We start from the raw sequence: 56314 nt of genomic DNA on the forward strand, positions 1-56314 counted from the left end.
CACGGAACGCTCACAGCACCCTGCGGACACCGGGGATCGTTCGGATCAGCGCGGCGCTCGCCCAGCACAGCGGCACCGCCAGGGCGGACAGGGCGGCGAACTTGGTCACCGCGGCGGCCTCCCAGCCGCTCAGGGCCAGACCGAGCCCCACCAGCACCACCGCGTGCAGCACGTACACGGCGAAGGCGTTGTCGGACAGGAAACGCCACAGGCGGCCGCTCCGGTTCACGAACCGGCGGAAGGACACCAGCAGCGCCAGGATCACGCCCAGGGTGAAGAAGGACTCCACCAGGATCTGGACCAGCGCCTGCCAGGAGCCGGGCGTCAGGGCCGCCTCGTCGAGCGGCCCCGCCATCCCCACGGCCATCGCGGCCAGGGCGACCAGGGCCATCACCAGCCCGACGGGGCCGGCCCGGCCGGGCAGACGCCGCGCCCAATCACCGCGATAGGCGAGGATCCCCACCACGAACAGGGAGACGTACTGGGGCAGGTAGCCGGGGCTGGGCAGCCCCACCACCGGCCAATAGGGCGCGGGGAAGGCCCACCGCCACAGGAAGGTGACCAGCCCCAGACCCACGGCGAACACCAGCACGGGCACGAACCAGCGCAGCGGACCCCGCTCGGAAGGGGCTCCGGTCGCCGACACGGCTTCGGGGACGGTCACGGCCGAACGGCGATCGCGCAGCCGGCGCACCAGTGAGTAGACCAGGCTCATCACCAGCAGCACCTCGACGAACCAGAGCGGCCCCGGGTCGACGCTGAGCAGGTAGAGCAGCCACAACGGCAGGTCGGGTTCGGCCTGAAGGATCTCGGAGTAGGCCGGCACCATCGCGATCGGACGCAACAGGATCAGGAACAGCAGGAGGGGGACGCCCAGACGGACCAGGCGTTCGCGGACGAACCCGCGCCGCCCCTTGCGGTCGAAGGCGCCCGGCACGAAGTAGCCGGCGATGAGGAAGAACATGCCCATGAAGAACGTCTGGTTGACGATCACGAACACGTCCAGCAGCACCCCGGAGGGGTCCTGCGCGGGTTCGGTGTAGAACCACACCGGGATGTTGCCGTAGGTGACGGCCGCGTGGTGCAGCACGACCAGGATCGTGAGCACCACGCGCAGATGGTCGACGTAGTGCAGGCGGGTTCGGGGGGTCGGGGGCGAGACGTCGCCCGTGGAGGGTTCGGTGGTCGATGTCATGGTGACCTCGTGGTGGGTGGGGCTGGGGACGACGGTTCGACCCGGATCGCGTGGAGGAGGAGGTCGGCTAGTTGCTCCGCGTGAGCCGGCAGGTCGTGGTCGGGGTGCACCCGCCAGTACTCGAACATGCCGTCCACGGCCGACTGCTGGCTGACCGCCATCACGCGCACGTCGAAGTCGCGGAACTCTCCGCTCTCCTGGCCCGCCCGGTAGAGGTTCTCCAACCCCTCGTACAGGGGCTCGGCCTGGAGGCCGCCGTAGCGGGGGTTCCCCCGGGCGTCGCGGGCGTGGATGAAGATCTGGGCCAGGGCCGCCATGCGCTCGCGGTGCTCCAGCGCGTACTCGGCCACACCGCGGATGTGGACGCGCAGGGCCTCCGAACTACTGTCCTGGGCCATCATCCGGGGCACGACCGTCTCACCGATCTCGGTGTAGACGTCCATCACCACCTGGTCCATCAGCTCGTCCTTGCCCTCGAAGTGGTAGGAGATCACGCCCTTGCTGATCCCCGCCGTCCGCGCGATCCGGGCCAGAGAGGCGTTGGGATATCCGAGCTCGGCGATGGTGCGCACCGCGGCGTCGATGATCTGTTCCCTGCGGGCCCTCTCGATGAAGGACCTCTTCTGACCGTCCGGCTTATTTTTTGACCGCATGGCCAGAATTTAGCACGGGCGGCCTGAAAACCATGGGGGATCCCCCTGAACCGCCCCTGGCCCGCCCCCGAGCGATCACGCACGCCGACCCCGAGGAAAAGGGCCGGCACACCACCCCCGCGCCCGAGGACGACCAGGTCGCAGGCGGGTGGAAGATGGATTCCATGACCCGACCCGCATCAGGCCTCCCATGGCCGGTCCTCGCCTGGGTCGCGCTCGGCGGTGCCCTGGGCGCCTCGGCCCGACACGGACTGGACCTCCTCTGGCCGCACGCCGCCTCCGGGGTCTCCTGGACCACCCTGGCCATCAACGTCACCGGCAGCCTGCTCATCGGCGTGCTCATGGAACTGATCGTCCACCGGTGGCCGCACAACCCCTACACGCGCCCGTTCCTCGGCGTGGGACTCCTCGGCGGGTACACGACCTTCTCCGCCTACAGCGTGGACGTGGTCACCGCCCTGGAACGGGGCTTTCCGCTCACCGCGTTCGCCTACCTGGCCCTGACCCTGATCGGCGCGCTGACGGCGGCCTGGGCCGCCTCGTCTCTGGCGCACCGGGCGCTCGCCCACAGCGGCGGGAGGAACCCGTGACCACGCTGATGGTGGCCCTGGGCGCGGCCGTGGGCGCCCCGCTGCGGTTCCTGGTGGACCTGTTCCTCAAGCGTCGGCTGGGTGAGGACTTCCCCTGGGGCACCCTGGCCGTGAACGTGGCCGGCAGCCTCGTGCTGGGCGTGGTCATGGCGCTGCCGCTGCCGGCCGAGGCGACCGCCCTGCTGGGCGTCGGCTTCTGCGGGGCCCTGACCACCTACTCCACCTTCGCCTACGAGACCGTGCAGCTCACCCGGACCGGTGCCCGCCTGCAGGCCCTGATCTCGGTGCTTGCACACCTGGTGGCGGGCCTGGGGGCGGCCTGGTGCGGGCTGCACCTCACCACCCTGCTGTTGTCGTGAACATGACCCGGCCCTCAAGGCCCGGGATCGGAGGTAGCGCCCGGCCGGCCGCCGGGTCGGCTGCTCTCCTGAACGGACGCCTTCACGAGTCGCCCCGCTCATCCGGAGAGCCGTTCCCGGAGCCGACCGATGATCTCCCGCCGCCGTGCCGAGAAGCCCGAGTCCTCCTGCGAAGCCCTCGGTGCGGGAACGGGGTTCCCTCCCCGGGCCAGGGACTCCCGCATCCTGGCGGCCAACACCGGGTCCGGATCGAAGCCCTCGACCTCGTGGGGCTCCTCCACGGCCACCGCCTCAGGGGCCTCGCGCGCGACACCCTCGGTCCCGGCGTCGGCGACCGGCGGGGGCGGGAGCTCCTCCCCCGGCGTGCTGCGACAAGGCCCCCCACAGCCCGCACACCTCCCTCCGGGCACGTTGCGGACGCTCGGATGGCTCGGACAGGTCAGGTTCGCCCTGCCCTGGGAATCGAGGACGAACTCCGGCGTGTCCCGCGACGGATCGGCCCCCTCCATCGCGGCCCGGGGGTCGAGCGCCCCGGACACTCCGAAGGTGCTCAGCCTCCCGTCCAGGAAGGCCCGCGCCGACTCCGGGCTCCTCAAGCGCCTCATCAACGCCGGGAAGGGCCGCCGTAGGCTCTCCACCCCCCTGAACAGGGACAACAGTTCCCGTGGCTCCAGGCCGCGCCGGGTGAGCCTCTCCACCGCCCCCTCCAGCCGCTCCCGGTCCGTGGGCGGATCCAGTAGAAGACCGTCGGGAATGAGCGCGATCCGTCCGTAGACGCCCCGCCCACGTGGACGCCGCTCGCGGGGCTTCTCCTCGCCCGGGGGCTCCTCGCGCGGGTGCGCGCGCCCTGTACCCTCCCGCCCACGGACGGATTCAGCGACCTCCTCTTCCTGGAAACCCTCACCAGGGAACAGGTCTGTAGGTCGATCTGACCGGGGGCCCATGTCAGATCGACCAGGGGTCGATTCCGCGGTCCGCTCCCCTTCGAGCGCGAGCGGATCCTCCTCATCGGGCGGCTCCGGATCGCCCATGCCCCGGCCCTCCTCGTACGAGGAGCCCTCATCGTGGAAGGGGTTCTCCTCGCCGAGAGCGTTCTCCCGGCTCGCGTCCAGATCCTCTTCGCAGGGCGGCTCCGGCTCCTCCGTGTCCCAGAGGTCCTCGTCCCACTCCTTCTCTCGCCGGTCCTTTTTCTCGTCCGCCTTCCGGGTGGCGGGACGAGGAGGCGGCGGCCGGAGCCGGGGCCGGTTGAACCGGGTCAACGGCTCCTCCCCCAAGGCGGCGCGGGCCTCGTTGATCTCGGCCAGGACCGGTTCGGGAAAGTCCTCCATCGGGATCAACAGCTCCAGTACACAGGGCAGGCGGTGCGGAGAGCGTCCCCGGGCGATCTCCCGGGCGAAGAAGATCCGGGCCTGTGCCGGGTCGAGTTTGCGGACCATGCCGGCCTCGATCAGATCGACGATCCCGCGCTGGGCGCTGGAGAGACTGAGCATCCCACCGGAGCGTTCGACCATCGTGTCCAGGTGGAAAAAGCAGAAGCCGCCGTCGGGGTCGACGGCGTCGGCGATGATCGTGGCGGCGCAGAAGGCGCGCATCCTGGCGAACCGGCGTTCGCGGCGCGCCTTCTGCAACCACAGGCCCGGAATGAAACCGATGCCCCGCATCGTGCCGAGGCGACGCCTGCGCGGAAGGATTCGAGTGAAGGTTTTCGCGTGATCGGCGGTGGAAGCGGCGGGGGGAGAGGTAGACTCCATGATGAGTCGCCTTCCTGGGTCTAAGGCAGGAAAGTGGCACGGTCGCCCGCCCGTCACGGCGAGGCTCGACCACAACCCGGCCCGGTGTTCCTAGCACCGGCCGGGTTTTCTTGTCGTGCCTCAAGTTAGCGAATCGAACACGAGTACGCCGGCCTTTCGCTCGAATTCGTCCGAAAAAAAGAACGACCGAACGACTGGTGCACACAAAGGCAAGAAAAGCAGTTCATTCGACAATTCTCCCCCCATTGCTTCAATGTAGGGAAATGCCCCTTTTCTGCTTCGGGGGAACGAGCATGGCCCGCCCACACCGCCCGACGGCGGCGCGAACGGGCCACGACTCAGTTGATCGGACCGAAGACCTCGGCGCGGTCGAAGTCGGCGTCCATGCCGTCCAACACCGCCCCGATCTGCTTCTCCTCGTACTTGAAGTGCGTCTCCATGACCGCCTCGATCCCGTCCAGATGGCGGTGCGCCACCTCCGGATCGGCCGAGTCGGCCACGGCCTCGCGCAGTTCACCGATGAGGTACTCGATCATGTTGTGGTCCTGGGACAGCTTCGCGACCACCGGCGCCAGATCGGGCCGTGCCCGGAGCAGCTCCGGGAACAGCGAACCGTCCTCGGCGCGATGGTGGCCGGACAGGGCGGCGCAGAATCCGTGGCAGAACAGCAACAGGTCGGTGGCCACATCGGCGGGGTCGCCGCCGTCCAGCCCCGCCCTGGCCAACACCAGCGCATGGCGCAGTTTGCCGTGGACCCGACGCAGTTCCTCGCCCCAGGCGGTGGCGCGCTCAGTCGACAAGGACGCCCTCCCGTCGCAGCCAGGCCGCGCAGGCGCTCGTCCAGGACGCGGTATGCGGCACGTTCGCGATGAACTTGTGCGACGCGCCGCCGTACTCCACACCGTCGGCCAGCCCGATACCGTGACCGCCGTCCGGGTAGATGTGCGACTCGACCCGGACCCCGGCCGCCGCCAGAGCGCGGGTCCACTCCAGGGTGTTGGGCAGACCCGGAGGGTCCTGGGCGGTGGCCCACACGAAGGTCGGACACACCGAGGAGTCCACGTGCCTGGCCGGGGACAGTTCGTCCTTGAGGGGCAGCAGGTCGCCGAGCAGGTTCTCGACCACCGGCGGCGGCAACAGGTCCAGGTCGGCCAACGCGTAGGGCAGGATCGCGAAGTCCGGTCGGGGCGGAGCGGTGACGCCCTCCTCGATGGACAGGACCCGGCCGGTCATGAGCAGACCGGCGAGTTGGCCGCCCGCGCTCGATCCGAGTACGCCGACCCGGCCGATGTCGAGGCCGTGGTCACCGTCGCGAACGTGGTCCAACGCGGCCCGGGCGTCTTCGAGCGGGGCCGGGAACCGGTGCGGCAACAGCCGGTAGGACAGGACGAAGGCGTGGATTCCGAGGCCGGACAGCCAGCGGGCGTAGCCTTCGCCCTCATGGGGCGGGAGTTCCCGGAAACCTCCGCCGGGCAGAACGAGGACGGCGGGGCGGGGGCCGAGGAACCGGTCCTCGGCGGGGTAGAGCTCGATCTTCTGTGAAATCGGGGTGGAAATGGCCGAAGCCACCTTTCGATACGACGCCTCCATGCCTGACGATCCGTTCGTCACCGGCACGCGACGCTGCCCGAAACTATAGCCGGAGCCCGAGAAGCGGTCGCCTCGTGCCACCGAGGCGGGTGGGCGGCCTCCGCTACCGTGGCCGGCATGTCCCTCCTCGACCGACTGGACCGGTTCAACCGGCGCCACCCCTGGAGCCACAACGACCTCTACGGCCCTTGGGCGGCCCACAAGGCGGGCGCCATCGGGGCCCGCCGTGTCCTGGACGTGGGGTGCGGGACCGGTCACCTCATCGACCGGCTGAGGCGCGGGGCGCCGGAGGTGACCGGTCTGGAACCCGACCCCGACACCGCCCGCCGGGCACGGGAGCGCTTCGCGCGCACCCCCGGCGTCACCATCCTCCAGAGAGGGTTCGACGAAGAGGTCGGCTCCGGCTGGGACGCGATCACCCTGGTCGCCGTCCTGCACCACCTGCCGTTGGAGCCGACCCTGCGCGCCCTGAGGGAGGCGTTGGCACCGAAGGGACGTCTGGTGATCGTGGGCTGCCACCGGGAGGAGGGCCCGGTCGACCTGCTCCTCGCGCTGGTCTCGGCGCTCCTGAACCCCCTGGTGGGGATGGTGGTACAGCCCCGGGCCGTGACCGAACCGCCCCCGCACATGAGGGCCCCCACGGCGGCGCCGCGCGAGAGCCTCACCGAGATCCGTACAGCGGTCCGTCGAGAGCTGCCCGGGGCCCGGATCCGACGAGGCCTGTTCTGGCGGTACACGCTGGTCTACGACCGCCCCGCCTGAACCCCCGTCACCCTCACTACGGGCCGACCAGCGCCTCGGGCTCCTCGGGCAGCACCTGGCCGCCGTCCACGACCAGCGCCTGACCGGTGATGAAGGAGGCCCCCGGACCGGCCAGGAACAGACAGGCCTGAGCGATGTCCTCCACCTCGCCCAACCGCCCCAGCGGCACCACCGAACGCATGCGCTCCAGGTACTCCTCCCCCAGTTCGGCCAGCCCCTCGGTCCGCACGTTGCCCGGCATCACCGCGTTGACGGTGACACCGCGCGGCGCCAACTCCAGGGCCGCGCTGCGCATGAACCCCAACTGGGCGGCCTTGGTGGCCCCGTAGTGGGACCAGCCCGCGTAGCCGGTCAGGGGTCCGGTGATGGAGGAGGTGATCACCACCCTTCCCCGGTCGGAGGCGGCCAGGGGCTCCATCGCCGCGCGCACCATCAGCATCGTCCCCTTCAGGTTGGTGCCGATCACCTCGTCGAGTTCGGCCTCGGTCATCGTCGCCAGCGGGGACGAGGGGAAGACACCCGCGTTGGTGCAGAGCACGTCCAGGCCGCCCGTGCGTTCGACGACCTCCTCGACGATGCGGGCACAGTCGGCGGCCCGGGAGACGTCGCCCACCGCCCACTCCACCCCGGGAAGGTTCCCGGCGGCCTCCCGCGTCCGCTCCTCGTCCCGTCCGGTGATGACCACCCGGTCTCCGGTCCGTGCGAACGCCCGGGCGATCCCGGCGCCGATCCCCCTGGTCCCTCCGGTCACCAACACCGACCGTCGTTCCTCCGACATGGCACCGCCTCACGCGTTCGATCCCGACCCATCGTGACCACCCAAGCACGCTCGGGCATCCGGGAGAAGAGGAGGGCACACCGAATCCTCCGACACCGGTACGGAGCTCATGGAGGGGCGGGTTCCGGCGGTGGGGTCCGCGCGATGGGAACGGCGCGCGAACCCCACCGGTGCCGATCACACCCAGGTGTAGTCCTCGTCGGTGACCGAGCCCAGAGAGGCATCGGCCACCACCGCTCGAGGATCGGGCAGGCCCGCCAGGGCCGGACCGATCGGCGGGAAGAGCGGCAGCCCCGCGGTGTCCCGGTGGTGCACCCACTCGACGACACCGACCTCGTAGGACCCGTCCGCCTGAAGGTCGTACTCCTCCTTCGCCAGCCCCTCCTGGACGGCGGGGGTGATGTGCAGCCGGTAGAGCAGGTGCAGCTTGCGGGGCGAGGGAGTCAGGCCGGGGCGGGTGACCCGCTGGTCCACGACCCACAAAAGCTCCGGGGACTCGACCTCGGCCGGGTCCAGCGCCAACTCCTCCTCCAGCTCGCGCCGGAGCGCGACCTCCAGGTCCTCGCCGGGCTCCACGTTCCCGCCGGGCGGCGTGTAGTGGACCGAGTCGGGGCGGTCGCGGCGGATGAGGGCCACCCGCTCTTCGCAGAACACGAGCGCGCCGACCCGGATCTTGATCCGTGAGAACGGTGCGAGGGAGGGGTCCGTCGGGTTCGTCATGCGGGCAGTATGACGGGGCGGGGGCACCTCGCCGAGCCCCCGCCCCGTCCGGATCAACGCTCCAGGTAGGAGCGCAGGTGTCGGGCGGTCAGGGTGTCCGCCCCGCTCACCAATTCGGTCGGGCTCCCCTCGAACACGATCCGACCGCCGTCGTGCCCGGCCCCGGGCCCCAGGTCGATGATGTGGTCGGCGTGGGCCATGACCGCCTGGTGGTGTTCGATCACCACCACGGTGTTGCCGTCCTCCACCAGGCGGTCCAGGAGGGCCAGCAGCCGGTCCACGTCGGCCAGGTGCAGACCGGTGGTGGGCTCGTCCAGCACGTACACCGCGCCCCGCTCGGCCATGGAGATCGCCAGCTTCAGCCGTTGGCGCTCACCGCCGGAGAGCGTGGTCAGGGGCTGGCCCAGACCGAGGTAGCCCAGACCCACGTCGTGCAACCGGTCCAGGATGGTGCGGGCGTTGCCGCCGGTGAAGAACTCCCGCGCCGTCTCGACCGACATCGACAGCACCTCGCTGATGTCCTTACCGCGCAGCCTGTGCCGGAGCACCTCGGCCTTGAACCGGCGCCCCTCGCACTTCTCGCAGGTGGAGGCCACGCCGGCCATCATCGCCAGGTCGGTGTAGACGACGCCGGCGCCCTTGCACTCGGGGCAGGCGCCCTCGGAGTTGGCGCTGAACAGGGACGGCTTGACCTTGTTGGCGCGGGCGAAGGCGATCCGGATGGGGTCGAGCAGCCCGGTGTAGGTGGCCGGGTTGGAGCGTCGGGAGCCGCGGATCGCCGACTGGTCGACGACCACCACCCCCTCGCGGCCGGGCAGGGAGCCGTGGACGAGCGAGCTCTTGCCCGATCCGGCCACACCGGTGACCACGGTGAGCACCCCCAGCGGGATGTCCACGGAGACGTCCTTGAGGTTGTGGCCGTTCGCCCCTCGAACGGCCATGTGCCCGGCCGGGGTGCGCACGGTCTCCTTCAGGTGGGCGCGGTGATCCAGATGGCGGCCGGTGAGGGTGCCCGAGGCGCGCAGCCCGGCCACGTCACCGGTGTAGGTGACGGTGCCGCCCGAGGGGCCCGCCCCCGGACCCAGGTCCACGACGTGGTCGGCGATGGCGATCGTCTCGGGCTTGTGCTCGACCACCAGCACGGTGTTGCCCTTGTCGCGCAGGCCGAGCAGGAGCCGGTTCATCCGCTCGATGTCGTGCGGGTGCAGACCCACGGTGGGCTCGTCGAAGACGTAGGTGATGTCACTGAGGCTGGATCCCAGGTGACGGACCATCTTGACGCGCTGGGCCTCGCCGCCCGACAGGGTGCCCGATTCCCGGTCCAGACTCAGGTAGCCCAGACCCACCTCCACCAGGGAGTCCAGGGTGTCGCCGAGGTTGTCCACCAGCGGTTTGACGCCCGGGTCGTCGATGGTGCGCACGAACGCCGCCAGGTCGTCGATCTGCATGGAGGCGCATTCGGTGATGGTGCGTCCGGCGACCTTCACCCCTCGGGCGGCCTCGTTGAGGCGGGTGCCCTCGCATTCGGGGCAGACCGAGAAGCGCACCGCGCGGTCCACGAAGGCGCGGATCGCGGGCTGCATCTTCTCGCGTTCCTTGGTCAGGTAGGTCCGCTTGAGCTTGGGGATCAGACCTTCGTAGGAGAAGGAGTTCTTGCCGACCTTGACCTTGGTGACGGGCAGATGGAGGAAGGTGTGCCACTCCTCGTCGGTGTAGTCGGCCAGCCGCTTGTCGGGGTCCAACAGCCCGGAGTTGACGAAGACCTGCCAGTACCAGCTGTCCACGGTGTATCCGGGGACGGTGATGGCGCCCTCGTTCAGGGAGAGGGAGCGGTCGAAGAGCTCCTCCTGGTCGATCCGGTTGGTGCGCCCCAGCCCCTCGCATTCGGGGCACATACCCTCGGAGCTGTTGAAGCTGAACGCGCTGGAGGGCTCCAGGCGCGGGCTGCCGACCCGGCTGAAGACGATGCGCAGCATGGCGTGGGCGTCGGTGGCGGTCCCCACGGTCGAGCGCGAGTTGGCGCCCATGCGCTCCTGGTCGACGATGATGGCCGCGCTGAGGTTGCGCAGGGCGTCCACGTCGGGGCGGCCCAGGCTCGGCATGAACCCCTGGACGAAGGCGCTGTAGGTCTCGTTGATGAGCCGCTGGGATTCGGCGGCGATGGTGCCGAAGACGAGCGAGGACTTCCCCGAGCCGGAGAGGCCGGTGAAGACGGTCAGCCGTCTCTTGGGGATGTCCACGGACACGTCGTCGAGGTTGTTCTCCCGGGCCCCGCGCACCTGGATGGTGTCGTGGATATCGGCTTGGAGGACGGGTTCGGAGGTCAAGCTTCTCCCCTGATGCTCGAGGTCCATCGATGCCTTATGCGATAAACTAACAGCTGGCGAAGGTTAGTTTATTCCGTAAGGAGACGCAAGTGGTGATCTACGCGGGCCAGGGAGACCCCCGCCGGTCCATGACCCTGCTCTGGCGAGAGCAGGAGGAGGGCGAACGCACCGCCCCCGGCCCCAGGCCGGAACTGAGCGTGGATCTGGTGGTGCGCACCGCCATCGAGATCGCCGACGCCCAAGGGCTCCAGGCCCTGTCGATGCGGGCGGTGGGCGAACGCCTGGGACGCACGGCGATGTCCCTGTACACCTACGTGGCCAGCAAGAACGAACTCATCGACCTGATGTACGACGCGGCCTTCGCGCCTCTGGCCGACCGTCTCGAACAGGACGCGGCCGAGAACACGGTGAAGGGCCTGGGCTGGCGCGAACAGGTCCACACCTGGACCGCGCGCCTGTGGTACTTCTACCTCGAACACCCCTGGACCCTGGAGATCTCCCAGGCCCGACCGGTGCTGGGCCCCAACGAGTACCGGCTCTTCGAGTCGCTGGCCACGCTCTTCCACGGCGCGGGGCTCGAACCCCGGGCCGTCAGCAACGCCTACGGCAGCCTCCTCAACCTGGTCCGGGGCATGGTCCGCACCGCCGCCGAGGCCCGTCAGGCCCCGGTCGTGACCGGCGTGCCCGAGGACGAGTGGTGGTACGCCCGCTCCGGGCAGCTGGAGGAGATCGTCGAGGACTTCCAGGAGCGTTTCCCCGTCCTGACCCTGCTCACCGAGGCCGGGGCCTTCGACAACGACGACCCAGACGAGCCCTACCTGGAGCAGGAGGCCTGGGAGGTGCTCCGTTTCGGACTCGACTCGCTGCTGGACGGCGTACAGCGACGGATCGACGCCACGGGGAAAATCGATCGCCCGGCCGAAGACGATCATGGAAACATCGCCCCATGACCGATGACATGACCCCCGAACAGATCTCCCGACGCACCACGGCCGCCTTCGACGCCGCCGTGGGCGCGGGACGCGATCTCGGGCTCGACGTGGCCGACGCGAAAGTGCTCTACGAACTGTTCTCCGTCGTCGTCCACCTCGCCCCGTCACCGGTCGTGGCCCGGATCCCCGTCGTCCTGCCCGGCTCCACCGACCTCGACTCCCTGGCACGACGCCAACAGGAGGAGCTGGCCGTGACGCGGTGGCTCGCCGATCAGGGTGTGCCCGTGACCGTCCCCAGCCCCCTGGTACCGCGCGAGCCCGTGCGACGGGACGGGTTCTCGATGACGTTCTGGGCGTTCGTGGAGGAGGACCGGACGGCGGAGACCGACTACGTGGCCAACGCCGCCACCGTGCCCGACCTGCACGCCGCGCTGCGCTCCTACCCGGGATCGATCCCCTTCCTGTCCTCGGCCGAACCGTGGTTCGTCACCGAGGGCCTCGAACGCCTCGGCGAGCGCCCCGACCTGATCGGCCGGGAGGACCTGGACCGGGCCCGTCGCGAATGGCGGATCCTGGAACCCCTGGTGAGCTCGCGTGAGGCGTTCGAGAAGCGCTTCCCCGGGATCGACGTCCAGACGGTCCACGGCGACTGCCCCGCGGCGAACATCATGCCGACGGTGGACGGCGCCCTCTATGCCGACTTCGAGATGGTCACCTCGGGGCCGGTGGAGTGGGACATGGCGAGCCTGGGCCCGGAGTTCCGGGAGGCCTACGACCGCGGCGCCCGGAGCAACGGCATGAGGCCGCTGGACGAGGACGTGATGCGGTTCGTCGACGCCGTGGGCGCGCTGCGGACCATCGCCTTCCTCTCGCTCACGCCGCACCTTCCCGACCTGGCCGGCTACCTGCTGCCGATGGTCGAGCAGTGGCGGCGGACCCCCTTCGCCGCGGGCCTGGAAGGCTGATGTCGGAGGGCGAAGGGGCGGCGTCCGCGAGGACGATCGGGGACCCGTGGGATCCGCTGTCCCCTCGGGAGGTGGCGGACCTGTTCGAGGGCGTCGCCTCTCCGTGGTGGATCTCCGGCGGTCACGCCATCGAGTTCGCCGTCGGACGCCGATTCCGTCCGCACGAGGACATCGACGTCCTGCTGCTCCGGCGCGATCGGCACGTGGTCCAGGAGGTGCTCGCCGACTGGGAGTGGTGGGCCGCCGATCCGCCCGGGACCCTGCGTCCCTGGCTGGTCGGCGAGACCCTGCCGCCGCGGGTCCACGACATCTGGTGCCGTCCCGGCCCGTCCGCCCCCTGGCGTCTTCAGTTCATGCTCGACGCCGCCGAAGGGGACGATTGGGTCTATCGAAGGGATGGACGGATCCGGCTTCCCGTGGCCCGGCTGGGAGGGCGCTCCCCGGACGGGATCCCCTACCAGGTGCCCGAGATACCGCTGCTGTACAAGGCCCGAGGGACGCGGGCCAAGGACGAACGGGACTTCTCCGAGGTCCTGCCCGTGCTGGGCTCCGAACAACGTCGATGGCTCGCCGAGGCCCTGTCCCTGATCCACGACGAGCACCCTTGGATCGACCGGCTCCGCATGGAGGGGTGTTGAGGAGGATCGCTCAGATCCAGCCGAGCAGGTACATCAGGAGCAGGCTCAGGGCGACCGAGATCAGCAGCGACGTCAGACAGCCCCAACGGCTGTTGTAGAAGAAGAACACGGGTGTCCCCTCTCGTCGGGAGGAGGCCACCCTATGCCCTGAGAGACGGAAGGGTCCCGCACCCGCCTGCCCGAAGGCGCGGTGGAGGTGTGGTCGAACACCTCGCGTACGGTCCACGGGGCGTCCACGCGAGATCACGGACCGGTTCCTGGGCGACATCCCCGGCTCTGGGGCCCGACCTCGCCCGCGCCACGCCCCTGCGGTCGGCCGGAGGGCTTCACGGTGGCGAGCACCACCTCCACCTATGGGAATCAGCGATCCACCTAAAGGCTTTAGGTGAATATATGATCCCCTTAGGCGAACGAGGGAGGGGCATGGAACGACCGACACTGAACGCCCGACGTCTGACCGAGGCCGGAGCGGAACTGGCGGACGAGGTGGGCTTCGAACAGGTCACCGTCTCCGAACTGGCCCGACGCTTCGACGTCAAGGCCGCCAGCCTGTACTCGCACGTGAGGAACTCCGAGGACCTCAAGGTCCGCATCGCGCTCCTGGCCCTGGAGGAACTCGCCGACCGGGCCTCCGACGCGGTGGCGGGCCGCTCGGGCAAGGACGCCCTGACCGCGCTGGCGAACGTCTACCGCGACTACGCGCGCGAACACCCCGGCCGCTACACCGCCGCCCGGTACCGCCTGGACCCCGAGACCGCCGCGAACAGCGCCGGCCCCCGGCACGCCCGCATGACCCGGGCCGTTCTGCGCGGCTACGACCTGGACGAACCGGACCGCACCCACGCGGTACGCCTGCTCGGCAGCGTCTTCCACGGCTACGTGAGCCTGGAGAGCGGCGGCGGCTTCGACCACAGCGCCCCGGACACCGAACAGACCTGGACCCGCACCCTGGACGCGCTGGACGCCCTCCTGCGCCACTGGCCCGCGCCCTCCGCCCCTCCAACCGACCAAGGCCCCACACCATGAACACACCCCTGACCACCACGCCCCTGGTCCCGGAACTGATCCGAGGCGCCCACGAGCTGGAACGCACCGACCGGGGCCTGCTCCCCCACCGACTGCCCGCCCGCGCCCGGGCCCAGAACACCGACCCGCAGATGGCCATGGTCGAGTCCCAACCCTCCGGGGTGCGACTGGCCCTGCGCACCCGCGCCACCGTCATCGAACTGGACACCATCCCCACCAAACGCCTCTACGTGGGGGTCCCGCCCCGCCCGGACGGCGTCTACGACCTTCGCGTCGACGGCGAGCTCGCGGGCCGGGGCACCGTGTCCGGCGGTGACGTCCTGGAGATCGACGTCGCCGCCGGCACCTTCACGCCCGGACGCGGCGAGGCCGGAACCCTGCGCTTCGAAGGGCTCGCCGACCGCGACAAGGACGTCGAGATCTGGCTGCCCCACAACGAGACCACCGAACTCGTCGAACTGCGCGCCGACGCCCCCATCGCCCCGGCACCGCCCTCGGGCCGCCCGGTATGGCTGCACCACGGCAGCTCCATCAGCCACGGATCCGACGCCGTGAGCCCCACCACCATCTGGCCGGTCATCGCCGCGGACCGGGGCGGGGTCGACCTGATCAACCTGGGCCTGGGCGGCGGCGCCCTCCTGGACCCGTTCACGGCCCGCGCCATGCGCGAGACCTCCGCCGACCTGCTCAGCGTCAAGCTCGGGATCAACCTGGCCAACGCCGACCTGATGCGCCTGCGCGCCTTGGGCCCGGCGGTGCACGGCTTCCTCGACACCCTGCGCGAAGGGCACCCCGAGACCCCGCTGGTGGTGATCTCGGCGCTGTACTGCCCCATCCACGAGCACACCCCGGGCCCGGGCGCCATGGACCCCGAGGCGCTCGCCCAAGGGCGGGTCGGTTTCAAGGCCACGGGAGATCCCTCCGACCCCACCCGGCTCACGCTCACCACCATCCGGCGGGAACTGGAACGCATCGTGGGCGAACGGGCGGAGTCGGACCCCCACCTGTCCTACCTGGACGGACGCGCGCTGTACGGGGAGGAGGACTCCGTCGAACTCCCCCTGCCCGACGGACTGCACCCCGACACCGCGGCCCACCGACGGATCGGCGAGCGCTTCGCCGAGCGGGCCTTCGGCCCCGAAGGACCCTTCGCCCTCCGGGGCCGGTAGCCGGGCCCCGCCTCAGGCGAGCCGTCGAAGGAACGCCCGCTGCCCCGCGTTCAGATCCCGTTCGGCCAGTTCGAGGAGGAGATGAGAGTGCCGCTCGACCACGGTCGGCACGTCGCTCACGAGCTCGGCGGCCAGGCCCCGCATCTCCTCTTCGAGCCGGTCGAGCTCTTCTTCGGGGGTGCTCTCGTCGACGGCGTCGAAACGGGCCTGGGCCGCGATGAGCGCCGACCGCACCTCGGGCCGCCGCAACGCCTCGGCCAGGCGATCGGCCTGCCCCTGATCGGTGTGCAGATGGGCGTAGAGCGTGGAGATCGGGATATCGGCCGGTTTCGTGGACAGGGCGGCGGCCAATCTCGAAAGCCCGAGATGGCGCCCTGACCTGGCTTCGGCCAGACGCCGGCGCTGATCGGCGAGCGCGACGATCCGCAGACGCAGGGCCTCGTCGACCTCGTCGAGGACGGCGTCCGTCGAGGCCTCGACGGAGTCGGCCACGATCGCGCCGGCCTGTGCCAAGGACAGACCCGACCGTGTGAGCCACCGGATCCGCACGAGGGCCACGAGGTCGTCCACCGTGTACTCCCGATAGCCGTTGGCGCGACGCGCGGGCTCGGGAAGGACGTCCTTCTGGTGGTAGTAGCGGACGGTCCGGACGGTCACACCGGCCAGATCCGCGAGTTCTCCGATGCGCATCGCGATCCATTCTCCCCTCGAAGACGAGGCGCCGGAACCGAGGCGTTCGGAACCGATACGTCCCGAACTTGACCCTGACGCGACGTCATGGTCTGAGCTTGTCGCGTGCAAAGGAACATCCTCTTCCACCCGACCTCGTCCGGCGCCTCACCTCCGGGACCTCCACCCCTGCCGGAGCCACCGACCTCTTCGAACCCGCCGGACACCTCTCTCACGCCGCCCGCGACACCAGGAGACACGCCAATGAGAACCTACGACGGCCTCCGAAGCGTGCTGCGCGAGAACCGGAGGGCCTACCTCCTGCTCAACGTCGTCGTCTACGGCGTCCTCATCGCGATGATGATCGTGACCCCTCACGTTCCCGGGATGCGCGAAGTGGGACAGGAACGGCGAGAGGCCTTCCTGAACGCGCCGGTCCTGTCCATCGTCACCGACGCCTACGCCTCCGGCGACATCATGACGACGACGTTGCTGACGTTCCTGGCCAACCTGCTGTTCGCCGCCCTGCTGACGACGACCCTGCCCTCACTGGTCATCCCCTTCTTCGGTGTGGCCGCGACGGTATGGCGCGTCGTGGAGATCGGCATGTGGACCGCCCCCGCCACGATCGACGAGGGCATCGCGGTCCTCGCCGTCGCGCCCGTGTTCGTGATCGAGATCCAGGCCTACGTCCTGGCGGCGCTGGGGTCCGTGATCCTGTGGCGGTCCACCTTCGAACACCGGCGGCGGGGGCTCCCCTCGGCCCTGGCCGGATACCGGGCCGGGATCGGGGACAACCTGCGTCTCTACCCGGCCATCGTCGTCCTGCTCCTCGGTATCGCGCTGATCGAGGCCGTCACCTACAACCTCCTGTACTGAACGGTTCACCGTCCTCGGAAACGCTCCGAGGACGGTGACCTCAGGCGGGGCGGGCGAAGACGATGATCTCCTCGCTCGTATCGGTCAGCGGACTCCGATCCCAGTACCCGTACAGCGCGGCCGTTCTCAAACCCGCCTCGCCCAGAAGGCTCCGGACCGTTCCGGTATCGGGAAAGCGCAGCGTGTTGCGGCTCGACCCGATCTCCCCCCCGCCCCTTCAGCGTGTAAGTGGAGGTGAAGGTGACCAGGTCCCCCTCCACTCGCTCCAACCGGTGGACCGAGGTGGCGGAACGCCCTTCGGGGCCCCGCACCGTCCGGACCCGCTCCGGGTTCCACGCCTCCCATCCACGCGCCGCCGGGTTACGGGTCTCGAAGATCAACCGGCCCTCGGGGGCGAGCAGCCGCCGCACCCGGGACAGGTTCTCCCGTGTCTCCTCGTCGGTGAGGAACACCTGGAAGGCATGACCGGTCATCACCACCAGGTCGAACCCGCCCTCCTCCAGAGGGGGAGCCTCGCCGTCGTAAGGCCCCTCGACCAGATCCCCGAGGGTCCATTCGACGTCATCACGGTCCCGGCGGCCCACCGCCAGCATGGCGTCGGCCGGGTCCAGCCCGACCAGCCGTCCGGTGTGGCCGTGCTCGCGGGCCTTACGCAGCAGCAGACCGGTACCGCACCCCACATCCAGTACCGATCGGGCCTCCATCACCGCCTCGAGGTAGAAGTCGTCGTCAGGGGAGCATCCCCAGAAGTGGAAGTGGTCGTAGAGCTCGGCCATGGAGGGCAGGGAGAAGTGTCGATCGACCATGGGGGCATTGTCGACGATGGTGCTCCTTGCGTCACCGGGTTTTCGGCTTCGCCGCGGGCCCGACCGGCCCGTCGTCCACAGGCGGAGAAAGGCCCTTTCCCGGCCGTGGTCCCGAACCTAGGGTGAGGGCATGGAACCCGGAACCCTCCCCCACCCCTTCGACGTCGACGCCTTCCTGGCCCGCCCCCTGGTGGCCCGCGTCGCCACCAACGACTCCTCCGGAGCCCCCGCGGTCAGACCGGTCTGGTTCCTGCGGGAGGAGGGCGCGATGTGGTGGATCACCGGCGACCACTCGATCCTCTCCCGACACCTGGCGCGCGACCCGCGCACCGCCGTCGTCGTGGACACCTGCGACCTGGAACGCCAGGAGTTCCTCCAGGTGATCATGAAGGGCGAGGCCCGCACGGTGCCCTTCGACCCGGCCTTGGCCCGCCGTAAGCTACGCCGCTATCTGGGCGACGACGAGACCTCCTGGCACCCGGACTTCCGCTATTTCGCCGACGACGCGCTACTGGTGCGCTTCGACCCGGAACGCGTCATCGTCAAGGACCTGTCCAGAAGCACGGCCTGACCCTTCGGCCACGCTCGTGGAGAGTGCTCCCCCGCCGAGAGGCCGACTCACTCGCCGGTGACCCCGTCGATGCGTTCGCGCAGGAGGTCGGCGTGTCCGTTGTGGCGGGCGTACTCCTCGATCATGTGGATCAGGATCCAACGATGGGAGTACTCCTCGCCGTGTCGACGACCCGCGCCGATCGCGTCCAAGGGCAGGGAGGCGGAGAGCTCACGGGCGTGGTCGATCTCGGCGTGCCACAGGGCGAAGGCCTCCTCGATCGAGGCGGTGTCCACGTCCTGGAAGTCGGCCTCACGGTTCTCCAGGCTCTTGATCCGGCTCGGCACGTCGTCGCCCTCCAGGACCCACCGGAACCAGACGTGCTCCACCCAGGCCATGTGCCGGACCAGCCCCAACAGGGACATCGGCGAGGGCGGGACGGAACGTTCGCGCAGTCGCGCTTCGCTCAGCCCTCGACACTTGAGCTCCAGGGTCCGGCGGTGCCAGTCCAGCCAGGTGGTGAGCATGGTGCGTTCGTCGGCGATGAGGGGCGGGTCCACGCGAGGATCGTCGTTCATGAGCGTCGACCCTAGACCCGGCCTCCTTCGAGCACAACGGAAATAGCGAGGCCGGAGCAGCGGAACCCCCAGGTCGCCATGTGGACTGATCACGGAGTTCGGCAACGCCCACCCGTCACCCTCCACCACCCTCAACGGACGCGCTGACGCGCGCGGACCGGATCCCACGTCACCCTCCACCACCCTCAACGGACGCCTACGGCGCGGCCCCGATCCCACGTCACCCTCCACCACCCTCAACGGTCGCGCTGACGCGCGCGGTGCCCTCACACGGGCCCCGGCCTCCTTTCGCGGCTCCGCCCCCTCGGAGCAGGCGCGGACGAGCACGACCGAACCCGGGCGGGGCCGAGGAGGTGTTCCTCCCCTCGAGGCCCATCGGCGGATGCGACACCGATGATGGGCTCCACCCATGGGCGACGAAGGGCACACCGGCCCGGGCTTGCCTGCGGGAAGGGGCCGTGTCAGAATTCTGAGCCATCTTCAGGAGAGGGCCCGTCGTGACGATCGGCATGGTTCTCGGCGACTTCTCCTCTCGCGCTTCGACGCGGGAGCGATAGATCCGCCCTCCCCGATAACCACGCCCGTGGTGTGACCCGGGCCGCTTCCCCTCCCACCGTCGAAGTGCTCTTCGTGCCCGCGCACGCCCGAACACGAGGAGTACCCGGTGTCCACCGTCCACTGGACCGAATCCCACACCTCTCGATCCGCCCGCTGGCACTCCGAGAGCGACATCCCACCCCATGACCGTGTCGTCGTCGCGGACGACCGTATGAAGGCCGACACCGCCTACCGCCTGGCCTGCGAAGGCACGGCGCTGCTGTGGCGCGGCGACTTCCACAACGCCCGTCGACTTCTCCAGGCGATGGGCCGTCGCGTCGACCGGAAACCGGTCCGGACCGGCGACGATCCGACCGAGGCCTTCCACCTGCACCGACGGGCCCGCGGCCACCGTGCCCGTGTCCTGGGCAGGCTCCTCGTCCTGCTGGAGGCCGACCACTCCCTGGACCTGCGCAGAGCCCCCGACGTACGTCGGGCGTGCACCGAGGCCTACGGGGTCGCACACGAGCCGTCGGTGATCTCCCTGACGGAGCTGCTGGGCGTGATCGGGGCGCACGAGTGGCGCAAGAAGGGCGTGGAGATCCCGGCCCTGGACGCTCGCGTCCACCCGCATTACGGCGTGTTCTCCCCGGTCAGGGGCGAGTACGTCGACCTGGTCGCCGACGCACCGCTTCCCGTGTCGATGGAGGACCGTGCCACCGACCGCACCGCGTTCGACCTCGGCACCGGGACGGGGGTGCTCGCGGCACTCTTGGCCCGCCGAGGGGTCGACCGCGTCGTGGCCACCGACATCAACCCGCGCGCCCTGGAGTGCGCCCGCGAGAACGCCCACCGACTGGACCTGTCCGAACGCGTCGACGTCGTGGGCCCCACCCTCTTTCCCGAAGGCCGCGCGGACCTGATCGTCTGCAACCCGCCCTGGCTGCCCGCCCGACCCACCTCGGCGCTCGAGCGGGGCGTCTACGACCCCGACGGCGACATGCTTCGCGGCTTCCTCGACGGGCTCACCGCCCACCTCGAACCCGGAGGCGAGGGGTGGCTGATCCTGTCCGACCTGGCCGAACACCTCGGGCTCCGGACCCGCGAGGAGCTGCTCACCGCCATCGAGGCGGCGGGGCTGAGGGTGGTGGACCGGACGGACACCAGACCGCGGCACTCGCGCGCCAAGGACGCCACCGACCCCCTCCACACCGCCCGCGCCGCGGAGGTCACCTCGCTATGGCGTCTGACCCGCGCCTGACCGAGGCCGCGGAAGGGCGCCTGTCGGAGCACCCTCAAACGCTGACGTCCCCGAAGACCCGGCGACCGGGCCTTCGGGGACGTCTCCGACGTGGGGGCGAGGGGCCGAAGGACTAGATGAGCCCCTGGGCGAGCATGGCGTCGGCCACCATCTCGAAACCTGCCACGTTGGCGCCGAGCACGTAGTCGCCGCGGGCGCCGTGCCGCTCGGCCGCCGCCTCACAGCGGTCGTGGATACCGGCCATGGTCTCGGCCAGCTCCGACTCGGCGTGCTCGAAGGACCAGGAGGTGCGACGCGCGTTCTGACGCATCTCCAGCACGCTGGTGGCCACACCACCGGCGTTGGCGGCCTTGCCCGGGGCGAACAGCACACCGGCCTCGCGCAGCACCTTGACGGCGTCGGGGGTGGTGGGCATGTTCGCGCCCTCGGCCACCGCGACCACGCCGTTGCCGACCAGACGCTTGGCCGAGGCCGCGTCCAGCTCGTTCTGGGTGGCGGAGGGCAGCGCCACCTGGCAGGGCACGTCCCAGACGTTGCCGCCCGCGACGTACTCGGCGCCCTTGCGCCGGTCGGCGTAGGCGCTGATCCGGGCGCGCTCGACCTCCTTGATCTCCTTGAGCAGATTCAGGTCCAGGCCGCGCTCGTCGACGACGTAGCCGCCCGAGTCGGAGCAGGCCACCACGTGGGCGCCGAGCTGCTGGGCCTTCTCCACCGCGTAGATCGCGACGTTGCCCGAACCCGAGACGACGACGCGCATGCCGTCCAGGTCGCGACCGTTGCGTTCGAGCATGCGCTCGGTGAACATGACGGCTCCGTACCCCGTGGCCTCGGTACGGACCCGCGAACCGCCCCAGTCCAGGCCCTTGCCGGTGATCACACCGGCCTCCCAGCGGTTGCTCAGCCGCCGGTACTGCCCGAACATGTAGCCGATCTCCCGACCGCCCACGCCGATGTCACCGGCGGGGATGTCGGTGTACTCGCCCAGGTGGCGGTGCAGCTCGGTCATGAAGGACTGACAGAAACGCTCGATCTCGGCGTCGGAGCGGCCCTTGGGGTCGAAGTCGCTGCCGCCCTTGCCACCGCCGATCCCCATGCCGGTGAGGGCGTTCTTGAAGATCTGCTCGAAGCCCAGGAACTTGATGACGCCCAGGTTCACGCTGGGGTGGAAGCGCAGACCGCCCTTGTACGGGCCCAGGGCGCTGTTGAACTCCACCCGGAAACCGCGGTTGACGTGGACGCCTCCCTGGTCGTCACGCCAGGGGACGCGGAAGATGATCTGCCGCTCGGGCTCGCACAGACGCTCCAGCACGCGCTGGGCGGCGTACTCGGGGTGCGTGTTCAGAGCGGGAGACAGGCTCTCCAGGACCTCCAGGACCGCCTGCTGGAACTCGGGCTCGTCGGGGTTGCGACGTACCACGTGCTCGAACGCCGAGCGTACGCCCGGGTGGTGGTCGGCGAGATTCGGCTCCTTGGTCATATGAGTTCTCCTCGTAGGTCACTCGTGCCGCTCCACGCCCTTGTGGTTCGATCACCCGTGTTCCGTTGTTCCGTTCGGTCGTCACTTCGCGCGGCATCGGCGTTACGCGTCGTCACGCTCATCGCATGGCCACAGGCCCACCACGGCTCTTCGTCCTCTGGTGCCTCCGGTGGACGCGCCGCCCGAGACCGTCTTCCCAGGTTTTCGGAAGCGGTTCCGGCATGGGTCGGGCGCATGCGACATCGACGCGTGCCCGTTCGACGTTGAATCGGGCTCGATACCGGTCATCACTCGCATACCCCCAGGGGGCCGAGTGATGCCACCCCGCCATCATGGCATCCGATGGGGAATCGCACATATCGCCCCCTCCCCGTAGACGTGCGGGCGCCCCGCGTCGTTCCAGGGTCCGCCCTGGGCCGGACCCTGGAGGGCATGGTCCGCGGGGGTTCCGGAACGCGCGCGCCGACGCCGCCGTGACCGTTCTCGGGTACGCCCTCGCCACCGAACCATGGGCCGGCCCACGCGAGCGCGAACCGGGGCCGGGGCACGGCCCGGATCCGAGATCGACGGCCGCGTCGTGGACGGGGCCGTGTGTCGGGAGGAAACACGGGACCCCTCTCGAGGGAGAACGGAAATCGTTCCCGATACATTTCGGAACCGGAGGGAGAAGAGCGCGGGATCCCAGAACATGGATCCGTGTTCGAGAAGCACCCGCGGGGATTTCCCGTGACCCCTATGAAGGACGATGGATGTCTTACGGGTCTCTCCACGTACGGAATCGCGAGCCCTTCCCCCCTTCCGTCAACGGACGAACGCCTTTCCCCGTGGAACGCCACCGATATCCGAAGGGCCGACCGACGAGATCTCCCCTCCGACGCTCACGGCGCCTCCCCCCGCCCCGTGAGCAGGTCCGCGCCCCGTGACTCCACGACGGGCCCGGCGCCGGGCCGACGGATGAACCCGCAGCCGAAGAAGTAGTCCAGATAGCGGTCGATGAGGGCGTCGTCGACCGGCGGACACGGCTTGCCGATCGCGGCCTGGGCGGCCTCCGAGTTCCGCCGCCCCAACATGGGGAAGACCCCCTCGCTGTACAGCTGCTTGATCGACAGGTCGGTCCCCCGCCCTCGATCCACCCACATCGACACGAAGGGAGCCGTGGGGCTGGTGGGATCACCCTCCACGTGGTGCACCAACTCCCGCACCCATCGTCGATAGGACAGCGTCGCGATGGAGAACCCGGCCGCGCGCATACGCCGGACGACGTCGGCCAGGACGGCGGGGCGAGGGTTGGTGAGGTGGTAGACGGTCCGAGGCGGCGTCGCCCCGGTGGCGACGTTCACGATGACGTCGGCCACGTGATCGACCGGGACGAAGTCCATCGGCAGGTCGATGTCGGGGGCCACACCGGTCTCCCCGATCATCTTGAACAGCGCGCAGATCGCGGTCTCGGTGTTGCACGCCCCGCTGAAGCGGTCTCCGGTGATCGCGTAGGGGCGGTACACCGTCACCGGCAGCCCCGCCCGCTCGGCCTCGTACAGCATGCGCTCGGCCACCCACTTGCTCTCGGCGTAGCCCAGGGTGAGCCGTTCGGCGTACGCCAGCGGGGTGTCCTCGTCCACCCTGCGCACACCCGCGCTGCCGAAGCCCGCCAGCACCGCGGCCGTGGACAGGAAGTGCACCGGGACCCGCCGACGCGCCGCCAACCGCACGATCTGACGGGTACCGCCGACGTTGGGGGCGCGCAGCGCCGAATAGGGGTAGACGAAGTTGACCTGGGCCCCGGCGTGCACGATGAGATCGAGCCGTTCGGCCAGGTCGGAGGCGTGATCGGCGGACAGGCCGATCAGGTCGGCCCCCAGGTCGGCGGGAAAGCACAGGAGCCGGGTCTCCGCCTCTCGGGAGGGCAGCCCGTAGCGGGCCAGGGCCGCGGTCACCCGACGGCGCGCGTGCTGGGAGTCGCGTGCGCGCACCGGGCAGTGCACACGGGCTCCGGTACCGCGCAACAGTCGATCCACCAGGTAGGCGCCGACGAACCCGGTGGCCCCGGTGACCAGGATGTCCGAAGGGTCCCGAGGGTTCGGCTCGGGCCCCCTGCGGCGGGGCAGGGAGAACCCCAGCCTCGACTCGGCCTCGAAGTCCACGACCCCCTCGGGGGCGTGCGTCGGCGGCAGGGGAAGCCCCGCCAGTCGTACGGCGTCGGTGAACTCCTCCACCGTCGGCCGGCGGATGAGGGCCCGCAACAGCGCGCTCCCGTGCTCGGCCCCGATCCCCAGCAGACGCCTGGTGCGGGTGACCACCTCGGCGGCCAGCAGGGAGTCGCCGCCGATCCGGAAGAAGTCCTCCCCCGGCTCCGGGCTCACCCCCAGAGTCCGCTCCCAGGCGGCCAGCACGCACCGCAGCGCCTCGTCCCGCATCGGCCACGACGCCAAGGGCGAGGCCGCCTCCCGTTCGGTGGCCTCGATCCGCAGCCGTGTCCGGTCCACCTTGCCCGCCGCCGAGACCGGGAACGACGCCCACCGGTGCACGATCCGGGGGACCGCCTCCGGGGGCAGCCACTCCGCGCAGAAACGGCGCAGCGAGGCCACGTCCACCTCCCGGTCGGTGTGGGCCGGGGTGACGTGGGCGGTCAGGTGCTCGTCCCCCACGTCCACGACCGCCTCGGCGACATCGGGGTGCTCTCGCAACCGTTCCTCGACCTCGTCCGGTTCGACGCGCTGCCCACGGATCTTCACCTGACGGTCGACCCGCCCGCGGAACTCCAGCACACCGTCCTCGCCCATGAGGACCCGATCGCCCGTCCGATAGAACCGCTCTCCGTCGGCGACCTGCACGAACCGTTCGGCGGTCAGGTCCGGATGCCCCAGATAGCCCAGGGCCAGACCGTCGCCGCCCACGTACAGCTCGCCCTCCTCGCCGGGGGCGGCGGTGGCCCCGCTCTCGCGCACCACCCGACAGGTGGAGTTGGCCAGGGGCAGACCGATGGGCACGCTCCGCGCGTCCTCCGCCAGATCGCGCACACGGTGGAACGTGGACACCACCGTGTTCTCGGTCGGACCGTAGAAGTTGACGACCTCGGTCCGAGGGCAGGCCGCCAGAACGGCTCTGGCCAGTTCGGGGTCCATCGCCTCCCCACCCGCCGAGACGAAGTCCAGCGAGGCGAACACCCCCGGGACCGTGCGCGCCACGTGGTGGAAGACGCTGGTGGTCAGGTAGGCGATGTCGACCAGGTCCTCGGTCAGCCGATGGCGCAACGCCTCGGGAGAGACCAGCTCCTCCCGTTCGGCCACGACCAGACAGGCACCGCCGACCAGGGCGGACCAGATCTCGATGGTCGAGGCGTCCGAGGACAGGCCATAGCCGTGCAGGACCCGGTTGCCCCACCCGGGGCGGGGCAGGCGGGGGTCGGAGGCGACCAGCCGTACGACCCCGCGGTGGGAGACCGACACCGGCCGAGGACGCCCGGTGGAACCGGACGTGAACATGACGTAGGCGCACGAGGTCGTCGGAGGCCGCGCCGGTAGAGGGCCACGAGGGGCTGCGGGACCGGCCGCCTCCACGCCGACCCGGGCCGCCAGACGACGCACCCGGCACGCGGCGCCCGGCAGCAGCACCGCCGTGCGCACCCCGGCGTCCTCGGCCATCGCGTTGAGCCGGGCCGGCGGCTGCCCCTCGTCCAGAGGGACGTAGGCGCAGCCCGCGCGCAGCACGCCGAGGAAGGCGATGAGCGCCTCGGGGGAACGCCGGCCGCACACGCCCACGGCGTCACCGGGGCGCACCCCCACCCCGACCAGCCGTTCGGCCAGATCGCGCGAGTCTCGTTCCAGCTCGCCGTAGGAGAGTTCCCGACCGTGGTGCCGGACCGCCGGGGCCGTGGGATGCAGGGCCGCGTGGGCGATGAACAGTTCGTGCAGGAGCGCGTCCCGTGGATAGTCGGTGACGGGGCCGCGTGCGTCCGCCGTCGAAAGGGAGGACATGGCCGAACTCGTCGTCACGTGAGGATTCCTTTCGTTGAGTCGCGGCCGCGCGGGGTCAGGAGGGCACCGACGGGGCGCACACGGGAAGGCCCGTGTCGCTCCGATGTTCGGGACGCGCCGGGAGTACGGCGTCGTGGAGTCGAGTGAAGATCCCCTCCGGGACCCGTGCGTCGAGAGCACGGGTGGGAAGGACCGAGAGGGGTGCCTCTCGGCGGGAACGTGACATGGCAGGGAGCATGAGCCACCTCATCGAATCGGTCGTGTGACACGGGGGGTGTAAAAGGCGCGGCGACATAGCGATCCGCGCTCACCTTTTATTTCCGAAATCGGCCCGCAGGGAAACAGGGATCCCTTCACTCCCCTTCCCCATTCCCGATGATGAAGGGATTTACGATGATGTGAACCCCCGGATTTCACGCCTTTCGGTGCCGGCCGTTTATAGAAAGAAAGTGCCGGCCGAATCAGGGGAAACGGAGAGGGAACTCCGTTCCCCTCCGGAATTCGGAATCGCCTCGATAGGATGCGGACCCCCGCACCCTCTGGAAGGGACATCGACATGGAGACCGGACACGATCGGGACCACCCCCTCCACGGCGGCATGATGAACACCGTGCGCCGCCGAGGCGACCGGGTCGTACGCCTGGCCCCCGACCACGCGCCCGCGCTCCACGCCTTCCTGACCGACCTGGCCGCGACCGGCTTCACCAGAGCCCCACGTCCGCTGGCCCTGAACGCCGACGGACACGAGGAGCTGACCTACCTCGAAGGGGACGTGGCCCTACCGCCCTTCCCCGCCTGGGCCCTGAACGACCGTACGGTGACCCTGGTCGCCCGACTCCTGCGCCGCTATCACGACGCCGCCGCCGAGGTGCCCTTCGACCCCGGGGCCCGATGGCCCACCGCGCTGAGCGACCCCGAGGGCGGACCCTTGCTGTGCCACAACGACCCGTGCCTGGAGAACGTCGTCTTCCGCGACGGGTGCGCCTTCGCCCTGATCGACTTCGACCTGGCCGCACCCGGCCGCCCCCTCTGGGACGTGGCCGCCCTGGCCTTCTACCTCGTCCCGACCCTGGACCCCGAGTCGGCCGCCGACACCGGCTTCCGCGACGCGGACGTCCCCCACCGGCTGCGTCTGCTCGCCGACGGCTACGGCCTCTCCCACGCCGACCGCGCCCTCCTGCCCGCCACGGTGGTCCGCTACAACGAGGTCTCCCGGGCCTTCGTCCTCGACCGGGTCGAGCGCGGCGACCCGGCGTTCGTCCGGGACCTGGAACGGCTGGGCGGCATGGCCCGTTGGGACCGGCGACGCGACCGGCTCATCGAGCGGGAACCGCTCTTCCTGCGCGCCCTCACCGAGTGAGCTCTCCACCACCCGGGCCACGGCCCCGGCCCGGCGGCCGCGTTCGGTCCCCGCCCTGCGCCATCATGGGCTGATGGACAGTACCGACCCCGGGCCGCAGGGCCCGCTCCCACAACCCACCGTCGAACACCTGGCGTCGGTCCTCACCCGCCACCGTGAGGAACTCGCCGGCGCCGGCGGGGTCACCATCGGCCCCGGCGAGGTCGTACACGCCCTGGCCACCCACCTGTGGGCCGGGGTCGCCGTGGCCGCCACCGCCTGCCACGCGACCGTGGACCCCCTGCGCCTGCGCGCGACCTCGGGCAAGGTGAACTGTCGCCGCTGCCTGGGAGGCTCTCGCCGCTCGGGCGCCCCCATCCCCGGCCAGACCCACCTGGACCTGTAGGACCCCCGCGCGACCCGCCGGCGTGGAAAACCGCCGGCCTCGGCGGACGGAGGCCGGCATCATCACCCCATGCGCATGGGAGTGGTGGGACTGCGAATGGGGCTGCACCTGGCCCGGTGGGCCGAACGGATGGGGATCGAGGTGGTCGCCGGGTGCGACCACGACCCCGAGACCGCCCGGCACGCGGACCGGGAACTGCCCGGCATGGTGCTGGTGGAACACTGGCGCGACCTGCTCACCGCGGAGCTGGACGCGGTGGTGCTCGCCAACGACTTCGACGCCCACGCGCCCCTGGCCATCGCCTTCCTCGAACACGGTGTGCACGTGCTCTCGGAGACGGCCGCCTGTGTCTCCCCCGAGGAGGGCCGCGACCTGGTCGCGGCGGCCGAGGCCTCCACCGCCACCTATTCCTTCGCGGAGAACTACGTCCTGCTGCCGCACACGCGACTGCTGCGCGAGAGCGTGGAGTCCGGCGAACTGGGTCTGCCCGACCTCATCGAGGCCGACTACCTGCACGCCATGGCGCCCGAGGCCGTCCAAGGGCTGATCGGGGACCCCTCCCACTGGCGGGGCCGGATCCCGCCCACCGCCTACTGCACCCACTCGCTCTCCCCGATCCTGGCGATCACCGGGGCCATGCCCGTCGAGGTGACGGCGTTCCCCGTGGACACCAACGAGCCGCGCCTGGCGAGCGTGATGGCGGTCCGTCTGTCCACGGGGGCGTTGGCACTGACCCGCAACGGCTTCCTCCAAGGCGAGTCCGAGAGCCACTGGAGTCAGATCTCGGTCCGCGGCGACCTGGGCATGGCCGAGTCGCTCCGGGCCCCTGGCGAACGCTCCTGGTCGATCCGGGTACGGCACGAGGCCTGGGCCGTCCCCGAGGGTCGGGTGCGCGAGGAGGAACGCCTGACCGCCCCGCTCCTTGTGGACGGCGCCCCGGTCGACCGGGGCGCGGAGGGTACGGTGCTCCTGTTCCAAGGACTGCGCCGCACCGTGGAGGAGGGCGCGCCTCCCCCGGTGGGGGTGCGCGAGGCGGTGGCCGCCTCACTGGTGGGGGTGGCCGGGGCCCGCTCCCTGGAGGAGGGGTCGGTGCCCGTCGCGGTGCCCCTGCCCTGGGGTTGAGCGTGCTCAGCCGCGCCGGGTCAGGGCCACCAGGTAGCGGCAGAGACGCGAGGAGGGGTTGTGGTACTCGCACGCCGCCGGAGCACCGAGCTCCAGACAGTCCCCCTCCCCCAGCAGGTGCTCCGTCTCCCCCTCGGTGAAGGCCAGGACGCCTTCGAGCACCCAGATCCGGTGGTGGGCGAAGGCGAAGGTCTGCGCCGGATAGGGCACGCGCACGCCCGGCGGCAGTTCGACCTCGACCATCTCCATGGCCCCTCCCGGGGAGGGGGAGAGGTCGCGACGCCGATATCCGGTCTCCGGGTCGGTCCACACTGGCTGTTCGTGACGGCGGATCAGACGACGGCCGTCCTGTTCGGCGTGGGCGATCAGCTCCGACAGACTGATCCCCAACGCTCCGGACAGGCGCCCCAGAAGGGAGGCCGTCGGCTGCGCGTCCCCGTTCTCGATCCGGCTGATCATCGCCCGGGAGACCCCGGAACGTTCGGCCAGGGCGCCCCCGCTCAGCCCCCGATCCCGACGCAGGGTGCGCAGTGTCACGGCCAGGGCGGTGCCCAGTTCGTCGCTCATGCGTTCACCATAGTCGACATTCTCGTTTACGATCATCGACATGGATTCCCTGCTCACCCGTCCCCTGATCCGCGACGCCACCACCGAGGACGCCTCGGCCTGCGCCGAGATCTACCGCCCCTACGTCACCGACACCGCCATCACCTTCGAACTCACCCCTCCCACCACACGGGAGATGGCCGAACGCATCACCGCCGCCCAGCGCGAACACGCCTGGATCGTGATGGAGGACGAGGACGGGGTGATCGGCTACGCCTACGGCGGCACCTTCCGCACCCGGGCCGCCTACCGATGGACCTGCGAGGTCAGCGTCTACCTGGAACGCGACCGCCGACGTTCGGGCGCGGGACGGGCCCTGTACGGAGCGCTCCTGCCCCGCCTGGCCGACCGGGGCATGCGCACCGCCGTGGCCTGCATGACCCTGCCCAACGACGCCAGCCTCGGACTGCACCGGGCCATGGGTTTCGAGGACGTGGGCCGTATGCGCGGCGTGGGCCATAAGCACGGGGCCTGGCACGACGTGGCCTGGGCCCAGCGCGACCTGACGAGCGGCCTCGAACCCTGACCCGACCAGCCCTCCCGCCACGCGGACGTGCGGACGCCGACCGTATGAAGGAACGCGCCGGGCCGACCTCTAAGCTCGGACCGATCCCATCATCCCTCAGGTCCCTGGAGCCCTCCGTGTCCGCGCACTCCACCCGCCACCGCCCCACGGGGTTGGCCTTCGCCCTCCTCGCCGCCCTGGCCTTCGGCGGCTCCGGGGTCTTCGCCCGACCCCTGCTCGACGCGGGCATGGACCCGCTCCACGTGACGTGGCTCCGGGTGGCCGGCGCCGCGCTCATCCTGCTGCCCGTGGCCCTGAGACACCGGGATCTGGTCCGACGTCGCCCCCTCCTGCTCCTGGCCTACGGGGTCTTCCCCATGGCCGGGGTCCAGGCGCTCTACTTCGCGGCCGTCGCCCGCATCCCCGTCGGTATCGCCCTGCTCCTGGAGTTCCTGGGCCCGGTGCTGGTGCTGCTGTGGGTGCGGGTGGTACGCAAGGACCGGGTCTCCCCCGCCGCCATCATCGGCGTGGTCCTGGCCGTGGCCGGCCTCGGACTGCTGCTGGAGGTATGGGCCGGCATGCGTCTGGACGCGATCGGGGTGGGCCTGGCCCTGGGCGCGGCCGCCGCCCAGGCCGCGTTCTTCCTGCTCGGCGACGCCGTGGGCGAGGACGCCGACCCCCTCGCCGTGATCGCCTTCGGCGCCCTGATCGCCACCGTGCTCCTGGGTATCCTCTCCCGCCCCTGGAACCTGCCCTGGAACCTGATGGCGCACTCCCACGACCTGGGCGGCCTCACCCTCCCCGGCTGGGCGCTCGCCCTATGGCTGGCCCTGGTGTGCACCGCCATCGCCTACTTCGCCGGGGTCTCGGCGATCAAACGCCTGTCCCCGCAGGTGGCCGGCGGCGTGGCCTACCTGGAGGTCGTCACCGCCATCGTCATGGCCTGGATCCTGTTGGGCGAATCCCTCAACGCCACCCAGCTGGTGGGGGCCGTGGTGATCGTGACCGGCGCGTTCATCGCCCAGATCGCCGTCCCCTCCACCCCCGAGACCGTCCCCGACCAGGCGACCGAACCCGCCACCCGGCAGGTCCGACCGCCCTCGGAACACCACTGAGACCCACCCGACCCGCCTCCGACCACGCGGTCGGAGGCGGCGGTCACACCGGCCGGCGACGCGCGGGCATGGCGATCCGATCCAGATCGGCGGCCAACACGATCCGCCCGTCGAACTCCTGCGCCGCCTGGGCCACGAACTCCCCCTCACGTTCCTGTTCGTAGCGCTCCGACAGATGCGTGAGCACCAGAAGCCGCACCCCGGCGCGCGCCGCGATCCGCCCCGCCATCCGGGCGGTCAGATGCCGATACTCCCGGGCCAGGCGCTCCTCGGAGTCCAGATAGGTCGACTCGATCACCAGCATGTCGGCGCCGCGCGCCAACTCCACCGCCTGCTCGCACTCCCCGGTGTCCATCACGAACGCGAACACCTGCCCGGGACGAGGATCGGCGCACTCGGCCAGGGCCACCTCCCGGCCCGCCACCTCGATCCGCCCCTCGCGCAGCAACCGGGACACGTCCGGGCCGCGCACCCCGTGACGCTCCAACCTCTCGGGCGACATCCGCCACCCGTCCGGCTCCACCAACCGGTAGCCGTACGCGGGAACCGAATGACGCAACGGCAGCGCGGTGACCGTGAAGGGCTCCTCCTCCCCGATCGCGCAGCAGCCCGAACCGCCCACCGGCTGGGGAAGGATCACCTCGGTGTCGTGGAAGGAGGTGGCGTGCCGCAACCGGCGCCAGTACTCCTCACCGGCGCCCGGATAGGCCACCCGCACCGTGTGCGGCACCCGATCGCGGGCGATGCGCTGCATCACCCCGGGCAACCCGAGACTGTGATCGCCGTGGAAGTGCGTCACACAGATCCGGGTGACGTCGGTGGCGGCCAGACCGGCCAGACGCATCTGCCGCTGGGTGCCCTCCCCGGGATCGAACAGCACACCCTGATCGCCCCAGCGCAGAAAGTACCCGTTGTGGTTACGCCGACGGGTGGGCACCGCGCTGGAGGTACCCAGGATCACGAGTTCGCGTACCGACATGGGCCGTATTCTCCCACCGCAGCCCCGCGCCCTCCCGCGCCGAGAGGGAACGGCCGACCTCAACGGGTCCGACGCTCACGCGCCCGCTCCAACGCCGTCTCCAGATCGTCGGTGACCGGCTCCCCGTGCCCGGGCAACAACGCGGTCCGCTCCGACAACCCGGACAACCGGTCCAGGGAACGCACGGCCTGCTCATAGTCGTGGGTGGACATCCCGCCCACCACACAGGGCCCCTCCACACCGGTGGTGAAGTCGTGCGTGACCAGGGCGTCGCCGGTGAAGGCCACCCGCCGGTCCTCGAAGACCACCACCGAACTGCCCGGCGTATGCCCGGGGATCGACAGCACTCGCGGCCGCCCCGGAACCTCCTCCAACACCTCGTCATGGCCGAACGTGGAGTAGGAACGCACCCGGGCCGAGGTGAACGCCCCCTGCTGCCCCAGATGGAGCAGGGACCCCGCGGCCCCGGGGTGACGCAGCAGACCGTGCAACAGACCGTGCTCGGGAGGCGCGTGCACCATCGAACTGGTGGGGCCGTCGTCCAGAATCGGAGCGTCGGCCTCGTGCACCCACACCCGGGCCCCGCCGTCGTCGCGCGCCCGCTCGGCCAACCCGGTGTGGTCGGGGTGGGCGTGGGTGAGCACCACCGCCCGCAACCGGCCCCCGATCCAGGCCACGGCGTCCAACAGTTGAGCGCTGTGCGTGGGCAACCCGGCGTCCACCATGACCAGGCCGTCATCGGTGTCCACCAGATAGAAGTTCACCACGTGGTCTCCGAGGCGGTACACACCGGGAGCGACCTGGGTACAGGTGTGCGTCATCATCCCTCCCGCCCCGTCTCGGGCCCGACCTCCCCACTCGACCGGCGGGCCCTCCTCCTCTTGTACCCACCACCGGCGCGAGTCCCGCCCTCACCACGCCGGAGGAAGCGCCATCGCTCGAGGTCACGGGCCCCACGGCCCGCGGCGCACCGCCTCGGGACGGCGCGGAGGGCCCGGCGGACCGTGCGCCCCCTCACCGCCTCGACTAGCGTCGGAGCCGTGAGCAACATCGAACCCCACCCCGCCGAGCAGCGGGTCTGCGGCGGCGAGGTCGACCGCCCCGGCCCCGAGCCCGATACCGAACTCCTCGAACCCCGCCGGGTCCCCCTCGGAGGACCGCGCGCCATGCCGGTCCTTCGAGCCCTGCCCGGCAAGAACCGGCGCATGGTCGGAGCCTGGTGCTTCGCCGACGCCTACGGGCCCGTGGACGTCTCCGCGCAGGCCGGTATGCAGGTCCCGCCCCATCCGCACATCGGTCTGCAGACCGTGAGCTGGCTGATCGAGGGGACCGTCCACCACCGGGACGGTCTGGGCTCGGACCAGACCGTGCGCCCCGGACAGCTCAGCCTCATGACCGCCGGACACGGCATCGCCCACTCCGAACGCACCCCCGACGGAGCGCCGGATCTGCTCCACGGGGCCCAACTGTGGGTGGCCCTGCCCGCCGACTCCCGTGAGGACGCGCCCCACTTCGAACACCACGCCGACCTTCCCGTCTTCACCCTGCCCGGGGCCCGGGTCACGGTGATCGCCGGTCGTATGGACGGCCACGAGTCCCCCGCCCGCACCTACACGCCGCTCATGGGCGCCGAGATCGTCCTCGAAGCCGACCGGGACGTCGAACTCCCCGTCGACCCCGCCTTCGAACACGGCCTCCTGCCATTGGACACCCCCGTGGAGTCCCACGGCCACCACGCGCCGGCCGGCTCCATGATCTACCTGGGGACCGGACGCACGACCATCCGCGTCCGCGCCGGAGAACGCGCCCACCTGCTCCTGATCGGTGGTGAGCCCTTCACCGAGGACCTGGTCATGTGGTGGAACTTCGTGGGCCGCGACCACGACGAGATCGTGCGGGCCCGCGAAGGTTGGGAACGGGACCGCGACGGGGCCTCCACCGAGGAGCGTGCGCGCTTCGCCCCGGTCACGACCGACCCCGGAGCGGCCCTTCCCGCCCCGGAACTGCCCAACGCCCGGCTCCGTCCCCGCCCGTCCCATCGAGGTCGCTGACCCCGGTTCCGAATCCGTTCCCACGGCCCGTCCCACCGTCGTCTTTCGGTCGGACGGGCCGTTCGCGTTCCCGCCTCTCACCCCGGATCCACAGGGGCGCTGAAGCCCTCGGATAAGTCCGACTTGACATCCCCACCTCCGCACGAGCCTGAACAGTTCAGAACGAAAGGCCCTCGTTCGGGCGACATCCGGCGCACGGACCAGCATCGACGATGCTCAAAGCGGCAAATCCTGCTACCGTGCGAAACGCGAACTACGGGATGATTTAGGAGACCTGAACATGGGTCAACAGGCTCGCGAGCAATGGGGAACTCGCGCGGGCTTCCTCATGGCCGCCATCGGATCGGCCATCGGACTGGGCAACATCTGGCGATTCCCCTACGTCGCCTACGACAACGGTGGTGGGGCCTTCCTCATCCCGTACCTCATCGCGCTCTTGACGGCCGGTATCCCGCTGCTCATCCTCGAGTACAGCATCGGACACCGTTACCGCTCCTCGGCTCCGCTGTCCTACCGGCGCATCTACCGGCCCGCCGAGGCCATCGGCTGGTGGCAGGTGGCCATCTGCTTCGTCATCGCGGTCTACTACGCCGTGATCGTCGCCTGGGCGATCCGCTACGCGGGCTTCTCCATCGGACAGCAGTGGGGCGATGACCCCAACGGCTTCTTCTTCGAGGAGTTCCTCCAGATCAGCGACACCCCGGGCATGGTCTCCGGGTTCGTCTCCGGTGTGGCCTGGCCGCTGATCGCCGTATGGGTGGTCGTCCTGGGCATCCTGGCCCTGGGCGTGCGCAAGGGCATCGAGAAGGCCAACAAGGTCTTCATTCCGCTGCTGGTCGTGCTGTTCGTCCTCCTGGTCGCGCAGTCACTGACCCTCGAAGGCGCCTCCGAGGGCCTCAACGCCCTCTTCACCCCCGACTGGAGTGCCATGCTCGACGGCGGGGTGTGGATCGCGGCCTACGGACAGATCTTCTTCTCCCTGTCCATCGGCTTCGCGATCATGGTCACCTACGCCTCCTACCTCAAGCGCAAGACCGACCTGACCGGCACCGCCCTGACGGCCGGCTTCGCCAACAGCTCCTTCGAGCTCCTGGCCGGCATCGGCGTCTTCGCCGCCCTGGGCTTCATGGCCAACGCGGCCGGCACCGGCGTGGACGAGGTCGCCGCCTCCGGCATCGGCCTGGCCTTCGTGGCCTTCCCGCAGATCATCTCCACCCTGCCCTTCGGCGGAGCGCTGTTCGGACTGCTGTTCTTCGTCTCGCTGGTGATCGCCGGTATCACCTCGCTGATCAGCATCGTCCAGGTGATCATCTCGGCCGTCCAGGACCGCACCGGCCTGGCCCGCGTGCCCACCGTGCTGCTCGTGGGCGGCGCCACCGCCGTGGCCTCGATCCTGCTCTTCCCCACCCACGAGGGCCTGTACATCCTCGACTCCTTCGACCACTTCATCAACCAGTACGGCATCGCCATGGCCGGCCTGGTGATGATCCTGGTCTTCGGTTGGCTCGTGCGCCGCCTGCCGGTGTTCGAACGGCACGCCAACGCCGTCTCCACGATCCGCCTGGACCGGTGGTGGAAGGTCGCCCTGGGCGGCATCACCCCGATCCTGCTCGGCTTCATGATGTGGGACAGCCTGCGCAGCGAGCTCACCTCCAACTACGAGGACTACCCCGACCAGTTCCTGCTGGTCGCCGGTTGGGGCGTGGCCATCGGCGCCATCGTCTTCGGCATCATCGTCGCCTGCTTCCCCTGGAAGCGCGCCGACGCCATCGCCCGCGCCGACGCCGAGCGTTTGGCCGGGGCCGAGGACGCCGAGGTCCCGCCGGAGCTGGACGCCCCCGACCGGATCACCGCCACCGACGCCGAAGCCGGTGACAACACCAAGGAAGGGGACCGCTGATGTCCGCCAGCGCGATCGTGATGATGGTCATCTCCATCGTCGTCCTGTGGGGCGGCCTGCTCGGCGCCGTGCTGCACCTGCGCCGTCACCCCGACGAGCCCGAGGCCTAGCCCTTCGGCCGACACGACCGGCATGACGAGGGGCCGCCGACACCGTCACGGTGTCGGCGGCCCCTCGTCGCGTCCTCAGCCCGCGAACTCGGACACGATCCGTTCGCAGAACGCGTCCAGATCGCCGGGATCACGGCTGGTGGTGACACCCTGGTCGGTGACCACCGGCTCCTCCACCACCGTGCCGCCCGCGTTACGGATGTCGGTGCGGATACTGGGGTAGGAGGTCAGGGTGCGACCACGCACCACGTCGGCCTCCACCAGGATCCACGGCCCGTGGCAGATCGCCGCCACCGGACCGCCCCGGTTCACGAAGTCGCGCACGAAACCCACCGCGTCCGCGTTCGTGCGCAGATGGTCCGGGTTGATGGTCCCACCGGGCACCACCAGAGCGTCGTAGTCGTCCACGCTCACCTTCGAGACCTCACGGTCCACGGCGAAGCGGTCGGCGGGCTCGATGTCGCCGTTCATGGCCTGGATCGGATCCGTGGACAAAGAGACCAGATCCACCCGGGCCCCGGCCTCGGTCAGAGCCTCACGGGGACGGACCAGCTCCACCTGCTCGACCCCGTCGGCGGCCAGCACGGCCACCCTTCTTCCGGAGAGTTCCCCTGCCATGGCGTCCTCCTGCGTCGTACGTCGCGTTCGGTCGAGTCCCGTGCCACGTTCGCCGTCCTACCCACCCCGACCCCTCCTGTCACATCCGAGGCCGTGAGACGGTCGTGGACGCGACCGGAGCCGATCACACCCACGACCGTTTCCCACACCGGAGACCTCAGTCCCGGCTCTCCTCCCGGAGCCGATCCGGAAGGAGCTCCAACAGGTCGATGGAGGCCTCGATGGTCTCCAACGCCATCGTGGCCCCCAACCTCCCCCGACGCCACGACAACAGGTGATCGCCGGTCAGCCGGAAGGGGGAACGGAGAGAGGGACGCTCCAACAGGTGCTCACGCACCCGCGGGGTCAGCGTGCGCGCGGCGAACGCCTCGTCGTCGCCCGCCACGTGGAAGGCGGCGTCGAAGTCCTGATCGCCCACCTCGATGTCGCGCATCCCGGCCGCCGCCGAGAGGGAGTACCCCGGGTGGGTCCGACGCACCTCCAGGATCGGGGTGGCACGGGTCCCGACCACCACGACCCCATAACGCTCATTGGCGGTGAGGGAACCCTGCGCGGTGGTCAGGGTGGAGGTGTAGGAGTACTCATAGGCCAGGAAACGATGGCCTCGATGCTCACCGGAGATCACGTGACGGACCCTGGCGTCGGAGCTGCCGTCCTTGAAGGGCGATCCCCGAAAGAGCCCCACCATCTCCGGACGTTCCCGGTCATAGCGCCAGCCTCGGCCGCGGGCCCAATCCTCCAAGGCCTGGGAACGCTCCCGATCGGCCGCCGACTGCATCACCGTGATGGCCACGATGACCAGGGCCGCGATGAGCAAAAGGGCGATCACGCCACCGGACATAGGGGCCCTCCCCTCTCGTTCCGTCTCTAACGGAGAGACGTACGGCACATCCTTCCGGTTCCCGTACCCCACAGGGAAACCGGACCGTTCTCAACCCCTCGGAGAACGCCCGAGAACACCCCCTCCCCACCTCGACACGGAAAGGCCGCGAAAGGGCGGGGCGGGCCTATCCTGGACACCGCCGCGCCACGGCCGAGACGGGGAGGAACCGACGTGGACGAACCGCCCCGCCTACGCCCCATCGACCTGGCCCGCGCCGCCGGCATCTCCACCCAACAGGTCCGCAACCACGCCGACGAGGGCCTGCTGCCGCCCACGGAACGCACCGAGTCCGGCTACCGCGTCTTCACCCCACGCCACCGACGGGCCCTACTGACCTTCCGCGCCCTCTACGCCGCCTGCGGAAGCGACGTCTCCCGCCGGATCATGCACGCCCTCAACGACGACGACCTCCCCACGGCACTGGCCCTCCTCGACTCCTCCCACGCCGAACTCCACCACCAACGCCTGGCCCTGGACGAGACCGCCAAGGCGCTCACCGCCATCGCCGACCGGGACACCGGCGCGCCCGCACCGCCCACCGGCGACCTGCGCATCGGCGAGGTCGCCGCCCACCTGGGGGTGCGCACCTCCACCCTGCGCGTATGGGAACAGGCCGGACTCCTGGACCCCGCACGCGAACGCGTCACCGGCCACCGCCTCTACACGCCCACCGACGTGCGCCTGGCCCGTATCGTGCGCCTGCTACGCCAGGTCCACTACCCGCTGCCCGACATCGGACCGATCCTCCGAGAACTGGGCCGCACCGGCGACAGCGGCTCCCTGCGCGTGGCCCTGGACCGGCGCGCCCACGACCTCGACCGACGCTCCCGAGCCCTGCTCACCGCCGCCGCCCACCTGCACGACCACCTCGACCACCCCTGAACGAGCACGGACCCTCCCCCGAAGGAGAGAGCCCGCACCGACCATCGAGGTGGAGCCGACCCGCACCCGCACCGGCCCCACACCACATCGCCCCTAGACGAACACCTTGCCCGGGTTGAGGATCCCCTTCGGGTCCAGCGCGCCCTTGATCGCCCGGTGCATGGCCACCACGTCGGGACCCAGCTCATCGGCGGCCCCGCGCATCTTCAACAACCCCACCCCGTGCTCACCGGTGACGGTGCCGCCCATGGCCAGGGCCTCGTCCACGATCTCCTCGAAGGCCCGCTGCGCACGCTCCTTGGCCTCCTCGTCCCCGGCCGGGACGATGAACAGCGGATGCAGGTTGCCGTCACCGGCGTGGGCGATGTTCCCGATCCGGGTCCGGAACCTCTCCCCGATCCGCTCGATCGCCTCCAACATCGTCGGCACCGACGCCTTGGGCACGCACACGTCCTCGGTCAACAGCGGCCCCAACCGCTCCAACGCCGGATAGGCCAACCGGCGCGCGGCGAAGAGCGCCTCCGCCTCCTCCTCGTCGGTGGAACGCACCGCGTACACGGCCCGCTCCTTCTCGAAACACTCCAGGATCCGCTCGGCCTCGGCCCGACCCGACTCTCCGGGCAGGTCACTACGGGCCAACAGCAGCACCTCGCCCTCGGCGGACAGACCCATGTTCTTCCACTCGTCCACCGCCTGAAGACAGAACCGGTCGATCAGCTCCAGCGCCGAGGGCACGACCCCCGCCGCCGACACCGCCGCCACCGCACGACCGGCGTCGGTCAACGAATCGAAATAGCCCACCACGGTGTGCTCGACCCCGGTACGCAACGGCACCAGACGCAACGTCACCTCGGTGACCAGCCCCAACGTGCCCTCCGAACCCACCATGAGTCCGGCCAGGTCGTACCCGGTCACCCCCTTGGCGGTGGTCTTGCCCAGCCGCACCACCCGCCCCGTACCGGTGACCACCTCCATGCCCAACACGTAGTCGCGGGTCACCCCGTACTTGACGCAGCACAACCCGCCCGCGTTCGTGGACACGTTCCCACCGATGGTCGACCAGGGCGAGGACGCCGGATCCGGCGGATACCAGAGCCCGTCCCGGGAGACCCGCGCGCGCAGATCGTCGTTGACCACCCCGGGCTGGACCGTCGCGCTCTGCTGGACCGGATCGACCGCCAGCACCCGGTTCATCCGCTCGAAGGAGACCACCACCCAACCCCGCCCGGAATTGGCCGCGCCCGACAGCCCGGTCCCGGCGCCCCGTGCCACCACCGGCACCCCACGGTCGGCGCAGATCCGCACCACCGCGGCCACGTCGGCGGTCTCACGAGGTCGCACCACCGCGACCGGACCCTCATAGGGGGCCCACTCGGCCTCGTCGTGGGCGTACCCCTCCATCACCTCGGGATCGGTGACCACCAGGCCCTCCCCCAGGGCGGCCCTCAACTCCTCGACCACTCCCGACATGGGCGGCTCCTTTCCGACTGCGCGACCGACGACCTGTCACGTCGGCACTGGCCGAACCCTAACCGCCCACCCCGGAACGGCACACACCCGACCAGGGCAGAACGGGACTTCGCGGACATGCGGTGTTAGCGTGATCGTCTACCGGTCTCGGAGGTGGAGCATGAGCACGATCCTGGTCACCGGCGCCACCGGCACCCTGGGCACCCACGTGGTCCGACGCCTGCGCGAGGACGGACACCACGTACGCACCCTCAGCCGCCACCCCCGCCCCGACGACCCCGACGCCCACGCCGTCGACCTGCGCGAAGGAACCGGACTCGACCGCGCCCTGGACGGCGTCGACACCGTCCAGCACCTGGCCAGCACCCCCGCCGGTGGCGACATGGCCGCCGCCGGCAACCTGATCCACGCCGCCCGCGCAGCGAACGTCCACCACCTGGTCTACATCTCCATCGTCGGCGTCGACCGGGTCCCCCTGGGCTACTACAAGACCAAGCACACCATCGAACAGGCCCTGCTCGCCTCCGACCTGGGCGTCACCATCGTGCGCGCCACCCAGTTCCACGACCTGGTCCGCGGCCTGTGCGACCGGCTCGCCCGGATCCCCGCCATGCCCTACCCCGACATCGACGTCCAGCCCATCGACCCCGCCGAGGTCGCCCTACGCCTGGCCCACCTGGCCGGAGAGGAACCCGCCGGCCGCGTCGACGACATGGGCGGCCCCCTCGTCGAACCCTTCCAGGACCTGGCCCGCGCCTACCTGGACTCCCGGGGCCTTCGACGTCGACTCTGGCCACTGCGCGCCCCGGGCCGGATCTTCGCCGCCTACCGCGCCGGCGAACACCTGGCCCCCGAGCACCGGGTGGGCCGCACGACCTTCGCCGAATACCTCGCCCGCGACACCACCACCGCGACGATTTGACGGCCCGACGACCCCTTCCCTAGCCTCGTACCGTTCGATCCCTCCCGCGGAAGAAACCCCCTACCTCTTGGCCATCGTGATCACCGGCACGGTTTCGAAGGGCGCTTCGTCCCGGAACCCCGCCGCCTGACATCACCGTCGGCGCCGCCTTCTTCCGGTGTCGAAGCCCCTACCGGGTCCCCATAGGGCGTGACACGCCCTCCACCCGGTCGTCCCGCCTGCCCAGGCCGTGTTCTTCGGATCATCACGCGCTCGCGTCGCCCGGCGGCCGTTCGCCATGGATCGGCCCCGCCGACACCGAACGAGAGCATCCGAAAGAACACTCCCCAGAGGCGGGTCGGCTTCGAACCCTTCCGAGGAACATCGGTGCATTCGCCGTCTCACGAACACGCCACACCTTCCACACCCGCACGCTTCTGGGCGGGACTGGCCCTGCTCTGCCTGCCCACGGCGGTACTCGCCCTGGACATGAGCGTCCTGTACCTGACACTGCCGCACATCTCCGCGGCCCTGGGCGCCGACGCCACCCGGGAACTGTGGATCCTGGACATCTACCCGCTGCTGATCGCGGGCCTGCTCGTACCGATGGGCGCCCTCGGCGACCGCATCGGCCAACGCCGGCTCCTGCTGTACGGGTCCGCGGCCTTCGCCGCCGTCTCGACCCTCGCCGCGTTCTCACCCAACGCCGACACGCTCATCCTCGCCCGTGCCGCCCTGGGCGCGGCCGGAGCGCCCCTGATGCCCGCCACCCTCGGGCTGCTCAACGCGATGTTCCCCGACCCGCACCATCGCCGAACCGCGATCGCCGTCTGGAGCAGCGCCTTCATGACCGGCTTCGCCACCGGACCGCTCATCGGCGGCGCGCTGCTGGAGACGTTCTGGTGGGGATCGGTGTTCCTGCTCGCCGTCCCCGTGATGGTGCTCGTGGTACTGACCGGCCGCACCCTGCTGCCCGAACACCGCCGTGAGAACCCCGGACGGTTCGACGGTCCGAGCGCGACGCTGTTCTTCGTGGGCCTGCTGCCCCTGGTCTACGGACTCAAGGACCTCGCCCACCAGGGGGCGAGCCTCGCCGCCGCGGCCTGGATCGCCCTGGGCGCGGCCGCCCTCGTGGCCTTCGTCCTGCGCCAACGCCGACTCACCGACCCGCTGCTGGACCTTCGCCTGCTGACCGACCGCACCTCGGCCACCGCGCTCGCGCTCCTCCTGCTGGGGCCGGCGATCATCGGCGGACTCACCCTGTTCGTACCGCAGTACCTGCAATCGACCCAGGGCATGGGCGCACTGCGCGCCGGAGCCATGGTCGCCCCCGCCGCGCTGGGACTGATCGTGGGCGCCCTGCTCGCGCCGATCGCGGCCCGCCGCATGCCGGCGGGCACGGTCATCGCCGCGGGACTGGCGCTCTCCTGCGCCGGGCTCGTCATGGTGGCCCACGGGACCACGGCCGGACCCGCCTGGGTGATCGTCGGACTGATCGTGGTCTACCTGGGCAGCGGCCCCTTCGACGCGTTGGGCACCGACCTGGTCGTGGGAGCCGCCCCCAAGGACGGGGCCGGCTCGGCCGGAGCGGCGAGCGAGACCGCCACCGAACTCGGCACGGGCCTGGGCATCGCCCTGCTCGGCACCCTGGGCACCGCGATCTACCAGAACCGGGCCGCCCACACCCTGCCCGCCGACCTGCCCGAGGACGTGGCCGTCACGGCCGGCGCATCGCTCTCAGGGGCCGTGTCCGTCCTGGCCGACCTGGACCGGGCCGAGGCGGACGCCGTCCGAGAGGCCGCCGCGACGGCGTTCGCGGCCGGACTCCAAACGGTCGCCCTCACCGGAGCCGTCATCGCGGCCCTACTCGCGATCGCCTCCGCACGTCTGCTCCGCCACGTCTGACCCTCGGGGCGGCCGGCCCCGGGCGGCCGCCCCACCCCCGGCGGGAGAGCCCCCCGCGGACCTCTCCCGCCGGGCTCAACGGCCCGCCCGCCGATACCGCCACAACGACAACGGCACGAACACCGCCAACAACACCACCGGCCACACCACGGCCATCGGTATCGCGTGCTGCGCCACCCACGAATCACCCGACGCGACGCTGTTACCGAACAGCTCCCGACACGCCAGCACCGTCGCCGACAACGGATTCCACTCCACCACCGGCGCCAACCAGCCCGGCACCATCCGCGCCGGAACGAACGTCTCGGCCACCATCGCCAACGGGAACACCAACGAGAAGAACTTCATCGCCGCCTCGGGACCGCGCACCAACAACCCCAGGAAGATCCCGATCCAGGTGAACGCCATCCGCAACAGCAGCAACAACCCCAACCCCGCCAGCGCCGCCCACGGGCCCAGATGCCAACGCCACCCGATCAACAGCCCCATCACCACCAGGACCGACAGATCCACCAGGGCCGCGACCACATCGGCCATACCGCGCCCCACCAACAACGCCGACGGCGCCATCGGCAGCGTCCGGAACCGATCCACCACCCCACGCCCCACATCGGTGACCACCGCGATCGTGGTGTTGCCGATCCCGAACGCCATCGTCAACGCGAACAACCCCGGCATGAGGAAGTCCCGATAGTCGACGGAATCCACCCCCATCGCCGCGCCCATGGCCTCGCCGAACACGAACCCGAACAACAGCACCGCCATCACCGGGATCATCAACGTGCCGACGATCTCCCCGGGACGACGCACCAGATGCGTCAGATAACGCCGGGCCACCACCACCGCGTCGGCCACCGCCCAACCCAGACCGACCACGACCTCCCGCGTCCACGAACCGGACCGTTCGACCTCCACGGCCTCCACGACCCGCTCCGGTGCCCTCCCCTCCAACGTCCTCACGTCCGCTCCCTCCCACCCTCACGGGACCCGGTCAACCCCAGGAAGACGTCGTCCAACGTCGGCCGCCGCAACGCGATGTCCTCCACCTCCAGACCGGCCTCGTCCAACGCCCGCACCATCCGGGTCAGCGCCGCGCCCCCGCCCTCGAACGCCACGCCCACCCGCAACGCGTCGACCTCCACCCGGGCCGGCACGCCCGACACACGTTCCATCACCTCGGCGACCGGCGCCAACCCCTCCACGTCGGCCACCACGACCTCCACCCGACCACCGCCCACACGGGCCTTCAACCCCTCCGGGTCGCCCTCGGCGATCACCCGACCCGCGTCCAGCACCGAGATCCGATCCGCCAACCGGTCGGCCTCCTCCAGGTACTGGGTGGTCAACAGCACCGTGGTACCGCCCGCCACCATCGTCCGCACCGCCGCCCACACCTCGCTACGACTCCGCGGATCCAACCCGGTCGTGGGCTCGTCCAGGAACAACACCCGAGGGTCGAGCACCATCCCCGCCGCCAGATCCAGACGACGACGCATCCCTCCCGAATAGGTCCGCGCCGGCCGCTCGGCCGCCTCCACCAGGTCGAAACGCTCCAACAACTCCTGCGCCCGAGCCCGCGCGCGCCGACGCCCCAGGTGGTAGAGCCGGCCGAACATCTCCAGGTTGCGGCGACCGCTCAACACCTCGTCCACCGCCGCGTACTGGCCCACGAACCCGATCCGCTCGCGCACCCGACGCGGCCGAGCCGCCACGTCGACCCCCGCCACCCACGCCTCGCCCTCGTCGAAACCGGTCAGGGTCGCCAACACCCGCACCGTGGTCGTCTTACCGGCACCGTTGGGCCCCAACAGCCCGTGCACCGTCCCCGCCTCGACCTCCAGATCCACCCCGTCCAAGGCCATGCCGCCACCCCGATAGCCCTTGCGCAACCCCCGCGCCAGGATCGCCGCCCGCCCGCTCATCGGACCACCACCGACCCCCGACCGCCCACCGGCGCCGGGACCTTCGCGCCGCCCCCGGCCATCGTGACCCGTTCATAACGCCCCACCGCGATCCGCGCGATGTTGCGCACCGACTCGCTGCCCCTGCGGTAGTAGGAGCAGTGCCCGTCGATGTCCCCGGTCTCGAACACCCGCGCGCCGAACGACCTGCGCAACGGCGAGGGGCCGTGCCCCATCGTCCCCACGTGTCCCCGGGGAAAGAACCGGATCCAGTCCCCGGGGCCCAGCCCAGCCCACAGGTTGCCCTCGAAACGCAGATCCTCGCGGGTACGCACCCCCATCCCGGGACTGCCCAACGCCACACAGTCCGCCACCCGGGCCCGCGCCAACGCCAGACCGCACACCACCGTGCCGTAGCTGTGCCCCACCAACGTCACCCTCGCCGACGAGGGCAGGAAACGCGTCAACCGCGCCAGGTCCTCGGCGCCCCGCAGCGCCGGACCGCGCATCACCGCCTCACCGAACCCACGAGGGGTCCGATAACCCACCCACACCACCACCGCCACACGCTCCCCCGGAGCCTGCCTGCGCATCTCCTCCAACAGGATCGCCGCGTTGGCACGAGGACGGGTCGAACGCCTCTGGTCGAAGTAGTTGGCCAGATAGTTGTCGTTGCCCGGCACCACCACCGCCACGTGGTCGGCCTCGGCGGCGTCACCGAGCTCCTCCACGATCCGGCCCGCGCCCCGCTCGTCATAGGCCAGTACGCGCACACCGAGTCGCACGTCGCGCCCATAACGCAAAGGGCCCTCGTAGCGGGAAGGGGAAGGGGGGCTCGCCACGATCATGACTCTCCTCGACGGCACCGGGACAACGGGCTGATCCGACCCTTCAACGCTAGGATCGCCGCCCCGCGCGGACGATGACGCAGACACCCGGATCCCGCTCCACCACGGCCCACCCGCTCCGGTGGTGCTCGCACTACCGTGCCCTCGCCGCAGGGCCGCGAACAGCGCCGATACCACCGCCCGAGGAGCCCGTTCGCGACGCGTCCCCCACCCACCGCCTCATAACGAAACGATCACGCGTATGGAATAGTCGAAGGTCGGAGGGGGTCTCCTCCGATCCGGCCCGGCCGCGGGCCGCCTCGACGGTTCCGATCCCGGGACGGGATCGGAAGGGACAAAGGAGTGTCGACCATGACCGACCGGCTCTTGGACTTCACCGACAAGGTCGTCCTCGTCACCGGTGGTGCCACCGGCATCGGACGGGCGACCGCGCGGGCCTTCGCCCGACAGGGCGCCAAGGTCGTCATCGGAGACGTCGACCCGCACGCGGCCGAGACCGTCGCGCTCATCGAACGCGACGGCGGATCGGCCACCTTCGTACGCACCGACGTCACCCGCTCCGACGAGGTCGAGAACCTCGTGAACACCGCCGCCACGACCTACGGCGGACTCGACGTGGCCTTCAACAACGCCGGCGTCCTACCGCCCACCGGAGCCCTGCTCGACCAGACCGAGCAGGACTGGGACCGCACCATCGCCGTCGACCTCAAGGGCGTCTTCCTCTCCCTCAAACACGAGATCGCCTACATGGTCGACCACGGCGGCGGATCCATCGTCAACACCGCCTCGGTCGCCGGACTGATCGCCGACCCCGGAATGGCGCCCTACGTCGCCGCCAAACACGGCGTGGTCGGCCTGACCCGCGCCGCGGCCATCGACTACGCCGAATCCGGGATCCGGGTCAACGCGGTCGCACCCGGCCTGGTCGCCACCGGAATGACCAAGGGCTGGCTGGACGACCCGATCATGGCGGCCGAAGTCCTGGCCGGCTCTCGTATGGGAAGGGCCGCCCAACCCGAGGAGATCGCCGGCATGGTCCTCTACCTCGCCTCGCCCCTGGCCTCGTTCGCCACCGGCGGCGTCCACACCGTCGACGGCGGCCAGACCGCCCACTGACACGACGGGCCGCCCTCCGGTCTCCCGTGGGAGGGCGGCCCGTCGCGGTCCTCAGACCCGTTCGAGCCGGACGTGCTCACCCGCGGGAAAACACACCCCCACCGGCGTCCCCGGTTCGACCTCGCCCTCGGTGAGCACCACGCCCATCACCCCGGCCTTGCGCACCAGCTCGCCCCGCTCGTCCCGGTACACCATCCGCTTGAGCAGGCCGGGCGAGAACCCGTCGATCTGCGCGCACGGGTTGCGCAACCCGGTGATCTCCACCCGGGCCCGCCCCAACTCCAGGACGGTGCCCCGCCCCAACGCGAGCAGATCCACCCCGCGAGTGGTGATGTTCTCGCCCATCTGCCCCGGCTTCACCACGAACCCCGCCTCGGCGACCTCGTCGAACAACTCCTCGTGGATCAGATGGACCTGACGCAGATTGGGCTGAGAGGGGTCCGCGGCCACACGGGAACGGTGCTTGACCGTCCTGCCCATGTGGGCGTCCCCCTCCACCCCCAGACCGGCCAACAACCGGATCCGCGCCCGGTTGACCTTGCCGAACCTGTGCGTGGGACTGCTACTGACCGCCGTGACGACAGGGCCCATGCCCTCGACCTCCTTGGGGGGTGGTGGAGCCCTCAGCGTAGAGCCCCCGCTCACCCTCGAGGACGAGACCCTACGGCTTCGACGCCGCCACGCCCGACCGAGAGAACCCCTTCGGCCGACCCCCGGAGTGGGGTCAGGCCTTCAGGGCCTGGGAGATGAGGGCGTCGGCGGCCGCGCGCCCATGACGGCCGTAGTCCACGCGGTTCAGGATCATGGCGCGACCGGCCGCCCCGTCGGCCAGGGTGACCAGCTGTTCGGCGAGCTCCCCGGCCGGATCCTTCACCACCCGGGAGGGCCTGCCCGAGACCATCGCCCGCTACGAGGAGCGGACCGCCTTCTCCGCGCCCCGGGTGCCCTACAACCCGCTCCAGCGCGACATCGAACGCGCGCCGCCGGACACGACCCCGGCCCGCGAGGTGAGACCGCTTCGGTAGGCCGGCCGCCCAAGGACGGGGCACCGGAACACACGGGCGGACTATATGACCGAACACGTCGACGAGGTCGAGCGGGCCGCCCGTCTCCTACAGGAGAACCTGGGCCGTTCGGGTACGCACATCACCCACGAACGGGCCCTGGAGACGGCGGCCCGAATGCTCGGCCACCATGACAGCGACACCGACACCGCCCTCGACGTCCTCTCGAAACCCCGGATGCGCGGTGCCGTACCCATCCTGCGGATCCACGACGAGGAGGCGGCACGCGAGTTCTACGTCGACCATCTCGGATGCTCCATCGAGTGGGAACACCGTTTCGCGCCGGGAATGCCGCTGTACGCGCGTCTGCGACGCGATGAACTCGTCATCGACCTGTCAGGCCACGAGGGCGACGGCACCCCGGGATCCGTCCTGTGGGTCGAGGTCGGCGACGTCCACCGACTCCATGAGGAACTGTCGCGAAGCTCCCACCCGCGGACACCACCGGAGATCGACCTCGAAGCGCCCGGCGGGCCGACGATGACGATCGTCGACCCGTTCGCCAACGTGATCCGATTCTGCCGACCCGAGGAGTGAACCCGCGCCCCGCGCCCCTTCAGCCCGGCGCGACCTCCTCGGCCAGATCCTTCACCACCCGGGAGGGCTTGCCCGACACCGAGGAGGCCACGAACCGCTCCATTCCCGGCAGAGCGGACAGCCGCAGCACCGCGCGCCGGATCCGCAGCCGGGCCGGACTCTGAGGCAGGAACCAGGAGGCACCGGTGAGCGCGGCCCGTCGACGCTCCTCCACCACCGGACGCCAACGCCGCTCATAACGCGCCGACGCCTCCTGGACCGAACCTCCCCGGGCCAGCTCCTCGGCCAGCACGAACGCGCCGCCCACCCCGAGCGAGGCACCCTGCCCGGCCAGCAACGACACCGCCTGGCAGGCGTCCCCCACCAGGACCACCCGCCCCCGGCTCCACCGATCCACCACCGCCTGGGCGACGTGATCGTAGTAGACCTCCTCCGGGGCGGGGCAGCGCTCCAAAGCTCCGGGCACCACCCAGCCCAGACCCGAGAGCGCCCCACGCAGAGCCGCCCGGGCATCCTCGGGCAAGGTGGTCTCCAGGGTCCGGTGCACGGTGAAGGCCGCCACCCGCTCCCCCGCCAAGGGGTAGAGCCCCATCTGCGCGCCCAGACTGTCGGTGAGCACGAACCGCCCTCGCAGCGCGGCGTGGATCTCGGCGTCGTCGAAGGCGAAAGCACCGGTGTGAAAGCCCAGATGGCGCAGGTAGCGCTCCTCGGAACCCCACAACAGACGCCGCACCGTGGAGTGGATACCGTCGGCCCCCACCAGCAGATCGGCCTCCAACACCCGACCATCGGCCAGACGTGTGCGCACCCCCTCACCGTGGTCGTCGATCTCGACCGGACGGGCGCCGTAGAGGACCTCCACGCTCTCGGGCAGCGCCTTGCGCAACAGCTCCTCCAGGTCGGGGCGCATGATGGAGACCACCTCCCCGCCCACCGAACGGGCGAACCCGGTGAAGGAGATCGCCGCTCTCCTTCGACCACGCTCGTCCACGAGCTCCATCTCGTCGAAGTCGTGGCCGCGGTCGCGCAGTTCGGACAGCAGTCCCATCGCGCGCATGGCGTCATAGCCCGGCCCGAAGAAGTCGATCATGTAGCCCTGGGGTCTGGGCGCCGGGGCGCGTTCGAGCACCCGGACCCGCGTGCCGTGGTGGGCCAGGCGGTGGGCCAGCGCCAGTCCGGCGATCCCGGCCCCCACCACGAGGACGTCACGTCGTCGTCGGTCGTTCATCGTCGCTCTTCTCCTCTGTCCTGTTCGGGGATCAATCGGTCCAGGACCGGGGCCAGAGATCGGCGGGTCGCCTCCGGATCCAAGGGCCGGTGGAGCATGAGCCCGTCGACCGTGGCGGCCAACACCCGCGCGGTGGCCTCGGGTTCGGGCACCCCGCTCCGCTCCAGCCATCGGGCGGTCCGTTCCCGAAAGTCCGCCAGCAGCCGGGCGAGCCCCTCCCGGAGACCGGCGTCGCGACCGGCCGCCAGATAGGCCTCCAGGAACAGCCGCGAGGTGGGGTCGTCGCCGGGGTAGCCCTCCAGTTCGAGGAGCATCGCCTCCACCCCCTGACGTGGGGTGGTCTGCTCCATGAGCGCGGCGGCCCGGTCCACCATGGCGCGAACGGTGGCCAGGGCCGCCTCCTCGAGCAGGGCGTTCAGCGAGGAGAAGTGGTAGTGGACCAGCCCCGGGGTCAGCTCGGCGCGTTCGGCCAGGGCCCGGGTGCTCACCGCGGACCAGCCCCGTTCCCCGATGAGTTCGGTGGCGGCCGCCAACAGGCGTTGTCGGACCTGTTCGCCGCGGGGTGAGGACATGAGGTCGCCTCCAGAGAATTTGGGCAATCGCCTTGGACACTTGCCCAACTAAAGGTACGCCCACCCCACGACCCGGCACAACCCATCCCCGAACACCAGAGAAAAAAGGGGCGGGCCGGCGCCCTGCGCGCCGGCCCGCCCCCTCACACCCCGAAGGAGGAAGACCTCAATCGGACAGAGCACGCTCCACCACCGCGCAGAGCTCATCGAACCGACGCCGCGACACACTCGCCGACAACAACGCCTGCGAACCGTGGAAGGTCCCCGCCCACTGGTGCAACTCCACGGACACACCCGCCCGGAACAGCCGCGACGCGTATTCGATGCCCTCGTCCCGCACCGGACACGACTCCGCGCTCACGACGTAGACCGGTGGCGACCCCGAGTCACGATCCATCCACGGCGCGTACGTGAAGTCGCGGGCCGACCGGGTCCACTGCCGATCGTCCAGACCGGGCCGATGGCAGGAAAGGTGGGCACCTCGTCATTGCGGACACACGAGCGGTGTCCCACGATCGAGACATGGACCGTCCCACCGTGCTCTTCCCGCTCTTCGACCGGGTCCAGAGCCTCGACGTCACCGGCCCCCTGGAGGTCTTCCACGGCGCCGCCTCGATCCCGGGCCACGCCCACCGCGCCCCACGCGTGGTCACCGCCTCCCCCGACGGCGCCCCCGTACGCACCGACAGCGGACTGACCCTGCTCCCCGACACCGCCCTGGACCGGGTCGGCGCCATCGACACCCTCGTCGTCCCCGGCGGCCCCGGAACCCGAACCCCCGACCCGCACCTGGTGACCTGGGTCGCCGAACGCGCACCCCACGCCCGCCGCGTCGCCTCGGTCTGCACCGGCGCGTTCGTCCTCGCCGAGGCCGGTCTCCTCGACGGCCGGCGCGCCACCACCCACTGGGACCACTGCGCCACCCTGGCCCGCCGCTTCCCCGACATCACCGTCGACCCCGACCCCATCTTCGTGCGCGACGGCCCCATCACCACCTCCGCCGGGGTCACCGCCGGCATCGACCTGGCCCTGGCCCTGGTCGAGGACGACCTGGGAGCCGACGCCGCCCTGCTCATCGCCCGCCACCTGGTGATGTTCCTACGACGCCCCTCCGGGCAGGCCCAGTTCAGCACCCACCTGGCCACACGGACCGCCCGCCGCCCCGCCCTGCGCGACCTCCAACACTGGATCGCCGACAACCCGGCCGCCGACCTCTCGGTACCGGCCCTGGCCGAACGCGCCGGCTTCTCACCACGCCAGTTCAGCCGCCTGTTCACCGCCGAGGTCGGCACCACCCCCGGACGACACGTCGAACGCGTCCGCCTGGAGACCGCCCGCCGCCTTCTGGAGGAGAGCGACGACGGTGTCACGGCCATCGCCCGCGCCTGCGGCCTCGGCACCGACGAGGCGCTGAGACGCGCCTTCGTCCGCTCCCTGGGATGCACCCCCACCGAATACCGGAACCGCTTCCGGACCACGACCTGAACCGACACCACCATCGACCGTCACCACGAAGGAGACGACATGCGCATCGCGATCCTGCTCTTCGACGACCTCACCGCGCTCGACGCCGTGGGCCCCTACGAGATCCTGTCGTCCCTGCCCGGGGCCCGGATCCACCTGGTCGGCGAACGCCGCGGCCCGGTCCGCGCCCACCGGGGCGGACTGGGATTGATGGTCGACACCGAACTCGACGAGCTCACCGACCCCGACATCGTGCTGGTCCCCGGCGGCCCCGGACAGAACGCCCTCATGGACGACGGGCCGGTCCACGACTGGCTGCGCACCGCCGACACCACCAGCACCTGGACGACCTCGGTGTGCACCGGATCGCTCATCCTGGCCGCCGCCGGCCTCCTCGACGGCCGACGCGCCACCTCGCACTGGCTGGCCCTGGAACAGCTGAGCGCCCACGGCGTCGAACCCACCGGTGAACGCGTCGTCGTCGACGGCAAGTACGTGACGGCGGCCGGGGTCTCCTCCGGTATCGACATGGCGCTCACCCTGGTCGGCCGCATCGCCGGAGACACGACCGCCCAGAGCATCCAACTCGGTACCGAATACGACCCCCGGCCGCCCTACGACGCCGGATCGCCCGACAAGGCCCCCGAGGAGGTCGTCCGCCTCCTACGGGACAACAGCAGGTTCGTCCTCCAAGGAAGGTGAGCCGGCCTCACCGCTGTTCGCAGCGCTCCTCCACCGGCTCGACGGCCACGGTGGAGGAGCCGCTCCGCACCAGGACCAGGGTCGACAGCAGACCGATCACCGCGACACCGAACGCCCAGGCCGGCAGCGCTCCGGCCGAGACCCCCGTGTCCAACAGGCGCCCGCCCAGGGCCGCGCCCGCGGCCGACCCCAGGTACATGGCGGCCATCTGGAACGCGATGATCGCCATGGCCTGACGGCCCCGATCGCGCACCAACAGATGCTGGAGGACGGGCACGCTCGCCCACCCGGCCGCACCCCACAGGGCGGTCGCCACGATCCACACCGGAACCAGATCGGTCCAGGTCAGGGCCGCCAACGTCACCACCAGCACCGCCACCACCAGGGGCAGCAGCCGACGCGAACCCCACCGGTCCAGAGGGCGGCCGATCAGGGCCGAACCCAGGACACCGCCCACGCCCCAGGCCCACACCAGCGCGAACGCCCAACCGCCCAGGTCGCGATCCTGGGCCATCGGCACCAGGTAGGTGTACAGGCCCAGGCTCGCCACACCGAGCACGAACGCCGACAGCACCCCGGTGGCGATCGAGGAGGTGCGCAGCAGCCGCAGGTTCTCGGAGATCCGCACCACCGCGATCGCGGGGTAGGGCTCCCTGCGGGCCAGGACCGCGACCATGCTGACGATCCCGATCAGCACGACCAGGCCCATGGTCCAACGCCACCCCGCCCACTGGCCGATGAGCATGCCCACCGGTACGCCCGCGACGGTCCCGGTGGAAAGACCGAAGGTCACCATCGCCATGGCGCGGCCGCGTTCGTGGTCGGCGACCATCGCCGCGGCCGTGGCGGTGGCCACCGCCGTCAGGACACCGGCGCCCAGACCGGCCACCACGCGCGAGGCCAGGAACACCGCGATGCCCGGGGCCAGCGCGGTGACCAGGTTGCCGAGGTTGAACAGGATCAGCGCCACGGCCAGGGCGCGACGGGTGGAGCCGGCCACGAGCGGCCCCGACAGCAGCGGCCCGGAGAAGGCGTAGGCGCCGGTGAAGGCGCTCACCCCCAGACCGACGGCGGCCACCGACACCAGGAGGGAGTCGGCGATACGGGGCAGGACCCCGGCCAGCACGTAGGCGTCGATGCCCAGCGCGACGGTGGCGGCCACCAACGGCCAGAGACGGCGGATCAACGCTCGCCCCCGGCCCGGTCGTCGTGTCCCTGGTCGGCGTCGGACTCATAACCCGAGAGCACGGTCTCGACCAGCCCGGAGAAACGGGACTCCAGGTCCTGTTCGCGCAGGCTGATCATGCACTTGCGGCCCTCGGCCCGCACGAAGACGACACCGGACTCGCGCAGCAGGCTCGTGTGGTGGGTCAGGGTCGATCGGGGCAGGTCGGGCCCCAGGTCGAGGCTGTCCATCTCGCCCCGTTCGGCGAGTTTGCGGACCATCTCCAGGCGCAGCGGCTCGCTCAACGCGAACAGCACACGCGGCAACGAGATGTCCTCGGTGTCGGGATGGACATAGGTCCGTGCCGCGGACATGGGCACCACCTCCATGATCGTTCGAAGATTTCCGCACGATAATAGTTCGAAGATTCTCGAAAGATCAACTCGGGCGAACAGGACCAGGCGCCCCCACCCCACCCGCCCCCGGACACACGAAAGGGCCGGAACCCTTCAAGGCCCCGACCCTCGACATCCACGCCTGCGAACACCCACCCCAAAGGCGCACACCACCCCCGAAAAACAAGAAAATCGCCCACCGACGGTGGACGACTCGACCGGACGGAAGCGATTCAGAACGCTCCCCTCCACTCTCAATCTATAGCGCACCCCGGGCCTTGCCACAAGACCCCCCTCATGCCTCACAATCGACCCTCGTGAACACCGCACACCGCCCGGGGGATGACGTGAAACCAGCCACGACCAGCGCGTTCGACCTCCCCGACCACCTCGCCGCCAAAGCCGACCCCGCACTCATCGCCGCCGACGAACGACACTTCGACGCCATCACCACCACCCTGCGCCGCACCATCACCGACCTGACCCACCGCCTGGACACCGCACGCACCCGCACCGGAGGCACCGGCCGCGAAGTCCTCGAACGCGACCAAGAGATCCGCCGCCTGACCACACGCCTGCGCACCCTGAACCGCTTCGGCCTGGACCTGTGCCTGGGACACATCGTCCACACCCACGACCCACAACCCCTCTACATCGGACGCCTCGGCCTCACCGACGAAGAAGGACACCGCCTGCTCATCGACTGGCGCTCCCCCGCCGCCGAACCCTTCTTCGCCGCCACCCACGCCACCCCCATGGGCCTCGAGAGCCGACGCCGCTACCGCTGGAACCACGGACACGTCACCGACTACTGGGACGAGGTCTTCACCGACGACGCCATCCAAGGACACGCCGCCCTCGACGACCAATCCGCCTTCATCGCCGAACTGGGCACCCACCGCTCACCCCGCATGCGCGACGTCCTGAGCACCATCCAGGCCGACCAGGACGCCATCATCCGCGCCGGATCCGAAGGCGCCCTCGTCGTCGACGGCGGCCCCGGCACCGGCAAGACCGTCGTCGCACTCCACCGCACCGCCCACCTGCTCTACTCCGACCCGCGCCTGGGCCACCACCGCGGCGGCGTCCTCTTCATCGGACCCCACCGCCCCTACCTCGCCTACATCGCCGACGTCCTCCCCGGCCTGGGCGAAGAGGGCGTCCAGACCTGCACCCTGAACGACCTGGTCCCCGAAGGCGCCGACGCCCTCCCCGAAACCGACCCGAACATCGCCCACCTCAAATCCACCGCCCGCATGATCGAGGCCATCGAACCCGCCGTCCGCTTCTACGAACGACCCCCCGAACAGACCACCACCCTGACCACCGACCACCACGAACTCACCATCGACGCCTCCCACTGGGCCCACGCCTACGCCGCCCTGGACCCCGCCACACCCCACAACGAGGCACGCGAGGAGATCCTCGACCACCTCCTCCGACTCCTGACCGAGCACCACCCCGACCCCGAACTCACCACCACCCACCTACGGGCCGCACTCCCCGCCAACCCCGAACCCCTGGAGATCCTCGCCCGCGCCTGGCCCCTCCTGGAACCCACCGACCTCGTCAACGACCTATGGACGGTCCCCGCCTACCTACGCCTGTGCGCGCCCTGGCTCACCACCGAACAGATCCACACCCTCCAACGCGACCCCGACCACCCCTGGACCACCCAGGACCTGCCCCTACTGGACGCCGCCCGACGACGCCTGGGCGACCCCGAGACCGCACGAGAGAACCGCCGCCACAAAGCCCGAGAAACCGCCGAATGCGAACGCATGTCCCTGGTCATCGACGACCTCATCGCCTCCGACCACGACGGCGAAGGCCTCATGACCATGCTGCACGGCCAAGACCTGCGCAACAGCCTCGTCGACCACACCACCCCACCCCACAACACCCCCGACCGGCTCACCGGCCCCTTCGCCCACATCGTCGTGGACGAGGCACAAGAACCCACCGACGCCCAATGGCGCATGCTCCTCGCACGCTGCCCCTCACGCAGCCTCACCATCGTCGGCGACCGCGCCCAGGCCCGACACGGCTTCACCGAGACCTGGCACGAACGCCTCCGACGCGTCGGCCTGGACCGCGTCCACCTCACCCACCTGAGCATCAACTACCGCACACCCCGAGAGGTCATGACCGAGGCCGAACCCGTCATCCGCGCCGCACTGCCCGACGCCAACGTCCCCACCTCCATCCGCGCCGCCGGAATCCCCATCACCCACGGACCCACCACCGACCTGAAACCACTCCTGGACACCTGGAAGACCCACAACACCGAAGGCACCGCCTGCGTCATCGGCGACCCCACCCTGCCCGACACCCCCCGCGTCCG

General features: G+C 70.4%; 55 protein-coding genes and 1 pseudogene (1 of these 56 cut by a window edge). 27 read left to right on the forward strand and 29 right to left on the reverse strand.

Annotation, left to right across the window (positions count from 1 at the left end; translation table 11 throughout):
* Nucleotides 1-10 precede the first annotated feature (10 nt).
* Both D451_RS0113945 and D451_RS0113950 read right to left on the reverse strand, forming a co-directional pair.
* Nucleotides 11-1195 (reverse strand): acyltransferase family protein, encoded by a 1185-nt coding sequence (locus D451_RS0113945; RefSeq protein WP_017534885.1) that lies wholly within the window; start codon nt 1193-1195, stop codon nt 11-13.
* Complete coding sequence (locus tag D451_RS0113950) at nt 1192-1848, reverse strand: TetR/AcrR family transcriptional regulator (protein WP_014913203.1); 657 nt, start codon at nt 1846-1848, stop codon at nt 1192-1194. The genes D451_RS0113945 and D451_RS0113950 overlap by 4 nt, the downstream gene beginning before the upstream one ends.
* 164 nt (nt 1849-2012) lie before the next feature.
* On the opposite strand from D451_RS0113950, the gene D451_RS0113955 reads away from it, so the two are divergent.
* Together D451_RS0113955 and crcB are read left to right on the forward strand one after the other, a co-directional pair.
* Complete coding sequence (locus tag D451_RS0113955) at nt 2013-2438, forward strand: fluoride efflux transporter FluC (RefSeq protein WP_152472878.1); 426 nt, start codon at nt 2013-2015, stop codon at nt 2436-2438.
* Complete coding sequence (gene crcB, locus D451_RS0113960; RefSeq protein ID WP_017534887.1) at nt 2435-2797, forward strand: fluoride efflux transporter CrcB; 363 nt, start codon at nt 2435-2437, stop codon at nt 2795-2797. The genes D451_RS0113955 and crcB overlap by 4 nt, the downstream gene beginning before the upstream one ends.
* A gap of 98 nt (nt 2798-2895) precedes the next feature.
* On the opposite strand, the gene D451_RS27045 is transcribed toward crcB, so the two are convergent.
* The 3 genes from D451_RS27045 to D451_RS0113975 form a co-directional block, all read right to left on the reverse strand.
* Nucleotides 2896-4458, reverse strand: coding sequence for a hypothetical protein (locus D451_RS27045; protein ID WP_017534888.1), 1563 nt, complete (start codon nt 4456-4458; stop codon nt 2896-2898).
* A gap of 428 nt (nt 4459-4886) precedes the next feature.
* Nucleotides 4887-5348 (reverse strand): hemerythrin domain-containing protein, encoded by a 462-nt coding sequence (locus D451_RS0113970; RefSeq protein ID WP_017534889.1) that lies wholly within the window; start codon nt 5346-5348, stop codon nt 4887-4889.
* Entirely contained in the window at nt 5338-6117 is a 780-nt protein-coding gene (locus tag D451_RS0113975) for an alpha/beta hydrolase (RefSeq protein ID WP_241463330.1), read from the reverse strand. Before D451_RS0113975 ends, D451_RS0113970 begins: the two co-directional genes overlap by 11 nt.
* A 138-nt stretch (nt 6118-6255) precedes the next feature.
* Between D451_RS0113975 and D451_RS0113980 the strand changes: the two genes are divergently transcribed.
* The gene (locus D451_RS0113980) at nt 6256-6900 is read left to right on the forward strand and encodes a class I SAM-dependent methyltransferase (protein WP_017534891.1); all 645 of its coding nucleotides are present in this window, start codon (nt 6256-6258) and stop codon (nt 6898-6900) included.
* Between the two features lie 16 nt (nt 6901-6916).
* On the opposite strand, the gene fabG is transcribed toward D451_RS0113980, so the two are convergent.
* From fabG to D451_RS0113995, 3 genes are all read right to left on the reverse strand, one after another.
* Complete coding sequence (gene fabG, locus D451_RS0113985) at nt 6917-7678, reverse strand: 3-oxoacyl-ACP reductase FabG (RefSeq protein WP_017534892.1); 762 nt, start codon at nt 7676-7678, stop codon at nt 6917-6919.
* Nucleotides 7679-7855: 177 nt separating this feature from the next.
* Nucleotides 7856-8398 (reverse strand): NUDIX domain-containing protein, encoded by a 543-nt coding sequence (locus tag D451_RS0113990; RefSeq protein WP_017534893.1) that lies wholly within the window; start codon nt 8396-8398, stop codon nt 7856-7858.
* 53 nt (nt 8399-8451) lie between these two features.
* The gene (locus D451_RS0113995) at nt 8452-10752 is read right to left on the reverse strand and encodes an ATP-binding cassette domain-containing protein (RefSeq protein ID WP_017534894.1); all 2301 of its coding nucleotides are present in this window, start codon (nt 10750-10752) and stop codon (nt 8452-8454) included.
* Between the two features lie 62 nt (nt 10753-10814).
* On the opposite strand from D451_RS0113995, the gene D451_RS0114000 reads away from it, so the two are divergent.
* From D451_RS0114000 to D451_RS0114025, 5 genes are all read left to right on the forward strand, one after another.
* Nucleotides 10815-11675, forward strand: a complete 861-nt coding sequence (locus D451_RS0114000; protein WP_017534895.1) for a TetR/AcrR family transcriptional regulator — start codon at nt 10815-10817, stop codon at nt 11673-11675.
* On the forward strand, nt 11672-12622 hold the full coding sequence (locus D451_RS0114005; RefSeq protein WP_017534896.1) for a phosphotransferase: 951 nt from the start codon (nt 11672-11674) through the stop codon (nt 12620-12622). Before D451_RS0114000 ends, D451_RS0114005 begins: the two co-directional genes overlap by 4 nt.
* Complete coding sequence (locus D451_RS0114010) at nt 12622-13260, forward strand: nucleotidyltransferase domain-containing protein (RefSeq protein ID WP_017534897.1); 639 nt, start codon at nt 12622-12624, stop codon at nt 13258-13260. Before D451_RS0114005 ends, D451_RS0114010 begins: the two co-directional genes overlap by 1 nt.
* A gap of 423 nt (nt 13261-13683) precedes the next feature.
* The gene (locus tag D451_RS0114020; RefSeq protein ID WP_017534899.1) at nt 13684-14286 is read left to right on the forward strand and encodes a TetR/AcrR family transcriptional regulator; all 603 of its coding nucleotides are present in this window, start codon (nt 13684-13686) and stop codon (nt 14284-14286) included.
* The gene (locus tag D451_RS0114025) at nt 14283-15455 is read left to right on the forward strand and encodes an SGNH/GDSL hydrolase family protein (protein ID WP_017534900.1); all 1173 of its coding nucleotides are present in this window, start codon (nt 14283-14285) and stop codon (nt 15453-15455) included. Before D451_RS0114020 ends, D451_RS0114025 begins: the two co-directional genes overlap by 4 nt.
* Before the next feature lie 12 nt (nt 15456-15467).
* On the opposite strand, the gene D451_RS0114030 is transcribed toward D451_RS0114025, so the two are convergent.
* Nucleotides 15468-16145, reverse strand: coding sequence for a helix-turn-helix domain-containing protein (locus tag D451_RS0114030; RefSeq protein WP_017534901.1), 678 nt, complete (start codon nt 16143-16145; stop codon nt 15468-15470).
* Nucleotides 16146-16388: 243 nt separating this feature from the next.
* Here D451_RS0114030 and D451_RS0114035 point away from each other — a divergent pair, with 243 nt between their 5' ends.
* The gene (locus D451_RS0114035; protein ID WP_017534902.1) at nt 16389-17003 is read left to right on the forward strand and encodes a hypothetical protein; all 615 of its coding nucleotides are present in this window, start codon (nt 16389-16391) and stop codon (nt 17001-17003) included.
* Nucleotides 17004-17043: 40 nt separating this feature from the next.
* Here D451_RS0114035 and D451_RS26540 read toward each other — a convergent pair.
* Nucleotides 17044-17809 (reverse strand): annotated as a pseudogene (locus tag D451_RS26540) (class I SAM-dependent methyltransferase).
* Nucleotides 17810-17939: 130 nt separating this feature from the next.
* Between D451_RS26540 and D451_RS0114045 the strand changes: the two are divergent.
* A complete protein-coding gene (locus D451_RS0114045; protein WP_017534903.1) occupies nt 17940-18380 on the forward strand; it encodes a pyridoxamine 5'-phosphate oxidase family protein in 441 nt (146 codons plus the stop codon).
* A gap of 47 nt (nt 18381-18427) precedes the next feature.
* Here the strand turns inward: D451_RS0114045 and D451_RS0114050 are convergent, their stop codons facing one another.
* Complete coding sequence (locus tag D451_RS0114050; RefSeq protein ID WP_017534904.1) at nt 18428-18937, reverse strand: DinB family protein; 510 nt, start codon at nt 18935-18937, stop codon at nt 18428-18430.
* Nucleotides 18938-19601: 664 nt separating this feature from the next.
* On the opposite strand from D451_RS0114050, the gene D451_RS0114055 reads away from it, so the two are divergent.
* Nucleotides 19602-20735, forward strand: a complete 1134-nt coding sequence (locus D451_RS0114055; protein WP_017534905.1) for a methyltransferase — start codon at nt 19602-19604, stop codon at nt 20733-20735.
* A 112-nt stretch (nt 20736-20847) separates the two neighbouring features.
* Here D451_RS0114055 and gdhA read toward each other — a convergent pair whose 3' ends face one another.
* Nucleotides 20848-22212, reverse strand: a complete 1365-nt coding sequence (gdhA, locus tag D451_RS0114060) for an NADP-specific glutamate dehydrogenase (RefSeq protein WP_017534906.1) — start codon at nt 22210-22212, stop codon at nt 20848-20850.
* A gap of 878 nt (nt 22213-23090) precedes the next feature.
* The gene (locus D451_RS0114065) at nt 23091-26204 is read right to left on the reverse strand and encodes an amino acid adenylation domain-containing protein (protein ID WP_241463331.1); all 3114 of its coding nucleotides are present in this window, start codon (nt 26202-26204) and stop codon (nt 23091-23093) included.
* Nucleotides 26205-26742: 538 nt separating this feature from the next.
* Between D451_RS0114065 and D451_RS0114070 the strand changes: the two genes are divergently transcribed.
* The 3 genes from D451_RS0114070 to D451_RS0114080 all read left to right on the forward strand — a co-directional run bounded on the left by D451_RS0114070 (nt 26743) and on the right by D451_RS0114080 (nt 29053).
* Nucleotides 26743-27546, forward strand: coding sequence for a phosphotransferase (locus tag D451_RS0114070; protein WP_017534908.1), 804 nt, complete (start codon nt 26743-26745; stop codon nt 27544-27546).
* A gap of 73 nt (nt 27547-27619) precedes the next feature.
* Nucleotides 27620-27931 (forward strand): hypothetical protein, encoded by a 312-nt coding sequence (locus tag D451_RS0114075; protein WP_014911259.1) that lies wholly within the window; start codon nt 27620-27622, stop codon nt 27929-27931.
* A gap of 69 nt (nt 27932-28000) precedes the next feature.
* On the forward strand, nt 28001-29053 hold the full coding sequence (locus tag D451_RS0114080) for a Gfo/Idh/MocA family protein (RefSeq protein ID WP_026125066.1): 1053 nt from the start codon (nt 28001-28003) through the stop codon (nt 29051-29053).
* Nucleotides 29054-29059: 6 nt separating this feature from the next.
* Here D451_RS0114080 and D451_RS0114085 read toward each other — a convergent pair whose 3' ends face one another.
* Nucleotides 29060-29620: a helix-turn-helix domain-containing protein gene (locus D451_RS0114085; protein WP_014910681.1), complete on the reverse strand. Its 561-nt coding sequence runs from the start codon at nt 29618-29620 to the stop codon at nt 29060-29062.
* 40 nt (nt 29621-29660) lie between these two features.
* On the opposite strand from D451_RS0114085, the gene D451_RS0114090 reads away from it, so the two are divergent.
* Nucleotides 29661-30185, forward strand: coding sequence for a GNAT family N-acetyltransferase (locus D451_RS0114090; RefSeq protein WP_014909817.1), 525 nt, complete (start codon nt 29661-29663; stop codon nt 30183-30185).
* Nucleotides 30186-30301: 116 nt separating this feature from the next.
* Nucleotides 30302-31279 carry an EamA family transporter gene (locus tag D451_RS0114095; RefSeq protein ID WP_187294491.1) on the forward strand — a complete coding sequence of 326 codons (978 nt, stop codon included), beginning with the start codon at nt 30302-30304 and terminating at the stop codon, nt 31277-31279.
* 43 nt (nt 31280-31322) lie between these two features.
* Here D451_RS0114095 and D451_RS0114100 read toward each other — a convergent pair whose 3' ends face one another.
* Together D451_RS0114100 and D451_RS0114105 are read right to left on the reverse strand one after the other, a co-directional pair.
* Complete coding sequence (locus D451_RS0114100; RefSeq protein WP_017534909.1) at nt 31323-32258, reverse strand: ribonuclease Z; 936 nt, start codon at nt 32256-32258, stop codon at nt 31323-31325.
* Between the two features lie 59 nt (nt 32259-32317).
* On the reverse strand, nt 32318-33079 hold the full coding sequence (locus D451_RS0114105) for an MBL fold metallo-hydrolase (protein ID WP_014913270.1): 762 nt from the start codon (nt 33077-33079) through the stop codon (nt 32318-32320).
* A gap of 219 nt (nt 33080-33298) precedes the next feature.
* Here D451_RS0114105 and D451_RS0114110 point away from each other — a divergent pair, with 219 nt between their 5' ends.
* From D451_RS0114110 to D451_RS27345, 3 genes are all read left to right on the forward strand, one after another.
* Nucleotides 33299-34309, forward strand: coding sequence for a pirin family protein (locus tag D451_RS0114110; RefSeq protein WP_026125067.1), 1011 nt, complete (start codon nt 33299-33301; stop codon nt 34307-34309).
* A gap of 280 nt (nt 34310-34589) precedes the next feature.
* Nucleotides 34590-36209, forward strand: coding sequence for a sodium-dependent transporter (locus tag D451_RS0114115; RefSeq protein ID WP_017534911.1), 1620 nt, complete (start codon nt 34590-34592; stop codon nt 36207-36209).
* Nucleotides 36209-36319 carry a methionine/alanine import family NSS transporter small subunit gene (locus D451_RS27345; protein ID WP_017534912.1) on the forward strand — a complete coding sequence of 37 codons (111 nt, stop codon included), beginning with the start codon at nt 36209-36211 and terminating at the stop codon, nt 36317-36319. Before D451_RS0114115 ends, D451_RS27345 begins: the two co-directional genes overlap by 1 nt.
* A gap of 75 nt (nt 36320-36394) precedes the next feature.
* On the opposite strand, the gene D451_RS0114125 is transcribed toward D451_RS27345, so the two are convergent.
* Together D451_RS0114125 and D451_RS0114130 are read right to left on the reverse strand one after the other, a co-directional pair.
* Nucleotides 36395-36937: a type 1 glutamine amidotransferase domain-containing protein gene (locus D451_RS0114125; protein WP_017534913.1), complete on the reverse strand. Its 543-nt coding sequence runs from the start codon at nt 36935-36937 to the stop codon at nt 36395-36397.
* Between the two features lie 157 nt (nt 36938-37094).
* Entirely contained in the window at nt 37095-37778 is a 684-nt protein-coding gene (locus tag D451_RS0114130) for a hypothetical protein (RefSeq protein ID WP_017534914.1), read from the reverse strand.
* A 213-nt stretch (nt 37779-37991) separates the two neighbouring features.
* Between D451_RS0114130 and D451_RS0114135 the strand changes: the two genes are divergently transcribed.
* Entirely contained in the window at nt 37992-38702 is a 711-nt protein-coding gene (locus D451_RS0114135; protein ID WP_017534915.1) for a MerR family transcriptional regulator, read from the forward strand.
* Between the two features lie 93 nt (nt 38703-38795).
* On the opposite strand, the gene D451_RS0114140 is transcribed toward D451_RS0114135, so the two are convergent.
* Nucleotides 38796-40172 carry an FAD-binding oxidoreductase gene (locus tag D451_RS0114140; RefSeq protein ID WP_017534916.1) on the reverse strand — a complete coding sequence of 459 codons (1377 nt, stop codon included), beginning with the start codon at nt 40170-40172 and terminating at the stop codon, nt 38796-38798.
* A gap of 160 nt (nt 40173-40332) precedes the next feature.
* Here D451_RS0114140 and D451_RS0114145 point away from each other — a divergent pair, with 160 nt between their 5' ends.
* Entirely contained in the window at nt 40333-41094 is a 762-nt protein-coding gene (locus D451_RS0114145) for an SDR family oxidoreductase (RefSeq protein WP_017534917.1), read from the forward strand.
* Nucleotides 41095-41460: 366 nt separating this feature from the next.
* Nucleotides 41461-42978, forward strand: a complete 1518-nt coding sequence (locus D451_RS0114150) for an MFS transporter (protein WP_017534918.1) — start codon at nt 41461-41463, stop codon at nt 42976-42978.
* A 75-nt stretch (nt 42979-43053) separates the two neighbouring features.
* On the opposite strand, the gene D451_RS0114155 is transcribed toward D451_RS0114150, so the two are convergent.
* From D451_RS0114155 to D451_RS0114165, 3 genes are read right to left on the reverse strand one after another with little or no spacing between them, the layout of a single operon-like run.
* A complete protein-coding gene (locus tag D451_RS0114155) occupies nt 43054-43938 on the reverse strand; it encodes an ABC transporter permease (RefSeq protein ID WP_017534919.1) in 885 nt (294 codons plus the stop codon).
* A complete protein-coding gene (locus tag D451_RS0114160; RefSeq protein ID WP_017534920.1) occupies nt 43935-44900 on the reverse strand; it encodes a daunorubicin resistance protein DrrA family ABC transporter ATP-binding protein in 966 nt (321 codons plus the stop codon). Before D451_RS0114160 ends, D451_RS0114155 begins: the two co-directional genes overlap by 4 nt.
* Nucleotides 44897-45724 carry an alpha/beta hydrolase gene (locus D451_RS0114165; protein ID WP_387608596.1) on the reverse strand — a complete coding sequence of 276 codons (828 nt, stop codon included), beginning with the start codon at nt 45722-45724 and terminating at the stop codon, nt 44897-44899. Before D451_RS0114165 ends, D451_RS0114160 begins: the two co-directional genes overlap by 4 nt.
* A 354-nt stretch (nt 45725-46078) precedes the next feature.
* Between D451_RS0114165 and D451_RS0114170 the strand changes: the two genes are divergently transcribed.
* Nucleotides 46079-46843 carry an SDR family NAD(P)-dependent oxidoreductase gene (locus D451_RS0114170; protein ID WP_202421864.1) on the forward strand — a complete coding sequence of 255 codons (765 nt, stop codon included), beginning with the start codon at nt 46079-46081 and terminating at the stop codon, nt 46841-46843.
* Between the two features lie 51 nt (nt 46844-46894).
* Here D451_RS0114170 and D451_RS0114175 read toward each other — a convergent pair whose 3' ends face one another.
* Nucleotides 46895-47434: an MOSC domain-containing protein gene (locus D451_RS0114175; protein WP_017534923.1), complete on the reverse strand. Its 540-nt coding sequence runs from the start codon at nt 47432-47434 to the stop codon at nt 46895-46897.
* A 133-nt stretch (nt 47435-47567) separates the two neighbouring features.
* Nucleotides 47568-47744 carry a hypothetical protein gene (locus D451_RS27350; protein WP_017534924.1) on the reverse strand — a complete coding sequence of 59 codons (177 nt, stop codon included), beginning with the start codon at nt 47742-47744 and terminating at the stop codon, nt 47568-47570.
* 169 nt (nt 47745-47913) lie between these two features.
* On the opposite strand from D451_RS27350, the gene D451_RS0114185 reads away from it, so the two are divergent.
* Complete coding sequence (locus D451_RS0114185; RefSeq protein ID WP_017534925.1) at nt 47914-48444, forward strand: glyoxalase superfamily protein; 531 nt, start codon at nt 47914-47916, stop codon at nt 48442-48444.
* Nucleotides 48445-48463: 19 nt separating this feature from the next.
* On the opposite strand, the gene D451_RS0114190 is transcribed toward D451_RS0114185, so the two are convergent.
* The 3 genes from D451_RS0114190 to D451_RS26550 all read right to left on the reverse strand — a co-directional run bounded on the left by D451_RS0114190 (nt 48464) and on the right by D451_RS26550 (nt 50695).
* Nucleotides 48464-49672, reverse strand: a complete 1209-nt coding sequence (locus D451_RS0114190) for an FAD-dependent oxidoreductase (RefSeq protein ID WP_017534926.1) — start codon at nt 49670-49672, stop codon at nt 48464-48466.
* Nucleotides 49669-50244, reverse strand: a complete 576-nt coding sequence (locus tag D451_RS0114195; protein ID WP_017534927.1) for a TetR/AcrR family transcriptional regulator — start codon at nt 50242-50244, stop codon at nt 49669-49671. The genes D451_RS0114190 and D451_RS0114195 overlap by 4 nt, the downstream gene beginning before the upstream one ends.
* Nucleotides 50245-50410: 166 nt before the next feature.
* Entirely contained in the window at nt 50411-50695 is a 285-nt protein-coding gene (locus D451_RS26550; RefSeq protein ID WP_275040956.1) for an alpha/beta hydrolase, read from the reverse strand.
* A gap of 71 nt (nt 50696-50766) precedes the next feature.
* Here D451_RS26550 and D451_RS0114205 point away from each other — a divergent pair, with 71 nt between their 5' ends.
* Nucleotides 50767-51729 (forward strand): GlxA family transcriptional regulator, encoded by a 963-nt coding sequence (locus D451_RS0114205; protein ID WP_026125068.1) that lies wholly within the window; start codon nt 50767-50769, stop codon nt 51727-51729.
* 39 nt (nt 51730-51768) lie between these two features.
* Nucleotides 51769-52410 (forward strand): DJ-1/PfpI family protein, encoded by a 642-nt coding sequence (locus D451_RS0114210; protein WP_017534930.1) that lies wholly within the window; start codon nt 51769-51771, stop codon nt 52408-52410.
* Between the two features lie 7 nt (nt 52411-52417).
* On the opposite strand, the gene D451_RS0114215 is transcribed toward D451_RS0114210, so the two are convergent.
* The gene (locus D451_RS0114215; protein ID WP_017534931.1) at nt 52418-53596 is read right to left on the reverse strand and encodes an MFS transporter; all 1179 of its coding nucleotides are present in this window, start codon (nt 53594-53596) and stop codon (nt 52418-52420) included.
* Nucleotides 53593-53949 (reverse strand): ArsR/SmtB family transcription factor, encoded by a 357-nt coding sequence (locus tag D451_RS0114220; RefSeq protein WP_036568157.1) that lies wholly within the window; start codon nt 53947-53949, stop codon nt 53593-53595. Before D451_RS0114220 ends, D451_RS0114215 begins: the two co-directional genes overlap by 4 nt.
* A 368-nt stretch (nt 53950-54317) precedes the next feature.
* On the opposite strand from D451_RS0114220, the gene helR reads away from it, so the two are divergent.
* On the forward strand, nt 54318-56314 hold the 5' portion of the coding sequence (gene helR / locus D451_RS0114225; protein WP_017534933.1) for an RNA polymerase recycling motor ATPase HelR. 154 nt of this gene lie beyond the right edge of the window; 1997 of the gene's 2151 nt are visible here — the first part of the coding sequence; its start codon is at nt 54318-54320; the stop codon falls past the right edge of the window.

The sequence above is a fragment of the Nocardiopsis alba DSM 43377 genome, assembly GCF_000341225.1.
Taxonomy (GTDB): Bacteria; Actinomycetota; Actinomycetes; order Streptosporangiales; family Streptosporangiaceae; genus Nocardiopsis; species Nocardiopsis alba.

Coding starts and splice junctions, on each gene's coding strand:
- D451_RS0114100 (WP_017534909.1), bottom strand. CDS start 32,258: ATGTCGGTACGCGAACTCGTGATCCTGGGTACCTCCAGCGCGGTGCCC.
- D451_RS0113990 (WP_017534893.1), bottom strand. CDS start 8,398: ATGACGAACCCGACGGACCCCTCCCTCGCACCGTTCTCACGGATCAAG.
- D451_RS27045 (WP_017534888.1), bottom strand. CDS start 4,458: ATGCGGGGCATCGGTTTCATTCCGGGCCTGTGGTTGCAGAAGGCGCGC.
- D451_RS0114010 (WP_017534897.1), top strand. CDS start 12,622: ATGTCGGAGGGCGAAGGGGCGGCGTCCGCGAGGACGATCGGGGACCCG.
- D451_RS0114115 (WP_017534911.1), top strand. CDS start 34,590: ATGGGTCAACAGGCTCGCGAGCAATGGGGAACTCGCGCGGGCTTCCTC.
- D451_RS0114090 (WP_014909817.1), top strand. CDS start 29,661: ATGGATTCCCTGCTCACCCGTCCCCTGATCCGCGACGCCACCACCGAG.
- D451_RS0114035 (WP_017534902.1), top strand. CDS start 16,389: ATGAGAACCTACGACGGCCTCCGAAGCGTGCTGCGCGAGAACCGGAGG.
- D451_RS0114020 (WP_017534899.1), top strand. CDS start 13,684: ATGGAACGACCGACACTGAACGCCCGACGTCTGACCGAGGCCGGAGCG.
- gdhA (WP_017534906.1), bottom strand. CDS start 22,212: ATGACCAAGGAGCCGAATCTCGCCGACCACCACCCGGGCGTACGCTCG.
- D451_RS27350 (WP_017534924.1), bottom strand. CDS start 47,744: ATGGTCTCGGGCAGGCCCTCCCGGGTGGTGAAGGATCCGGCCGGGGAG.
- D451_RS0114130 (WP_017534914.1), bottom strand. CDS start 37,778: ATGTCCGGTGGCGTGATCGCCCTTTTGCTCATCGCGGCCCTGGTCATC.
- D451_RS0114005 (WP_017534896.1), top strand. CDS start 11,672: ATGACCGATGACATGACCCCCGAACAGATCTCCCGACGCACCACGGCC.
- D451_RS0114185 (WP_017534925.1), top strand. CDS start 47,914: ATGACCGAACACGTCGACGAGGTCGAGCGGGCCGCCCGTCTCCTACAG.
- D451_RS0114085 (WP_014910681.1), bottom strand. CDS start 29,620: ATGAGCGACGAACTGGGCACCGCCCTGGCCGTGACACTGCGCACCCTG.
- D451_RS0114175 (WP_017534923.1), bottom strand. CDS start 47,434: ATGGGCCCTGTCGTCACGGCGGTCAGTAGCAGTCCCACGCACAGGTTC.
- D451_RS0113955 (WP_152472878.1), top strand. CDS start 2,013: ATGACCCGACCCGCATCAGGCCTCCCATGGCCGGTCCTCGCCTGGGTC.
- D451_RS0114140 (WP_017534916.1), bottom strand. CDS start 40,172: ATGTCGGGAGTGGTCGAGGAGTTGAGGGCCGCCCTGGGGGAGGGCCTG.
- D451_RS0114170 (WP_202421864.1), top strand. CDS start 46,079: ATGACCGACCGGCTCTTGGACTTCACCGACAAGGTCGTCCTCGTCACC.
- D451_RS0114160 (WP_017534920.1), bottom strand. CDS start 44,900: ATGAGCGGGCGGGCGGCGATCCTGGCGCGGGGGTTGCGCAAGGGCTAT.
- D451_RS0114070 (WP_017534908.1), top strand. CDS start 26,743: ATGGAGACCGGACACGATCGGGACCACCCCCTCCACGGCGGCATGATG.
- D451_RS0114210 (WP_017534930.1), top strand. CDS start 51,769: ATGCGCATCGCGATCCTGCTCTTCGACGACCTCACCGCGCTCGACGCC.
- D451_RS0114080 (WP_026125066.1), top strand. CDS start 28,001: ATGCGCATGGGAGTGGTGGGACTGCGAATGGGGCTGCACCTGGCCCGG.
- D451_RS0113945 (WP_017534885.1), bottom strand. CDS start 1,195: ATGACATCGACCACCGAACCCTCCACGGGCGACGTCTCGCCCCCGACC.
- fabG (WP_017534892.1), bottom strand. CDS start 7,678: ATGTCGGAGGAACGACGGTCGGTGTTGGTGACCGGAGGGACCAGGGGG.
- D451_RS0114105 (WP_014913270.1), bottom strand. CDS start 33,079: ATGACGCACACCTGTACCCAGGTCGCTCCCGGTGTGTACCGCCTCGGA.
- D451_RS0114125 (WP_017534913.1), bottom strand. CDS start 36,937: ATGGCAGGGGAACTCTCCGGAAGAAGGGTGGCCGTGCTGGCCGCCGAC.
- D451_RS0114025 (WP_017534900.1), top strand. CDS start 14,283: ATGAACACACCCCTGACCACCACGCCCCTGGTCCCGGAACTGATCCGA.
- D451_RS0114075 (WP_014911259.1), top strand. CDS start 27,620: ATGGACAGTACCGACCCCGGGCCGCAGGGCCCGCTCCCACAACCCACC.
- D451_RS0113995 (WP_017534894.1), bottom strand. CDS start 10,752: ATGGACCTCGAGCATCAGGGGAGAAGCTTGACCTCCGAACCCGTCCTC.
- D451_RS27345 (WP_017534912.1), top strand. CDS start 36,209: ATGTCCGCCAGCGCGATCGTGATGATGGTCATCTCCATCGTCGTCCTG.
- D451_RS0113980 (WP_017534891.1), top strand. CDS start 6,256: ATGTCCCTCCTCGACCGACTGGACCGGTTCAACCGGCGCCACCCCTGG.
- D451_RS0114050 (WP_017534904.1), bottom strand. CDS start 18,937: ATGAACGACGATCCTCGCGTGGACCCGCCCCTCATCGCCGACGAACGC.
- D451_RS0114195 (WP_017534927.1), bottom strand. CDS start 50,244: ATGTCCTCACCCCGCGGCGAACAGGTCCGACAACGCCTGTTGGCGGCC.
- D451_RS0113950 (WP_014913203.1), bottom strand. CDS start 1,848: ATGCGGTCAAAAAATAAGCCGGACGGTCAGAAGAGGTCCTTCATCGAG.
- D451_RS0114145 (WP_017534917.1), top strand. CDS start 40,333: ATGAGCACGATCCTGGTCACCGGCGCCACCGGCACCCTGGGCACCCAC.
- D451_RS0114190 (WP_017534926.1), bottom strand. CDS start 49,672: ATGAACGACCGACGACGACGTGACGTCCTCGTGGTGGGGGCCGGGATC.
- D451_RS0114220 (WP_036568157.1), bottom strand. CDS start 53,949: ATGTCCGCGGCACGGACCTATGTCCATCCCGACACCGAGGACATCTCG.
- D451_RS0114030 (WP_017534901.1), bottom strand. CDS start 16,145: ATGCGCATCGGAGAACTCGCGGATCTGGCCGGTGTGACCGTCCGGACC.
- D451_RS0114045 (WP_017534903.1), top strand. CDS start 17,940: ATGGAACCCGGAACCCTCCCCCACCCCTTCGACGTCGACGCCTTCCTG.
- D451_RS0114205 (WP_026125068.1), top strand. CDS start 50,767: ATGGACCGTCCCACCGTGCTCTTCCCGCTCTTCGACCGGGTCCAGAGC.